Annotated in this window: 58 protein-coding genes (2 of these 58 running past the window's edge); 31 read left to right on the forward strand and 27 right to left on the reverse strand. The window is 64.9% G+C overall.

Annotation, left to right across the window (positions count from 1 at the left end; all coding sequences use genetic code 11):
* Positions 1–1,626, reverse strand: partial view of an AAA family ATPase gene (locus ACIBJI_RS00280; RefSeq protein WP_397082560.1) — the 5' portion only. The gene continues 633 nt to the left of window position 1, outside the view; the window shows 1,626 of its 2,259 coding nt (coding positions 1–1,626); it begins with the start codon at positions 1,624–1,626; its stop codon lies off the left edge, out of view.
* A 752-nt stretch (positions 1,627–2,378) separates the two neighbouring features.
* Here ACIBJI_RS00280 and ACIBJI_RS00285 point away from each other — a divergent pair.
* Positions 2,379–2,870, forward strand: a complete 492-nt coding sequence (locus ACIBJI_RS00285) for a hypothetical protein (protein ID WP_364353677.1) — start codon at positions 2,379–2,381, stop codon at positions 2,868–2,870.
* 161 nt (positions 2,871–3,031) lie between these two features.
* Here the strand turns inward: ACIBJI_RS00285 and ACIBJI_RS00290 are convergent, their stop codons facing one another.
* From ACIBJI_RS00290 to ACIBJI_RS00310, 5 genes are all read right to left on the reverse strand, one after another.
* A complete protein-coding gene (locus tag ACIBJI_RS00290; RefSeq protein WP_364353674.1) occupies positions 3,032–3,472 on the reverse strand; it encodes a hypothetical protein in 441 nt (146 codons plus the stop codon).
* A 138-nt stretch (positions 3,473–3,610) separates the two neighbouring features.
* Complete coding sequence (locus ACIBJI_RS00295) at positions 3,611–3,964, reverse strand: UBP-type zinc finger domain-containing protein (protein WP_397082562.1); 354 nt, start codon at positions 3,962–3,964, stop codon at positions 3,611–3,613.
* Entirely contained in the window at positions 3,961–5,466 is a 1,506-nt protein-coding gene (locus ACIBJI_RS00300) for an ATP-binding protein (RefSeq protein ID WP_397082564.1), read from the reverse strand. Before ACIBJI_RS00300 ends, ACIBJI_RS00295 begins: the two co-directional genes overlap by 4 nt.
* Before the next feature lie 14 nt (positions 5,467–5,480).
* Positions 5,481–7,148, reverse strand: a complete 1,668-nt coding sequence (locus ACIBJI_RS00305) for an FAD-dependent oxidoreductase (protein ID WP_364353665.1) — start codon at positions 7,146–7,148, stop codon at positions 5,481–5,483.
* A 21-nt stretch (positions 7,149–7,169) separates the two neighbouring features.
* Positions 7,170–7,355, reverse strand: coding sequence for a hypothetical protein (locus tag ACIBJI_RS00310; protein WP_364353662.1), 186 nt, complete (start codon positions 7,353–7,355; stop codon positions 7,170–7,172).
* 208 nt (positions 7,356–7,563) lie between these two features.
* On the opposite strand from ACIBJI_RS00310, the gene ACIBJI_RS00315 reads away from it, so the two are divergent.
* A complete protein-coding gene (locus ACIBJI_RS00315; protein ID WP_364353659.1) occupies positions 7,564–8,019 on the forward strand; it encodes an SRPBCC family protein in 456 nt (151 codons plus the stop codon).
* A 222-nt stretch (positions 8,020–8,241) separates the two neighbouring features.
* On the opposite strand, the gene ACIBJI_RS00320 is transcribed toward ACIBJI_RS00315, so the two are convergent.
* Complete coding sequence (locus ACIBJI_RS00320; RefSeq protein ID WP_364353656.1) at positions 8,242–9,270, reverse strand: beta-ketoacyl-ACP synthase III; 1,029 nt, start codon at positions 9,268–9,270, stop codon at positions 8,242–8,244.
* A 223-nt stretch (positions 9,271–9,493) separates the two neighbouring features.
* Between ACIBJI_RS00320 and ACIBJI_RS00325 the strand changes: the two genes are divergently transcribed.
* The 5 genes from ACIBJI_RS00325 to ACIBJI_RS00345 all read left to right on the forward strand — a co-directional run bounded on the left by ACIBJI_RS00325 (position 9,494) and on the right by ACIBJI_RS00345 (position 13,522).
* Positions 9,494–9,766 (forward strand): GlsB/YeaQ/YmgE family stress response membrane protein, encoded by a 273-nt coding sequence (locus tag ACIBJI_RS00325; RefSeq protein WP_364353653.1) that lies wholly within the window; start codon positions 9,494–9,496, stop codon positions 9,764–9,766.
* Positions 9,767–9,943: 177 nt separating this feature from the next.
* A complete protein-coding gene (locus ACIBJI_RS00330; RefSeq protein WP_396958232.1) occupies positions 9,944–10,666 on the forward strand; it encodes a phosphatidylserine decarboxylase in 723 nt (240 codons plus the stop codon).
* Entirely contained in the window at positions 10,663–11,565 is a 903-nt protein-coding gene (locus ACIBJI_RS00335; RefSeq protein WP_397082566.1) for a CDP-alcohol phosphatidyltransferase family protein, read from the forward strand. The genes ACIBJI_RS00330 and ACIBJI_RS00335 overlap by 4 nt, the downstream gene beginning before the upstream one ends.
* Positions 11,566–11,793: 228 nt before the next feature.
* The gene (locus tag ACIBJI_RS00340; RefSeq protein WP_396958334.1) at positions 11,794–12,669 is read left to right on the forward strand and encodes an RNA polymerase sigma-70 factor; all 876 of its coding nucleotides are present in this window, start codon (positions 11,794–11,796) and stop codon (positions 12,667–12,669) included.
* Between the two features lie 115 nt (positions 12,670–12,784).
* Positions 12,785–13,522 carry a Clp protease N-terminal domain-containing protein gene (locus tag ACIBJI_RS00345; protein ID WP_397082568.1) on the forward strand — a complete coding sequence of 246 codons (738 nt, stop codon included), beginning with the start codon at positions 12,785–12,787 and terminating at the stop codon, positions 13,520–13,522.
* A 180-nt stretch (positions 13,523–13,702) separates the two neighbouring features.
* Here ACIBJI_RS00345 and ACIBJI_RS00350 read toward each other — a convergent pair whose 3' ends face one another.
* The gene (locus tag ACIBJI_RS00350; RefSeq protein WP_364353638.1) at positions 13,703–15,760 is read right to left on the reverse strand and encodes an NAD(+) synthase; all 2,058 of its coding nucleotides are present in this window, start codon (positions 15,758–15,760) and stop codon (positions 13,703–13,705) included.
* Between the two features lie 44 nt (positions 15,761–15,804).
* Positions 15,805–16,479: a suppressor of fused domain protein gene (locus tag ACIBJI_RS00355; protein WP_364353635.1), complete on the reverse strand. Its 675-nt coding sequence runs from the start codon at positions 16,477–16,479 to the stop codon at positions 15,805–15,807.
* Positions 16,480–16,639: 160 nt separating this feature from the next.
* Here ACIBJI_RS00355 and ACIBJI_RS00360 point away from each other — a divergent pair, with 160 nt between their 5' ends.
* Together ACIBJI_RS00360 and groL are read left to right on the forward strand one after the other, a co-directional pair.
* The gene (locus ACIBJI_RS00360) at positions 16,640–16,939 is read left to right on the forward strand and encodes a hypothetical protein (RefSeq protein WP_364353632.1); all 300 of its coding nucleotides are present in this window, start codon (positions 16,640–16,642) and stop codon (positions 16,937–16,939) included.
* A 224-nt stretch (positions 16,940–17,163) separates the two neighbouring features.
* Positions 17,164–18,789, forward strand: a complete 1,626-nt coding sequence (gene groL / locus ACIBJI_RS00365) for a chaperonin GroEL (RefSeq protein ID WP_364353629.1) — start codon at positions 17,164–17,166, stop codon at positions 18,787–18,789.
* A 261-nt stretch (positions 18,790–19,050) separates the two neighbouring features.
* Here the strand turns inward: groL and ACIBJI_RS00370 are convergent, their stop codons facing one another.
* Positions 19,051–20,073 carry a DUF6585 family protein gene (locus ACIBJI_RS00370; RefSeq protein WP_364353626.1) on the reverse strand — a complete coding sequence of 341 codons (1,023 nt, stop codon included), beginning with the start codon at positions 20,071–20,073 and terminating at the stop codon, positions 19,051–19,053.
* A gap of 218 nt (positions 20,074–20,291) precedes the next feature.
* Complete coding sequence (locus ACIBJI_RS00375) at positions 20,292–21,284, reverse strand: superoxide dismutase (protein WP_364353623.1); 993 nt, start codon at positions 21,282–21,284, stop codon at positions 20,292–20,294.
* 123 nt (positions 21,285–21,407) lie between these two features.
* On the opposite strand from ACIBJI_RS00375, the gene ACIBJI_RS00380 reads away from it, so the two are divergent.
* Positions 21,408–21,866 carry a MarR family transcriptional regulator gene (locus tag ACIBJI_RS00380; RefSeq protein ID WP_364353620.1) on the forward strand — a complete coding sequence of 153 codons (459 nt, stop codon included), beginning with the start codon at positions 21,408–21,410 and terminating at the stop codon, positions 21,864–21,866.
* Between the two features lie 40 nt (positions 21,867–21,906).
* On the opposite strand, the gene ACIBJI_RS00385 is transcribed toward ACIBJI_RS00380, so the two are convergent.
* A complete protein-coding gene (locus ACIBJI_RS00385; protein ID WP_397082571.1) occupies positions 21,907–23,088 on the reverse strand; it encodes an MFS transporter in 1,182 nt (393 codons plus the stop codon).
* A gap of 28 nt (positions 23,089–23,116) precedes the next feature.
* Between ACIBJI_RS00385 and ACIBJI_RS00390 the strand changes: the two genes are divergently transcribed.
* A complete protein-coding gene (locus ACIBJI_RS00390) occupies positions 23,117–23,455 on the forward strand; it encodes an ArsR/SmtB family transcription factor (protein ID WP_397082573.1) in 339 nt (112 codons plus the stop codon).
* 233 nt (positions 23,456–23,688) lie between these two features.
* Positions 23,689–23,895, forward strand: coding sequence for a hypothetical protein (locus tag ACIBJI_RS00395; protein WP_397082575.1), 207 nt, complete (start codon positions 23,689–23,691; stop codon positions 23,893–23,895).
* Here the strand turns inward: ACIBJI_RS00395 and ACIBJI_RS00400 are convergent.
* The gene (locus ACIBJI_RS00400; protein ID WP_397082577.1) at positions 23,878–24,459 is read right to left on the reverse strand and encodes a TetR/AcrR family transcriptional regulator; all 582 of its coding nucleotides are present in this window, start codon (positions 24,457–24,459) and stop codon (positions 23,878–23,880) included. The two genes, ACIBJI_RS00395 and ACIBJI_RS00400, sit on opposite strands and share 18 nt — an antisense overlap.
* A 144-nt stretch (positions 24,460–24,603) precedes the next feature.
* Here ACIBJI_RS00400 and ACIBJI_RS00405 point away from each other — a divergent pair, with 144 nt between their 5' ends.
* The 5 genes from ACIBJI_RS00405 (at position 24,604) to ACIBJI_RS00425 (ending at position 27,989) form a co-directional block, all read left to right on the forward strand.
* On the forward strand, positions 24,604–24,894 hold the full coding sequence (locus tag ACIBJI_RS00405) for a DUF2867 domain-containing protein (protein ID WP_364353610.1): 291 nt from the start codon (positions 24,604–24,606) through the stop codon (positions 24,892–24,894).
* Between the two features lie 58 nt (positions 24,895–24,952).
* Entirely contained in the window at positions 24,953–25,741 is a 789-nt protein-coding gene (locus ACIBJI_RS00410; RefSeq protein WP_396958238.1) for an HAD-IIA family hydrolase, read from the forward strand.
* Between the two features lie 233 nt (positions 25,742–25,974).
* On the forward strand, positions 25,975–26,607 hold the full coding sequence (locus ACIBJI_RS00415; protein ID WP_364353604.1) for a TetR/AcrR family transcriptional regulator: 633 nt from the start codon (positions 25,975–25,977) through the stop codon (positions 26,605–26,607).
* A gap of 30 nt (positions 26,608–26,637) precedes the next feature.
* Positions 26,638–27,498, forward strand: coding sequence for an alpha/beta fold hydrolase (locus ACIBJI_RS00420; protein ID WP_364353601.1), 861 nt, complete (start codon positions 26,638–26,640; stop codon positions 27,496–27,498).
* A gap of 59 nt (positions 27,499–27,557) precedes the next feature.
* Complete coding sequence (locus tag ACIBJI_RS00425) at positions 27,558–27,989, forward strand: nitroreductase family deazaflavin-dependent oxidoreductase (protein ID WP_397082579.1); 432 nt, start codon at positions 27,558–27,560, stop codon at positions 27,987–27,989.
* A gap of 23 nt (positions 27,990–28,012) precedes the next feature.
* On the opposite strand, the gene ACIBJI_RS00430 is transcribed toward ACIBJI_RS00425, so the two are convergent.
* From ACIBJI_RS00430 to ACIBJI_RS00450, 5 genes are all read right to left on the reverse strand, one after another.
* Positions 28,013–28,525, reverse strand: coding sequence for a DUF6879 family protein (locus ACIBJI_RS00430; RefSeq protein ID WP_397082581.1), 513 nt, complete (start codon positions 28,523–28,525; stop codon positions 28,013–28,015).
* A gap of 123 nt (positions 28,526–28,648) precedes the next feature.
* Complete coding sequence (locus ACIBJI_RS00435) at positions 28,649–28,963, reverse strand: putative quinol monooxygenase (RefSeq protein ID WP_397082583.1); 315 nt, start codon at positions 28,961–28,963, stop codon at positions 28,649–28,651.
* Between the two features lie 104 nt (positions 28,964–29,067).
* The gene (locus tag ACIBJI_RS00440) at positions 29,068–29,712 is read right to left on the reverse strand and encodes a TetR/AcrR family transcriptional regulator C-terminal domain-containing protein (RefSeq protein WP_397082585.1); all 645 of its coding nucleotides are present in this window, start codon (positions 29,710–29,712) and stop codon (positions 29,068–29,070) included.
* Positions 29,709–30,611: an alpha/beta hydrolase gene (locus ACIBJI_RS00445; protein ID WP_364353586.1), complete on the reverse strand. Its 903-nt coding sequence runs from the start codon at positions 30,609–30,611 to the stop codon at positions 29,709–29,711. The genes ACIBJI_RS00440 and ACIBJI_RS00445 overlap by 4 nt, the downstream gene beginning before the upstream one ends.
* A gap of 100 nt (positions 30,612–30,711) precedes the next feature.
* Positions 30,712–32,763 carry a prolyl oligopeptidase family protein gene (locus tag ACIBJI_RS00450; protein WP_397082588.1) on the reverse strand — a complete coding sequence of 684 codons (2,052 nt, stop codon included), beginning with the start codon at positions 32,761–32,763 and terminating at the stop codon, positions 30,712–30,714.
* Positions 32,764–32,932: 169 nt separating this feature from the next.
* Between ACIBJI_RS00450 and ACIBJI_RS00455 the strand changes: the two genes are divergently transcribed.
* Complete coding sequence (locus ACIBJI_RS00455; protein ID WP_364353580.1) at positions 32,933–33,907, forward strand: membrane dipeptidase; 975 nt, start codon at positions 32,933–32,935, stop codon at positions 33,905–33,907.
* Between the two features lie 9 nt (positions 33,908–33,916).
* Here ACIBJI_RS00455 and ACIBJI_RS00460 read toward each other — a convergent pair whose 3' ends face one another.
* The gene (locus ACIBJI_RS00460; RefSeq protein WP_397083027.1) at positions 33,917–34,315 is read right to left on the reverse strand and encodes an MmcQ/YjbR family DNA-binding protein; all 399 of its coding nucleotides are present in this window, start codon (positions 34,313–34,315) and stop codon (positions 33,917–33,919) included.
* 246 nt (positions 34,316–34,561) lie between these two features.
* On the opposite strand from ACIBJI_RS00460, the gene lpdA reads away from it, so the two are divergent.
* On the forward strand, positions 34,562–35,962 hold the full coding sequence (lpdA, locus tag ACIBJI_RS00465) for a dihydrolipoyl dehydrogenase (protein ID WP_364353577.1): 1,401 nt from the start codon (positions 34,562–34,564) through the stop codon (positions 35,960–35,962).
* Positions 35,963–36,030: 68 nt separating this feature from the next.
* On the forward strand, positions 36,031–36,732 hold the full coding sequence (locus ACIBJI_RS00470) for a polysaccharide deacetylase family protein (protein WP_364353574.1): 702 nt from the start codon (positions 36,031–36,033) through the stop codon (positions 36,730–36,732).
* Positions 36,733–36,738: 6 nt separating this feature from the next.
* Here ACIBJI_RS00470 and ACIBJI_RS00475 read toward each other — a convergent pair whose 3' ends face one another.
* Complete coding sequence (locus ACIBJI_RS00475; RefSeq protein WP_364353571.1) at positions 36,739–37,155, reverse strand: PPOX class F420-dependent oxidoreductase; 417 nt, start codon at positions 37,153–37,155, stop codon at positions 36,739–36,741.
* Positions 37,156–37,275: 120 nt separating this feature from the next.
* A complete protein-coding gene (locus tag ACIBJI_RS00480) occupies positions 37,276–37,674 on the reverse strand; it encodes a winged helix-turn-helix transcriptional regulator (RefSeq protein WP_396958251.1) in 399 nt (132 codons plus the stop codon).
* Positions 37,675–37,772: 98 nt separating this feature from the next.
* On the opposite strand from ACIBJI_RS00480, the gene ACIBJI_RS00485 reads away from it, so the two are divergent.
* Complete coding sequence (locus ACIBJI_RS00485; protein WP_364353565.1) at positions 37,773–38,624, forward strand: SDR family oxidoreductase; 852 nt, start codon at positions 37,773–37,775, stop codon at positions 38,622–38,624.
* Between the two features lie 529 nt (positions 38,625–39,153).
* Here ACIBJI_RS00485 and ACIBJI_RS00490 read toward each other — a convergent pair.
* Positions 39,154–39,531 carry a VOC family protein gene (locus tag ACIBJI_RS00490; protein WP_364353562.1) on the reverse strand — a complete coding sequence of 126 codons (378 nt, stop codon included), beginning with the start codon at positions 39,529–39,531 and terminating at the stop codon, positions 39,154–39,156.
* 144 nt (positions 39,532–39,675) lie between these two features.
* Between ACIBJI_RS00490 and ACIBJI_RS00495 the strand changes: the two genes are divergently transcribed.
* Entirely contained in the window at positions 39,676–40,443 is a 768-nt protein-coding gene (locus ACIBJI_RS00495; RefSeq protein WP_396958253.1) for a TetR/AcrR family transcriptional regulator C-terminal domain-containing protein, read from the forward strand.
* A gap of 9 nt (positions 40,444–40,452) precedes the next feature.
* On the opposite strand, the gene ACIBJI_RS00500 is transcribed toward ACIBJI_RS00495, so the two are convergent.
* Together ACIBJI_RS00500 and ACIBJI_RS00505 are read right to left on the reverse strand one after the other, a co-directional pair.
* On the reverse strand, positions 40,453–40,584 hold the full coding sequence (locus ACIBJI_RS00500; protein WP_364353556.1) for a hypothetical protein: 132 nt from the start codon (positions 40,582–40,584) through the stop codon (positions 40,453–40,455).
* Between the two features lie 272 nt (positions 40,585–40,856).
* Positions 40,857–41,390 (reverse strand): carboxymuconolactone decarboxylase family protein, encoded by a 534-nt coding sequence (locus tag ACIBJI_RS00505; protein WP_364353846.1) that lies wholly within the window; start codon positions 41,388–41,390, stop codon positions 40,857–40,859.
* 219 nt (positions 41,391–41,609) lie between these two features.
* Here ACIBJI_RS00505 and ACIBJI_RS00510 point away from each other — a divergent pair, with 219 nt between their 5' ends.
* Positions 41,610–42,494: a nuclease-related domain-containing protein gene (locus ACIBJI_RS00510; RefSeq protein ID WP_364353553.1), complete on the forward strand. Its 885-nt coding sequence runs from the start codon at positions 41,610–41,612 to the stop codon at positions 42,492–42,494.
* A gap of 1 nt (position 42,495) precedes the next feature.
* On the opposite strand, the gene ACIBJI_RS00515 is transcribed toward ACIBJI_RS00510, so the two are convergent.
* Positions 42,496–44,325, reverse strand: coding sequence for an acyl-CoA dehydrogenase (locus ACIBJI_RS00515; RefSeq protein WP_397082591.1), 1,830 nt, complete (start codon positions 44,323–44,325; stop codon positions 42,496–42,498).
* Positions 44,326–44,679: 354 nt separating this feature from the next.
* Here ACIBJI_RS00515 and urtA point away from each other — a divergent pair, with 354 nt between their 5' ends.
* The 6 genes from urtA (at position 44,680) to ACIBJI_RS00545 (ending at position 50,297) form a co-directional block, all read left to right on the forward strand.
* Positions 44,680–45,960, forward strand: a complete 1,281-nt coding sequence (urtA, locus tag ACIBJI_RS00520) for an urea ABC transporter substrate-binding protein (RefSeq protein ID WP_397082593.1) — start codon at positions 44,680–44,682, stop codon at positions 45,958–45,960.
* A gap of 68 nt (positions 45,961–46,028) precedes the next feature.
* A complete protein-coding gene (urtB, locus tag ACIBJI_RS00525; RefSeq protein WP_396958255.1) occupies positions 46,029–46,913 on the forward strand; it encodes an urea ABC transporter permease subunit UrtB in 885 nt (294 codons plus the stop codon).
* Positions 46,910–48,058, forward strand: coding sequence for an urea ABC transporter permease subunit UrtC (gene urtC / locus ACIBJI_RS00530; protein ID WP_364353541.1), 1,149 nt, complete (start codon positions 46,910–46,912; stop codon positions 48,056–48,058). Before urtB ends, urtC begins: the two co-directional genes overlap by 4 nt.
* Positions 48,055–48,906, forward strand: coding sequence for an urea ABC transporter ATP-binding protein UrtD (gene urtD / locus ACIBJI_RS00535; RefSeq protein WP_397082596.1), 852 nt, complete (start codon positions 48,055–48,057; stop codon positions 48,904–48,906). Before urtC ends, urtD begins: the two co-directional genes overlap by 4 nt.
* Positions 48,890–49,582, forward strand: coding sequence for an urea ABC transporter ATP-binding subunit UrtE (gene urtE / locus ACIBJI_RS00540; protein WP_364353535.1), 693 nt, complete (start codon positions 48,890–48,892; stop codon positions 49,580–49,582). Before urtD ends, urtE begins: the two co-directional genes overlap by 17 nt.
* Before the next feature lie 10 nt (positions 49,583–49,592).
* A complete protein-coding gene (locus tag ACIBJI_RS00545; RefSeq protein WP_397082598.1) occupies positions 49,593–50,297 on the forward strand; it encodes a GntR family transcriptional regulator in 705 nt (234 codons plus the stop codon).
* Positions 50,298–50,527: 230 nt separating this feature from the next.
* Here the strand turns inward: ACIBJI_RS00545 and ACIBJI_RS00550 are convergent, their stop codons facing one another.
* A complete protein-coding gene (locus tag ACIBJI_RS00550; RefSeq protein WP_397082600.1) occupies positions 50,528–51,367 on the reverse strand; it encodes a TetR/AcrR family transcriptional regulator in 840 nt (279 codons plus the stop codon).
* 75 nt (positions 51,368–51,442) lie between these two features.
* On the opposite strand from ACIBJI_RS00550, the gene ACIBJI_RS00555 reads away from it, so the two are divergent.
* On the forward strand, positions 51,443–52,675 hold the full coding sequence (locus ACIBJI_RS00555; RefSeq protein WP_364353527.1) for an MFS transporter: 1,233 nt from the start codon (positions 51,443–51,445) through the stop codon (positions 52,673–52,675).
* A gap of 107 nt (positions 52,676–52,782) precedes the next feature.
* Here ACIBJI_RS00555 and ramB read toward each other — a convergent pair whose 3' ends face one another.
* Positions 52,783–54,189 (reverse strand): acetate metabolism transcriptional regulator RamB, encoded by a 1,407-nt coding sequence (gene ramB / locus ACIBJI_RS00560; protein WP_364353524.1) that lies wholly within the window; start codon positions 54,187–54,189, stop codon positions 52,783–52,785.
* A 93-nt stretch (positions 54,190–54,282) separates the two neighbouring features.
* Here ramB and ACIBJI_RS00565 point away from each other — a divergent pair, with 93 nt between their 5' ends.
* A protein-coding gene (locus ACIBJI_RS00565; protein WP_364353521.1) for an ATP-dependent DNA ligase crosses the window boundary here: on the forward strand, positions 54,283–55,719 show its 5' portion. 75 nt of this gene lie beyond the right edge of the window; 1,437 of the gene's 1,512 nt are visible here — the first part of the coding sequence; the start codon lies at positions 54,283–54,285; the stop codon falls past the right edge of the window.

Below are 55,719 nucleotides of genomic sequence, written 5' to 3' on the forward strand. Positions count from 1 at the left end.
GATCAGGAAGGTCTTACCGCAGCCCGGCGGGCCGTAGAGCAGTACACCGCGCGGTGGATGAATGCCGAGGCGGGCGAACGAATCCGGATGGCGCAGCGGCCAGAGCACGGTTTCGGTGAGTGCCTCTTTGGTTTCGACCATGTCCCCGACGTCATCGAGGCTGAGGCTGCCGATCGCGAGTTCCTCGGTCCCGGAACGCGATAGCGGCCGGATCACCTCGGTAGCACCGAGCAGGTCGGGTTGGGTCAGCTCCGGTTCCGACTGTTGTTTACTGGCCCGCGAAGCCGCGCGCAGTGCCGCCTCGCGGCACAGCGCGGCCAGATCCGACACCACGAATCCGGGTGTGCGCGAAGCGATTTCATCTATCTTCAGATCCTTGGTCGGTACCTTGCGCAACAGCTGCTCGAGCAGAGCCTTGCGTACGGCGGCGGTCGGCAGCGCGAGTGCGAGTTCACGATCGCAGAGATCGGGCGCGCGCAGCCGTGGATCGATACCGGCCGGATGTGCCGTGGTCGCCAGGAGTGCCACGCAGGGTTCGGCGATCGCGGCGCGCAACTGGTCCAGGATCAGCGTGGCGACCGGTTCAGCCGGTGCAGGCAGCAGGGCATCGATATCGGTGATGAGCAGGATTCCGCCTCGCCCGCAACCGATTTCGGATACTGCGGCCGCGACCTCGCGCAACCGCGCACCGCTTTCGGCCGCGCCGACCGTCGGGCCATCCAGTTCGACAATGCGCCGTGGCGCGGCCACCGCACGCGCCAGCGTGGCTTTGCCGACTCCGGCCGGGCCGGTGATCAACACGCCGAGGTGTGGTGTGGCGCCGAGGGCCTTCAGCAATTCCGGTTCGTCGAGTGCCAGGCTGAGCCACTCCTGGAGTTTCGTGGCCTGCCCGTGCGCACCCGCCAGATCCTCGACCGGAATGGCCGACTCGCCGACGGTCGCGGTCCAGCCCGCGCCCGTCCCATTGGTCGCGGCCAGCGCCGCGGCCTCGGTGGCCCCACGCGCGGCCTCACCCGCCGGGACCGGCAACCCGGCCGCCGCCCGATCGGCGGAAACCCGGGCCGCCACCGCACTCGCGCCCCACACCACCGCGGTATTCGGCTGCACGCTCACCGGAGCGCGACCGGGATCGGTCGCGGTGACGGTCAGTAACTCGGTGGTCCACGCGATGCCGAAGGTGCGCGAAAGGGCTTGGGTGGCAGCCGAAGAGCTGATATCCGGGCCGAGGTCGCGGGGCAGCAGCGATACCGCGTCACCGACCGTGACCACCTTGCCCAGCAGCGCCTGCCGCAGCGTCGCCGCCGGAATGGTCCTGGTGGCATGCACCGAACCGCTCACCGAGATCTGCTTGGCGCCGTACACGGTCGCGGGGGAGACCACGACATTCGCGTCCTCACGCAGCCCCGCGTTGGACAATGTCACGTCATCGAGTAGTGCCACACCGGCCGGTGTGCCAGCTGGAGCCTTCCCGACCACCGCGGCGGTGCGTCGTGCCCCGACCAGTGCGATTCCGTCCCATTCCCGCAGGCCGAGCGCGGTCAGTGCCTCCGGATGTAACCGGACCACTCCGCGCCTGGCATCTGCGGCGGAGGGATTCAGTCGTGCGGTGAGCGCGAGTTCTGCCACTGTGTCATTCTGCCCGCGTCCGGCCCTCGTTGGTCGGCGGACCGTCGGATAGTTCGCAGATAAGCGGAAAATCCTCGATGGCGAGTGCCCCGATCCGCTATTTCCGGCCGGCATCCGAAATTGTGAATGTAATCACGGAACCGAAAACGGCCTTGGATCGTCGTCGATATCGCCGATCGGACGTGCAATCGCGGCAGTGCGCTCTGACCAGTAATTTAGCGCCGGAGATTGGTACGCGTGTCCGAGTCGATCTCACCGGCCTCGGCCAATGACACCGCCACCGCGGATCGACCGGGGCCTACCGCTCACTTGCGATATAACGGGCGACTGTTGCGGAGTTCGAAGCTCGGCTCGAGCAAATGCAGGGCATCCATCATGCGGCCCGACCGCATCAGAAATCGATATCGACCGCATCGAGAGTGAGTGCGGTGATGATGCCCGCGCACCCGCCCGCGCCGAGGATCCGGTGGTAGCGCTCGATCCGCGGAACTGTGCATAGCTAAACTTCGGCAATTGTCACGATTTCATGATTGACGAACCCCAATGTGCGACAACGAATTCCGCACGCTAACGTTCGGGTCCTGCCCCTTGTCGGGCGGGACAACAAAGTGGAGGGAATTCAAGAAATGAAGTTCGGAAAGATCACTACTGCTGTCTTTATGGCTGTCACCGCGGTGGGGATTACCGCGGCTACCGCCAATGGGCAGCCCGCCGTGGCGACTGACCAGCCGGCGGCAGTGACCCAGGGGGGCGTGACTTCTGGTGTTGCACACGGAATCAACTACCACACAACGGTTTCCCCAACTGATAAGTCCATCACCTGGGCAGTTGACAGCGGCCGGTTCGAGCTCGCCTCGGACGGTGCCGCAGTGCTGCTGAAGTCCAACGACGGCGCGACGGTGGACCAGGTGCCGCTGCACTCCGAGGTCGCGGGACTTCCGATCGCGGTGAGCCAGCAGATCAGCGCGGACGGCCACACCCTCGCGCTGACTTCGACGATGACCCCGACGGACACCGCGAAGTTGAAGGACATTGCCGGGCTGAAGGACATCAGCTCCTACGACCGGCTCATGGAGCAGGTCAACAAGAACCTGCCGGGCATCGTTATCGGTGCCGTTATCGGGGCTTTCATCCCCTTCCTGTGGATCATCAGCATCCCGGCCGGTGCGCTGATCGGCGGATATGTCATGGGCGGCCAGGAGTTCCTCGACGCCGTGATCGCGTTCGCCACCGGTCAGCCCTGATCCGACGGAGCGACTCCGTGAGGGTGCGTAGGTGATTCCCGCCTGCGCACCCGCGCGGCCGTGAACCTCTTGAATAGAACGCGCGTACGCAGCGCCTGCCCGCTGCGTACGCGCGTTCTGTGTGCATGCGGCGGCTGGTGCTGCGACCGAGCAGCGCGAGCCTATTTGTCCTTTTCGACGATCCCGGCGGCCACCGCGACCGGAGTATCGACGTAGCTGGGGGCCAGGCAAACGAGTTTGGCGGTGCCGAGGGCGACATTCGGGCTGCCCTCGAACTCGCTGCCCGGATTCTCCGCGAGCACCTTCTCGATCAGCGACTTCTCCTCGGTGCTGTCCAACTTCTTGAATTCACCGCAGGTGGTGCTCGAGGCCGGGCCCAGCGAGGGGTAGTTCGCCGTGGTCTTGGTGGTGGTCGGTGCGTCGGCGGCCGTGGTCGGTGCGGCGCTGGTCGCGGACGTGGTGCTCGCAGGCGTACTGGTGCCTGTCGCGCCCTTGCGCAGACCGTTCGCGTCGGAGCTGGAATCGTCCGAACTGCCACATCCGGCCAGCGCGACGGCCACCGCCCCGGTGGCCAGGACGATGGCGGTAACTCGCTTGATCACGTGCGTTCCCCGGTAACTCGCGGCGCCGGAGTCTCCGGCGCGTCCGGAGCAGGGTACCGGGTGAGATCGTTGGGTTGTCATGGAGCCCACAGTGCGGTGCGGGCCTTACGTTGCGTTCTGCCAAACGATCCCTGATGGTCAGTGGATGCGGCTCTGCCAATCGGCGGGCACTCGACCGCGCGGCCCGGGCACCGGCTGGTCCACCGGATGATGCGTCGGCGGTGCGAGTTCCGGTCCGCCGCTGTACATCTCATCGGAGCGGAAGTCGAAGAACCAATCCTCGCCCGGCTCAAAGCTCTGTATGAACGGATGTCCGGTGTCCTTGGCGTGCTTGGAGGCGTGCTGCTCCGGCGAGGTGTCGCAGCAGCCGATATGCCCGCACTGCGCACAGCGCCGCAGATGCACCCACCAGCCCTGGGCCGCTTCACATTCCAGACAACCCGAACCGCTCGGCGCGACCGCGGGTTCGATACCTTCCAACTCCTGTGTCATGACTGACCTCCTGCATCGGCTTCGGAACGGTCGCCGGACTCCGGCATGTCCTCGGGAGGATGCAGCGGGAGCCAAACCGTGAATCTGGTATTGCCCGGCTCGGAATCGAGCTGGATATCGCCGTGGTGCTTATTCACCACGATCCGGAACGAAATGTCCAGGCCCAGACCGGTTCCCTCGCCCACCGGCTTAGTGGTGAAGAACGGTTCGAAGATGCGGCTGCGCACCTCGGCCGGGATGCCGGGACCGGTGTCGCCGATCTCGATGACGGCGCAATCGTTTTCGTGCCTGGTGCCGATGGTGAGCTTGCCCTGGCCGTTCATCGCGTACACCGCGTTATCGATCAGGTTGGTCCACACCTGATTCAATTCCGCCGCGTAGCAGGGCACTTCGGGCAGTGTCCGGTCGTACTCCTTGACCACCTCGACGCCGTCGCCGAGTTTGCGGCTCAGCATCACCAGCGTGCTGTCGAGCAGTTCGTGGATGTCGACCACCTGGAACGGTGCCCGATCCATCTGCGAATACTGTTTGGCCGCACCGATCAGGGTGGAGATGCGGGTGGTCGAATCGGCGATCTCGTTCATCAGCAGTTCGGTCTCGATGGTGTAGTTCAGCCATCGGATCGCGCCCTGGAACACCTGGTCGGGGCAGCCCTCGAGGGTAGCCGAAACCCGTTCCAGCCAGTCCACATCGAAACCCGCCTGCACGAAATTCGGGGCCAGGTTCCAGCCGTCCGCTATGCCGTGATCCTCCAGCCATTCGCTGAGGATGTCCTCGCGCTCGGAGGCCTCCAGTGTCGTCAGCTCCGGGGCCTTCGCGACCTGGGCTGCGGCCTCCTCCTGCAGACGCACCAGCGCCTCCAGGGACGCGGTGTCGAACTTGCCCTGCGCCATCATGGCCAACTTGTGCCGCATGCCGGCGACCCGATCGCGCAGCCCGGACGTGGCGCGCACGGCGGCGGCGGCCGGGTTGTTCAGCTCATGGGTCAGACCAGCCGACAACGAACCGAGCGCCAGCAGGCGTTCGCGCTGGGCGATCCGCTCGTTGCTCTTGCGGTTGCCGAAGAACGCGCCCTCGAGCAGGTGCACGGCCATCGGGAACCAGTCGTGCATCATGCGCGCGAAACTGCCTGCGTCGAGCACGAAGAACCGCGACCTGCGAGTCACATACATCGAGCCGTTGTAGGTCTGGTCGACCTTGTCGCCGAGGTAGGCGGTCCACGCGCCCGCGTACGCGCCGCGGTAGTCGGTGCGCGTCGTCTCGATCTCCGCGCCGCCGGAGAGCTTGGTGAGCTGCACCTCGCCCTCGATCATCACGTAGAAGCAGGTGGCCGGATCGCCCTCCCGGAAGACCAGTCCCGTTTCGATGATCTCGATGCGGCCATGGGCGCACAGCAGCTCCAGCTGTTCGTCGGTGAGCTTCTCGAACAGAAAGAGGCTGCGCAGCTCCGCCGGATCGCAGACCAGATGACTGCTGCGATCCGCTGTCTCCTTCGAATTCATGGTCCAGCCTCCTATCACGCCAGGTACCGATGCACGAGCATGACCGCCATCGCACCCTCGCCGACCGCCGAGGCGACCCGCTTCGCCGAGTCGGCGTGCACGTCACCCGCGACGAAAACGCCGGGGACGTTGGTCTCCAGGTGATGCGGCGGTCTGGGTAGCTCCCAGCCCGCGGGTCTGGTTCCGTCGACGAGCAGGTCGGGACCGGCGAGCACATAGCCCGCCTCGTCCCGCTTGACCACGCCATCGAGCCAGTCGGTTTGTGGTGCGGCACCGATGAACAGGAACAACCGTTCGGCCTCGGCTTTTTCTTCCGCGCCGGTTCGGTTGTTGCGCAGCACGATCTGCTGCAGGTGATCGTCGCCGTCGGCGGCGATCACTTCGCTATCGGTGTGCACCCGGATATTCGGTATCTGCCCGATCTGCTGGATCAGATAGTGCGACATGGATTTCTCCAGCGAATCCGCGCGGACCACCAGATGCACCGTGCGCGCGTTGCGGGACAGGAATACTGCCGCCTGCCCCGCGGAATTCGCCCCGCCGACAATGTAGACATCGTGGTCGGCGCATTCGGAGGCCTCGGTCATGGCCGAGCCGTAATAGACACCGCGCCCGGTGAAATCGTCCACGCCGGGTGCGGGATGACGCCGGTAGTCCACACCCGTCGCGATGATCACCGTGTGCGCGCAGAGCCGTCCGCCGTCGGCGAACCGCACGGTGCGCGCGGACCCGTTCACCTCGAGCCCGACCACCTCGCGTGTGGTGATCACCTCGGCACCGAATTTCGCGGCCTGCCGCCGCGCCCGATCGGCCAGCTGAGCGCCGGACAGCCCGTCCGGGAAGCCGAGATAGTTCTCGATGCGCGAACTCTGGCCCGCCTGGCCGCCGGTCGCGGTGCGCTCGACCAGCACCGTGCGCAGGCCCTCGGAGGCGCCGTAGACGGCCGCGCCGAGTCCGGCGGGTCCACCGCCGACCACGATCAGGTCGTAGAAGTCACCGGTCGGATTGGTGTTGAGCCCGACGCTTTCGGCCAGTTCGCCGTCGCTCGGTTGCACCAGCGCCTGCCCACCAGGTGTGATCACCACCGGACAGATATTGGGATCGGCACCCGCGGCCTCGAGCAGCCGTGCGCCTTCGGGTTCCTCGGCCAGGTACCAGCGGTAGGGCAGCTGATTGCGGGCCAGGAATTCGCGCACCTCCGACGACCGCGGCGACCAGCGGTTACCGACCACCTTGGTCTCGGTGACGGGTTTGTGGTCGTTGCTGCGCCAGGCTTCGAGCAGTCCGTCGAGGACGGGATACAGCTTCTCCTCCGGCGGATCCCACGGTTTGAGCAGATAGTGGTCCAGGTCGATGACATTGATCGCATCGATCGCGGCGCTGGTATCGGCGTAGGCGGTCAGCAGCACGCGGCGCGCGTACGGGTGCAGATCCATGGCCTGCTCGAGGAATTCGATGCCGTCCATGCCCGGCATCCGATAATCGGCGATCAGTACCGCGACCGGTTGGCCGCGCAGTTTCATCTCACGCAGTGCGTCGAGCGCGTCCGGGCCCGACTCCGCGCGCAGAATCCGGTACTCGGCCCCATAACGGCGGCGCAGGTCGCGGACGACCGCGCGGGAAACTCCCGGATCGTCGTCGACACTGAGGATGGCCGGTTTCGTAGCAGCGGATGCAGTCACCTATCGAGTATGGAACGCTCGTCAAACGCGATGATCGCGCACCAGGTCGAGTTCGGTGGGCGTGAGCAGGCGTTCGAGTTGTTCGTCTATAGGGTGTGCGAAGCGTGGCGTGGAGATGTCTCGAGTTGCGGGTGTCTCGGGTGCGATGGCGGGAAGCAGCGGAACCTGATCCAGGTGGCGTCGATGTAAGAGCGAGCGCAGTTTCACGGCCGATCACCTCACGCTTGACGGAAAAGCTTGTGGCAGTGTCTGATGCTTCGTCTATCCGACATTGTGCGCGCGCCATTACAAAGCCGGGTGAACAAATCGCGAAAAAGTGACACATTTGTCTTCCAACAGCCGCCGACTAGGCTGTTTGCCGAACCGACAAGTCGTGCTAGACGGACATCCCTCACACAGTTCCTCGGAGGCAACGTTGCCGAAAAATATCGAAGCCACGATCGAGATCGCGGCACCGCCGGAACAGGTCTGGGCCGTTGTCGCCGATCTCAAGCGGATGCCGGAGTTCAGCCCGCAGTGCGTACGGATGCTCGCGCTCGGCACCCCGAAGGCGGGCACCTGGACGATCAACCTCAATACCGACGGCAAGAAATACTGGCCGACCACCGCGCGCATCGTGCGCTATGAGCCCAACCAGGCCTTCGCATTTCGGATCAACGAGAACCGCAGCATCTGGAGCTACACGCTGGAGCCGACCGATACCGGCACCCGGCTGATCGAACGCCGCGATGTGCCCAACGGCACCACCTGGTTCTCCCGCAAGTCCATCGATGCCGCGATGGGCGGCGAGGCGCTGTTCGAGGAAGAGCTCGAGCGCGGGATGAAGGTGACGCTCGACAAGATCAAGTCCGCGGTCGAGGCAGCCGCATAGGCCTCCGTTGTATCGCGAGCGTCGGGAACACCCTGTCGTGTTGATCGCAGGGCCCGTCAATCGTTGCCCTCGCACACCTTTCGTGCACCGACTCACCCCACGAAACGCCGCGTCCCAACCACGAAGGTATGCGAGAAGTAACTGCCCGGCAGGTCGACTCTAGGCAGGCGGCAGTTGTTGTTGCGGACCGAGACGGTGAAGGTCACCGGGGGCTGGGCTGGGTTACTGCCAGTTGGGCAGGGTCACGACCTGCGCGGCGTAGGACAGACCGGCACCGAAGGCGATCAGCAGCGCGGTATCGCCCGGCTTCGACTCACCCTTGCGCAGCAGCGCCTCCATGGCCAGCGGAATCGAGGCGGCCGAGGTATTTCCGGTCTCCTCGATGTCGTTGGCGAGTGCGCAGTGCTCGGGCAGCTTGAGCACCCGGGCCATGATCTCGATGATCCGGCCGTTGGCCTGGTGCGGGATCATCGCGTCCAGGTCGTCGGTGGATAGGCCCGCGCGATCGATGGCGTCGCGGCACACCTTCTCCAATGAATGTGCGGCCCAGCGGAATACCGCCGTACCCTCCATGGCGAGGTAGGGCCGCACCGCGTCCAGGCCCTTCTCCTCGATCTCTTCGAAGAATTCGATCCAGTCCTTGTCCTGTCGGATCGCGTGGTGTTGGGTGCCGTCCGACCCCCATACCGTCGGCCCGATGCGCTGCTCCTCGGATGGTCCGACCACCACCGCGCCCGCGCCGTCGGCGAACAGGAAGGCGGTCGCACGGTCCTTCGGATTGATGGTGTTGGTCAGCTTCTCGACGCCGATCACCAGCACATGTCCGGCGGTTCCGGCACGCACCAGATCCGAAGCGAGCGCGAGCGCGTGACAGAAGCCCGCGCATCCGGCCGAAATATCGAACGCCGCGGTGCCGTTCATGCCCAGCTCGGTCGCGATCTGCGGCGCGGCCGCAGGAGTCAGCAACAGGTGGGTGGAGGTGGCGACGATGACGCAGTCGACCTGATCGACTTCGACTCCCGCGGATTCCAGCGCGCCGCGGGAGGCCGCCACGCTCATGCTGTGAATCGTCTCTTCCTTGGAGGCGAAGCGCCGCGTTTTGATTCCGGAACGGGTGCGGATCCACTCGTCACTCGAGTCGATGGGTCCGGCCACCTCGTCGTTGGTGACGATTCGGGCGGGGCGGTAAACGCCGAGCCCGAGGATCGCCGTGTGCTCAGCCCCTGTTGTCTGGGCGATTCGAGCAGCCATGATGCGTCTCCTATGTACCTGCGGCGGCGCCGCCGGGTGCTACCCCGAAAGCAAAGATATGAGTCCCTCATCGGCCGGCCGCCTACGTCACCGTAGACATGAGGCCCCCTCATATTAGCCCGAGTCGCGCGTCTTGGGAGTGCGTATTCTCACATTTGGCGGGTATACCCCTGAAGCGCGCCCTGTGGTGCGGCGCTGACCCAACTAGTGATTCGAGGACACCATGCTCGGACTCGGGATAATCGGGTGGATCATCATCGGCGGTCTCGCCGGCTGGATCGCCAGCAAGATCATGAAGACGGATGCGCAACAGGGCATCCTACTCAACATCGTGGTCGGGGTGGTCGGTGGCCTATTAGGCGGATTCCTGCTCAAGGTGCTCGGCGTGGACGTCGAGGGCGGCGGACTCTGGTTCAGCTTCTTCACCTGCCTCGGTGGCGCGGTGATTCTGCTGTTCCTGGTGCGGTTGTTCACCGGCCGTAAAGCCATGAGCTGACAACTGTGTCGGATTTGTGGCGTTTGCGGGCCATCCGTGGTCACACGGGCTGCCTCCTCCGGGCCCGACGCAAACGCCGCAGTGCCACAGGCTCGGTTCCCGTAAGGTGTGAACGCTTGCGCCGGACCTATCGTTGAGGGGCGCAAACCGTCTGCATCGAGCACGAAAGAGGAGCCTGTGGCACGCCGTCCCACCCCGCCCGGCACGCCCGAAACGACCGGAGTCGGCCATGTCGTCGATCTGGTCCGGGCCGCGATTCCCCCACTGCATCCCGCCGGGCTGCCCTTCGTCGCGGCTCCACTCGCGGTGGCGGTAATCGGGGGTAAGCGCAAGTGGGTGCGCCGCACGGGGCTGTTGGCCGCCGCGGCCTGCGCAACCTTCTTCCGGCATCCGAACCGGGTGCCGCCGAATCGGGCGGGCGTGGTCGTCGCACCGGCCGACGGTGAGATCGCCTTGGTCGATACCGCGACTCCGCCCGCCGAACTGGGCCTCGGCGATGCGCCGCTGCCGCGCGTGAGCATCTTCCTTTCGGTGCTCGACGTGCACGTGCAGCGCACGCCCATCTCCGGCACCGTGCGCACCGTGCTGCACCAATCCGGTCAGTTCCGTTCGGCGGATCTGCCGGAGGCCAGTGCGGTGAACGAGCGCAACAGCATGGTCATCGATACCCCCGGTGGCGCACAGCTCGTGGTCGTGCAGATCGCGGGTCTCTTGGCGCGGCGCATCGTCTGTGACGCGCAGGCCGGCGACAAACTGACCATCGGCGACACCTACGGCCTGATCCGTTTCGGATCCCGGGTCGACACGTACTTCCCGGCGGGTACCGAACTACTCGTCGAACCCGGACAGCGCACGATCGGGGGCGAGACCGTGCTGGCCGTACTTGCCACCGACTCATGATGGAGCAGGCCCTGCCCACACCGCAGCGAAGGCGCCGGTCCATCCGGCTGTTGCCGAGCATCGTGACAATCATGGCGCTGTGCGCCGGATTGTCCGCGGTGAAATTCGCCCTGGACGACAAGCTCGACATCGCTCTGGCGATGGTGGGCGCGGCGGCCGTACTGGACACCCTCGACGGTCGGCTGGCCCGGATGCTCGACGCCACCACCAAGATCGGCGCCGAACTCGATTCGCTCTCCGACGCCATCTCCTTCGGTGTCGCGCCCGGTCTGGTGATCTACATCGCGCTGCTGGACAGCAACAGCGCGGGCTGGATCATCGCGCTGGTTTTCGCGGTGAGCATTGTGCTGCGCCTGGCCAGGTTCAACACCCTGCTCGACGACGACACTCGACCGGAGTGGTCGCGCGAGTACTTCGTCGGCGTGCCCGCTCCCGCGGCGGCGCTGATCGCGCTGGTGCCGATCGGGCTGTACGTGCAGTTCGGTGACGGCTGGTGGGTCGGCTACTACGAGGTCGCGGTCTGGACGATCTTCGCGGCGGCATTGGCGGTCAGCACGATTCCGACGCTGGCCATGAAGTCGGTATCGGTGGCGCCGCAGGCTGCGGCCGGGCTGCTGGTGCTGACCGCGCTCGCGGCCGCGGCGCTGATCACCTATCCGATCGTGCTGCTGCTGGTGCTGGTCGCGCTGTATCTCGGGCATATCCCGTTCGCCTGGCATTCGCAGCGCTGGGTAGCCGCGCGTCCGGAAACCTGGCAGCACAAGCCGTCCGAGCGGCGGGCGCAGCGGCGGGCACAGCGGCGACGGCCGGCGCTGCGGCGTCCGGTGATCCGCGGGGCGAGCCGCCTGCGGCTGCGTAGTCCGGGTAAGGAACATCGATTGGACGACCTGCACCACTGAGCCGTTGCGGGTTGCCAGGTATTCCTTTAGGAATCATCTAGGTCGCACGGGAATGCTGCAGTTATGAGCAGCGTTGCGGCACTTGGTGGTTTGGGATTCTGGGGATTCGATCTGGGTCGGGTTTTCGGTGGTGGCCGGACCATCGGATCGGCCGGCGAACTCTCGAAGGCCGGGAGGATCGCGACCGGTACCGTCATCTTCGGCGGCCGAGCACGGAAGAAGGTGGCGGTGGAACCGGACGGATTGCGCGAATTCCAGGCGCATCGCCCGCGTCTGTTCGCACTCGCCTATCGGATGCTCGGCTCCGCGTCCGAGGCCGAGGAGGCGGTCCAGGAGACCTACCTGCGCTGGGATGGCACCGACCGCAGCACGATTCGTTCGGTCGAGGCATGGCTGACCACCACGGTCGTGAATCTCTGCCGCACCTGGCTGGTTTCGGCGCGGGCGCGCCGCGAGACTTACGTCGGGCCCTGGTTGCCCGAGCCGGTGCCGACCGCGCGCGGTGAGCTCGGGCCGCTGGAGACGGTGGAGGAGCGTGAGCTGGTATCGCTGGCGCTGCTGACGGCATTGGAGCGGTTGAGCCCGATCGAGCGGGCGGTTTTCGTACTGCGCGAGGCGTTCGGATATGCCCACCGGGAGATCGCGGACATGCTCGCGGTGTCGGAGGCCAATTCGCAGCAGATCTTCCGCCGGGCCGGTATCCGGGTGCGCGAGGGGCGGCCGCGTTTCGATGTTCCTGCCGATCAGGCCCGCGAACTGATCGAACGCTCCCTGAAGGCGGCGCGGGTCGGCGATATCGAGGCCTTGGAGCGGCTGCTCGCGGCCGATGTCGTCTCGACCGCGGACGGTGGCGGTCAGGTCACCGCGGCGCGGCGTCCGATTGTCGGAGCTCCCGCGGTCGCGCGGTACGTGGCCGGACTTTTCCGCTGGGAAGTACCGGGGATGGTGATGGCGCTGGAGGAGATCAACGGCGCGCTCGCGGTCGTCGTGCGATTGGCGGGGGAGCCCGCGCTGGTGGTCGGTGTGGACACCCTCGAGGATGTGGTGACCGCGCTGCGCTTGATCGTCAACCCGGAGAAGCTGACCCATATCGGGCGGGAGTGACGCGGGTCATTATCCGAGGCCTGTCAGGGATCGGTCGGCTGTCCTCGGCGGCGTGTCCCTGAATATCGTCAACTATTGGTTGACGAGAACCGGATCGTCAACTTATGGTTGACGCATGACAATCAACGTACGACTCGACGATCTGATCGAGGGCATCAAAAAGGCACGTCCGGACAATGTGCTCGACCAACTCTCTGATGCCGTGGTCACGGCCGGGCATTTCGGCGAAGTGGCCGATCATCTGATCGGTCACTTCGTAGATCAGGCCCGCCGCTCCGGCGCCTCGTGGACCGATATCGGCGCGAGCATGGGTGTCACCAAACAGGCGGCGCAGAAGCGGTTCGTGCCGAAGGGGCCGGGTGATCCGGCGGAGGCCGCGGCCATGGATCCCAATGCGGGTTTCGCGAAGTTCACCCCGCGCGCACGGAAGATGGTGGTGGCCTCCCAGGAAGCGGCACGCACCTCCGGTCATCCGGAGATCGCCGTCGGACATCTGGTGCTGGCCCTGCTGTCACAGCCGGAAGGCCTCGGGGCCCGGGAGATCATCGCCCAAGGAGTAAAACTCGATGCGGTCCGGGACGCGGCAACAGCCGCCATCGCCCAGCGGCCCGCCGACCCTGCGAATTTGCCCGCGCTCATTCCGTTCGGAGCCGAGACCAAGAAGGTGCTGGAACTGACCTTCCGTGAGGCACTTCGGTTGGGACACAACTACATCGGAACCGAACATGTTCTGCTCGCACTGCTCGAACAGGAGAACGGTTCTGGGATCCTTTCCGCTCTCGGCGTCGACAAGGCGAAAGCCGAAGCCGATCTGGCCGAACTGCTGTCGGTGATCGCCGCCGAGAAGTCATGAACGTCTGGGCCGCGTTCGTCGCCGGACGACGTCGAATTGCCTGGATAGTCCTCGGCATTCGATGCGCGCACGCGGCCAGGGCACGGCAGCGGCGGGCCATCCGATCGCGGGGGACATCGGCGCGGCGCGCCTCACGGATACCGCTCGAATACCCTGCGCCCGTTGCGGCGTGACGGCGGTTCAGTGCTCCGGCACGTTGCGGGCGAGTTCGTCCAACCAGGCGGCGGCGGAGGCATCGCTCGGCGCACGCCAGTCGCCGCGGGGTGAAAGTGAGCCGCCCGAACCGACTTTCGGGGCATTGGGCAGGGTGGAGCGTTTGAACTGGCTGGTCTGGATGAAGCGGCGCAGGAATTCGGCGAGCCAGTGTTTGATGGTCGGCAGGTCGTAGGTGTTGCGCTGGTCGGCCGGAATGAGGTCCGGCCAGCTGCCGCGCTCGAGCTCGGACCAAGCGTGTCGGGCCAGGTAGGCGACCCGGCTCGGGCGGTAGCCGAAGCGCAGCAGGTAGTAGAGGTGGAAGTCCTGCAGTTCATAGGGGCCGACGGTGGCCTCGGAGCTCTGGCCCGGGGTAGTGGAATCGTGGCTGGGCACCAGCTCCGGCGAGATCTCGGTTTGCAGAATAGATGACAGCACGCGGCTTGCCTCGGCGCCGAACTGATGGGTATCGACCGCCCAGGCGATCAGATATTTGATCAGTGTTTTGGGGACCGAGGCGTTCACGCTGTAGTGCGCCATATGGTCGCCGACGCCGAAAGTGCACCAGCCCAAGGCGAGTTCACTGAGATCGCCGGTGCCGACCACGAGTGCGTTGTGCTGGTTGGCGAGTCGGAACAGATGCGAGGTGCGCTCGCCCGCCTGCACGTTCTCGTAGGTCACGTCGTACTGCGCGATACCTTCGGCAGCAGGATGATTCAGGTCGCGCAGCATCTGGTTAGCGGATGGGCGGATATCGATCTCCTGCGCGGTCACGCCGAGTGCGTCCATCAGTGCGTGCGCGTCGGTGCGGGTTCGGGTGCTGGTCGCGAAGCCGGGCATGGTGTAGGCCAGTACATTTGTGCGCGGCAGTCCGAGCCGGTCCATGGTTTTGGCCGCGACGATCAGTGCCTGGGTGGAGTCCAGTCCGCCGGAGACGCCGATGACCAACCGCTGACTGCCGGTCGCGCGCAAGCGGGTGCTCAGACCCTCGACCTGGATGTGATGCACCTCGGCGCAGCGTTCGTTGCGGGCGACCGGATCGCTGGGAACGTAAGGGAACCGCTGGATTTCGCGGCGCAAGGCAATGACGCTCGTCGGAATAGGCAACTCCACTTCGATGCGCCGCAGCCGTAGCAGACGGTCGCGGTGATCGTGCACATTGTCGGCGAAACTGGTGGTGCGGATGCGATCGGCGGCCAGCCGCTGCAGATCGAGATCGGCGGTGATCAACTGGGGGTGGTCGGAAAACCGCTCGCCCTCGGCGAGCAGGTCGCCGTTCTCGCATACCAGTGCCTGTCCGTCCCAGGCCATATCGGTAGTCGATTCGCCGTGTCCCGCAGCCGAATATAGATATGCGGCCAGATAACGCGCGGAATGTGAGGTGCACAACGCGCGCCGGTAGTCGGCCTTGCCGATGACGATATTGCTCGCCGACAGATTGACCAGCACCGTCGCACCGGCCAGTGCGGCATACCCACTGGGCGGCAACGGAACCCAGCCGTCTTCGCAGATCTCCAGGTGGAATACGAAGCCGTCGAGATTGGTCGCGGTGAACAACAGGTCGGAACCGAACGGCACTCGCTGACCGGCGATCGTGATGTGATCGTCCAAGGTCTCACGCGCCGCCGCGAATTGGCGCTTCTCGTAGAACTCGCGGTAGTTCGGCAGATAGCTCTTCGGCGCGGCCCCGAGTACCTTGCCGCGGCATACCGCGATCGCGCAGTTGAACAGCCGACCCTGGGTCCGCACCGGCGCACCGACCAACAGCACCGTGTCGATTTCCCTGCTCGCCGCGACTATCTGCTCGATTGCCGTGCCGACCGCATCATCGAGCGCGTCCTGGTGGAACAGATCGTCGGCGGTGTAGCTGGCGAGTCCGAGTTCGGGAAAGACCGTCAGCACCACGCCGTCGGCGGCCGCTTTCCGAGCGAGCTCGAGTGTCTGCTCGACATTGAACGCGGGATCGGCGACCCGGATCCGCGGCACCGCGACCGCCACCCGTGCGAACCCGTGCCGATAGAGCGAGTTGAACGGCAGTGCGGGCACGGGCGTCCCCTTTCGGGATCGTTGATCTTCCTGCACTTCGAAATTTACGCCCGCCCGCGCAGACCCCCGCCCCAGCGCGGCCATTTCGCCTTCGTCTTCGGCTCCTCCATGAGCGGGCCGCGTTCGATATCGGTGACCAACAGCGGCAGCCGCGGCGCGAGTACGTCGAGCACGGCCTGGGTGTGACCGCCCTGCGCGGCCCGGTACTCCGGTATGGTCAGGCCGACGATCTGCAGGAACTGCACCCGCCCGTGCGGTGTGTCGATGGCGCCGAGCTCCGGGTCGACGGCGAAGGCCACGGCCTGGATATCCGAATCCGGATGGTCCGCGGCGATCGGACCGTTCGACTTGATGGTGTGGCCGGGTGCGAACCAATTCCCGGACTGGAACACATACCGGGCCAGATTCTGCAGGAAGTTCGCGGGCCAGACCGGCGGTTTCTCGTCGGCCGGGGTGCGCAGTAGCCGGAAGGTGAATTCGAATCCCCAGCCCGATTCGTCGGGGCTATCCCATTCCTTCTCGTACAGCTCGGTCATGCCGTAGCTGATGTAGTGCCAGTGTGGGACCGGTTCGGTGCGCGGATAAGCGCTGATGCCGTCCAGCGGATCGGGCCCGCCGAGCGACCAGGGGACCCCCGTCCCCCAATGGCTGGGTGCGGTGTCGTGGTACAGCTGTTCCAACGCGGCGTCGATAGCGTTCCAGCCGGGACTTTCACTCACCTGGACACCATAAGGTCGGCGCCGATCATGCGCCGCGCCACATGGATAGTCATTGGCGAGCAGCCATTTGCCGGTCGCGCGATCCGGGGCGGCGCGGCGGATTCCGGACTGGTCGGCCTGTCGGGAAAGGGCTGTTCCGCCGCACCGGTAAGCTATAGCAATGGCGGATGAGATGGATTCCGACCTGGTTGCGGGGGAACGACGCGCTGATCTCGAGCGTGCGCTGACCTATGTCTCCACCGAATCGCAGCCCGATGGCAGCTACATCATCAACGGCGACCTGCCGCCCGATGTCGCGCCACCGTTCATTCGGGCGATCATGCGGGTGGAGGCGGAGTTGCTGCTGAACGACGCCGAACTCGTAACGGTCGATGAGGGTGAACCACGCACGCCCGAGGAGCGCCGGGCCGATGCGTTCGTCGCACTGATACTCCGGGTGGACGACCGCAGCTCGGCCTGAGTCGGGGCTGAGCTGCGCGGCGGACCTTGCACTCGCTACCCCTGAGTGCTAAAAAGGGCTTGGCACTCTCGACGTGTGAGTGCCAGGTCGGGACGGTGAGACCGGGTTCCATCGACACCCTCGGTCGTCCGTCGCGGGCACCGAACCTGGCCAGCGTAAATGGGACGATCCAACCTGCGATCGTCCTGTGTGTCAGCCATATACATGTGGAGGATCTCAACGCAATGGCCAAGACAATTGCGTACGACGAAGAGGCCCGTCGCGGCCTCGAGCGGGGCCTGAACGCCCTCGCCGACGCGGTCAAGGTGACGCTGGGCCCCAAGGGGCGCAACGTTGTCCTGGAGAAGAAGTGGGGCGCCCCCACGATCACCAACGATGGTGTTTCCATCGCCAAGGAGATCGAGCTGGAGGACCCGTACGAGAAGATCGGCGCCGAGCTGGTCAAGGAAGTCGCCAAGAAGACCGACGACGTCGCGGGCGACGGCACCACCACCGCCACCGTGCTCGCCCAGGCGCTCGTACGTGAGGGTCTGCGCAACGTCGCCGCCGGCGCCAACCCGCTGGGCCTGAAGCGCGGCATCGAGAAGGCCGTCGAGGCCGTCACGACTCGCCTGCTCGCCTCGGCCAAGGAGATCGACACCAAGGAGCAGATCGCTGCTACCGCGGGCATCTCGGCCGGCGACTCGTCCATCGGTGAGCTCATCGCCGAGGCCATGGACAAGGTCGGCAAGGAAGGCGTCATCACCGTCGAGGAGAGCAACACCTTCGGGCTCCAGCTGGAGCTCACCGAGGGTATGCGCTTCGACAAGGGCTACATCTCGGGTTACTTCGTGACCGACCCGGAGCGTCAGGAAGCGGTCCTCGAGGATCCGTACATCCTGCTCGTCGGTTCCAAGGTTTCCACCGTCAAGGACCTGCTGCCGCTGCTGGAGAAGGTCATCCAGGCCGGTAAGCCGCTGCTGATCATCGCCGAGGACGTCGAGGGCGAGGCCCTGTCGACCCTGGTCGTGAACAAGATCCGCGGCACCTTCAAGTCCGTTGCCGTCAAGGCGCCGGGCTTCGGTGACCGTCGCAAGGCGCAGCTCGCCGATATCGCCATCCTGACCGGTGGCGAGGTCATCAGCGAAGAGGTCGGCCTGTCCCTGGAGACCGCCGGCATCGAGCTGCTCGGCCAGGCTCGCAAGGTCGTCATCACCAAGGACGAGACCACCATCGTCGAGGGCGCGGGTGACGCGGAGGCCATCAAGGGCCGCGTCGCGCAGATCCGCACCGAGATCGAGAACTCGGACTCGGACTACGACCGGGAGAAGCTGCAGGAGCGTCTGGCCAAGCTGGCCGGCGGTGTCGCGGTGATCAAGGCCGGTGCCGCGACCGAGGTCGAGCTCAAGGAGCGCAAGCACCGCATCGAGGATGCCGTGCGCAACGCCAAGGCCGCCGTCGAGGAGGGCATCGTCGCCGGTGGTGGCGTGGCCCTGCTGCAGTCGGCTCCGGCGCTGGACGACCTGAAGCTGACCGGTGACGAGGCGACCGGTGCGAACATCGTGCGCGTCGCGCTGTCGGCTCCGCTGAAGCAGATCGCCTTCAACGCGGGCCTCGAGCCCGGCGTTGTCGCCGAGAAGGTCTCGAACCTGCCGGCGGGCCACGGCCTGAACGCCGACTCGGGCGAGTACCAGGACCTGTTGGCGGCAGGTGTCGCCGACCCGGTCAAGGTCACCCGTTCGGCCCTGCAGAACGCGGCCTCCATCGCGGCCCTGTTCCTCACCACCGAGGCCGTCGTCGCCGACAAGCCGGAGAAGGCCGCCGCTCCCGCTGGCGACCCGACCGGTGGCATGGGTGGCATGGACTTCTGAGTCCCGCCCCCCAGCACCACTTCTAGACCCGAAGGCCGGTCCACCAATGGTGGACCGGCCTTCGGTCTATCTGAACGGCAGCCTTGGTCTGGCGGAAGTTCTAAGGGCGCTATGGGTTTGCCTGCGGGTTGTGTGTGGGTGGTTATCGGAGGGGGATTTCGATTTCGCCGCTGCTATTCGACAGCGTTGAACGGAATGGCCGATCGCGAGCGGATCAAAGCACTGTAGCTACCGATTCGGTGGAAGGTATTGGGGCGGGGGCTATTTCGATGGGGCCATCGGCTGCTTTGCGGGTGCCGTTGGTCGTTGGGTTGGGGGTTCGATTTGTTGATCGGCGGATGTCTCGGGAGCATTGCCGACCATTGGATCGGAGTCGATTACCGGCGTGGGTGGGTGGGGTTCGACTACCAGCGTGCGTTGATCGGGTTCGACGGCCGGTGTGATGGCGGGCAGTTCGGGATCCGCTGGTTCGATCGCGGCCGATTCTGCTGCGGCGGCCAGGCGTAAACGTTCGGCGAGTTCGTTGAAGATGTAGAAGTTGGGGATCTGGCCGACGGGGGTGAGCGAGACCCAGTTGCCGTCTACCTTCATGCGGACCAAACCGCTTCGGGCGTCGATCAATTGGATCTGTTCCCAGGCGTAGGCCCGGCTGCGGAAATAGAGTGCGGCCAGGTCGAGGGCGATTTCGCCGAAATGGACGGTCGCACCGTCATCGATGGCGGCCACGGCACGGGGGAGTTGGGCCAGGGTGACGGCCGATTGGATGGCCCTGCCCCATTCACGCGCCTCGCCGAACAGGGTGTCGTCGAATGCGGCCTCGGCGCCGTCGGGGCCCGACATCCGCAGTGAGTACTCGGTGTGGGCGGAATTCTGGAAAGGGATGACCTGTTGGCGCACTTCGGCACTGTTCCAGCGGAATCCGGCCACCTGCTCCCCCGAGCGATACACGGTCATGCCGAATTCGAATAGATCCAGCCGAGCCGTGCGGTGCCGACGATTGCGCCGCCCACGGAAGAATGCCAAGGACGCGGGCACCAGGGCGAGCAGACCGATCGCGAGCGCACCGGGATATGCCCCGACCGTCACACAGATAACTCCGACCGCCGCGAACCCGCCCGCGACGATCCCGTAGCCGCGCACGAGGCTGTCGCTCGCCGGCGCCGGTAGAAACGTCTGTCGGTGCGTGCCGAGCTTCTGATATTCGGCCATCAAGTGGATCAGCTGCGACAGTGGAACCTTTTGTAGGCCGCCGGTTCCGACATCGCCATGGCTCGGAGTGGTCAATTGTCCCTCCATGAGGCGGTTTTCCTCCGCGGCGAAGCGTATGACACTCGACCGAAGGTCGCCACCCCAGCCTCGTGCCCGGTCAGTCGGCCGAGCTTACGTCATCGCGACGGCATACCCGCGATGAGTGCGCGCGTTTCGTTGTGATTTAGATCAAGTCGTCATGCCGTGAATAAGCCGATGGCCGGTCCGCTGAACGGACCGGCCGCGCGACGGGATCAGAATCCGTCGACCGTCAGGACGGCGAACGGCATGGTCGGGGTGCCCGGTCCCATCGGCCCGCCCTTATCGAATTGGGAAGAGACCACTAGCGTCCGATCATTGCTGCGCACCAATGTGGTGGGAATTCGCAGGGATTCGTCGGCGATTTTGCGTTCCAGTTCGACGGTCGCGCCATCGTCGGTGATCTTCCAGCGGGTAATGGCGTTGCTGGCATTCTGGGCCGCCCACAGCGTGCTGCCGTGCAATTCCAGTCCGTCACCGTGTTTCAGATCGGCGCCGTGCATGGTCACCCGGCTAATCGGGGCCGGCGAATTCGCCGCGGTCGCAACGCGATACAGCTCACCGGAGTTCATGTCAACGATCAGCAGATAGCGACCGGAATCGTCGGACGCGATGCCGTTCAAGGTAAACGCGTCCGGCGTATGCGGGCTGATGCTGGTGCTCAGGTCGAATTGTGCTGTCAGATCGGCCTTTCCGCCGTGTGCCGCGATGACCTGCTCCGGGGTGACCCGGTAGACGACCGGTCGCAGGCTGTCGGTCAGATATGCGCTGCCGTCCGGTGTGATGGCCAGATCATTGACCAGCCTCGGTCCGGCGCCGGTGACATCGAAGCGGGCGATCAGCGCACGGCTGCCGGTGTCGTACACCGCGACTCCGGCCGTCGAGTCGATAACCCACAGTCGCCCCGCCGCATCGACTTTCAGTCCATTCGCGGTCTTGCGGCCGTCGGCCCCCTCGGGCAAGAAGATTTCGGCCCGTGTGGCACCGGGTGTCGCGCGGTAGACGGCGCCGTTGGCGTATGAGCCGACGTAGGTGTCACCGGTGCGCGGATCGACGGCGATGCCCTCCGGATAGACGCGATCACCGGGCAGTTCGTAGGCGGTGCTGATGTGGATGGCTGGTTGGCTCACGGCCTCCGTCGCCGTACCGCATGCCGCGACTGCGGTGCAGGCAATGGCGATGGCCATGGACGAGATGGTGCGGAACATGCTCGTGGCTCCTGGTAGTCGAACATCCAGATGTGTTCACATCTTGGAACGTGCACGAACATATATTAGAACTCTAATCAACGTCAAGGCTCTAATGAGCAGACGGGCAGTTACCATGCGGATATGACGTCCATGCACTCCTCCGAGCGCCTCGGCTCGTATCTCAAGCGCGCCGAACAGGCCCTCAACTCGGCGAAGAGCGCGGCGCTCAAACCGGCGGGCCTCACCGTTCCCCAGTACGGGGCCCTGCTGTTCCTCATCGAAAACCCGGGTATCAACGCCGCCGCGCTGGCCCGGCTGTGCGGGGTGACCCCGCCGACCATGAATACGATCCTGACCAATCTCCAGGACCGCGGCCTCATCGAGCGCACCCCGCACGCCTGGCACAAGAACGTCCTGGAGACCCGCCTCACCGAAGCGGGCGCGGCGCTCGCGCAAGAGGCGGACGCGAGTGCCGTGCGCGTGGAACGCGCATTGGCCGACGAATTCACCGAGGCTGAACACGCCGCGCTGCGCGAACTGCTCACCCGCTGCGCCGACCTGCTCGACTCCATTCGCCCCGAATCCGCGCCGAAAAAATAGCTCCCGGATCGACCCGGGAGCCATTGGGATACAGGCGATTTCACACCGCGGCGACTACCGCCGTTTCGGTGTGGGCCGGTCGGCGCAAGGTCGCGACGCCGAGTGTGAGGGCGAGGAAGCCGACCGCGGCCGAGGTCCACGGGAGCCAGCTCGCGCCCGACGAATCCAGCACCGTGCCGCCCAGCAGCGAACCGATGCCGCTGCCGAGGTAGATGGCAGAGCCGTTGAGTCCGAGCGCGACGGTCGGCGCGTCGTGCGCAATGGCGAAGAGTCGGAACTGTTGCGGGATGAGGATCGCGGATCCGAAGAGACCGGTCAGGCCGAGTACCGCGAAGACCGCCCAGTTGGCGTGGGTGGCCGGGCCGAGTAGGAGCAGGCCGATGAGGCTGCCGACGAGTCCGATGGTCAGCGTGCGGGCCGGGCCGAAGCGGTCTACAGCTCTGCCGGCCTGTGAGTTGCCGATGACCTGACCGATACCCATGACCAGCAGCAGCCAGGCGAGTTGCCCCTGCGGCACCGATGGTGCGATGACGACCGGCAGGTAGACGATGGTCGTATAGCCCGCGGTCATCTGCAGTGTCGTCACCAGCAGAACCCGCAGTACGGCGGGCCGGGCGAGCACGCCGACGCGATCGCGCAATCCGGTGCTCGGCAAGGTGACCCGCGGCAGCAGCACCACGAGCGCGGCCGCGATGGCGCCGCCCACGGCAATCGCCCAGAGCACGCCGCGCCATCCGATCCAGCGCTCCACGAAGATACCGATCGGCACGCCCGCGACGGCGGACAGCGTGATTCCGGCGGTGACGACCGATAGTGCGCGGCCTCGGTGCGCATCGTCGGCGACCACCCCGGCCACGGCGAAGGCATTGGCCTGGAACGCCGCCGCGCCGATCGCGGCAATGATGCGCGCCCAGGCCATCACCGAAAAGTCCTGCGCCGCAGCCTGTCCGATCATGCCGAGGACGAAGAGAACCGCACCACCGCCCAATACCCAACGCCGGTCCCAGGATCCGGTGGCGGCCGCGATGACCGGTGAGGCGATGGCGTAGGTCCAGGCGAACATGGTGGTGAGCAGGCCCGCGGTGGCCACCGAAACGTCCAAATCGCGGGCGATGAGCGGGAGCATGCCATTGAGCACGAAACCGTCGGTACCCAGCACGAAGGTGCCGACGGCGAGCGGAATCAGGGACCGATACAGATTGTTCGATGATTGTCGAAGCATCTTATGATGCTGAGATATAATTCGATGGTTGTCAAACGATCGGAGGACGAACGTGCGTCAGCTACCGCAGCCGAGCACCGGCGACCTGGACCTGATCCGGGTGCTCAGCGCCATCGCCGATCCGATCCGGCTGGAGCTGATTCGTGCGCTCGCGGGGGTCCGCGAGCCGCTCAGCTGCGCCATCGACAAATTCGATGTCGAAATCACCGCCGCGACCGCATCACATCACTGGAAGGTGCTGCGCGACGCGGGTGTCACGACCACCTACGTTTCCGGCCGCAACCGGCTCGTCGAACTGCGGCGCGACGATCTGGACGAGCGTTTTCCAGGCCTGCTCGATGCGATCATCAACGGCTCGCAATCCTGACCGGGCAATCGTTCACTCAAACCGGGTCTCGGTGAGCCGAGGTGCCCGCTGTCTGCGTCCGTTGAGCGGTTCAAACGCCCCAAAAGTATTGGCTTTACGGGCGGTCCCGTAGCGGGTGCACTTGGGGTGAAGACTCGAACGTCACTCAGGGGTGGGGGCAATGGACGGAATCTTTGTCGTGATCGGTGTCCTGGCGCTGTACGGCACGATCACGATCATCCATTACGCGAACCGTGGCAGTCGGGGGCGCCGCAACCGCCGCAGACGAAATCGATGGGCCGCGGGCAGTGGTGGTGGCGATGGAGGCGGCGGTGGTTGCGGCGGCGGCTCGAGTTGTGGCGGTGGATCCAGCTGCGGCGGCGGCTCGGGCTGCGGGGGCGGCGGCTGTGGTGGCGGCGGTGGTTGCGGCGGCGGCAGCTGATTCAGCGCCGTTTCGGTAGCAGACTCTCGAATGCGCTGTCCACCAACGCTCTTCGCTGTGCTTCGGTGCTCGGGAGGGTGTCGGGGGAGACGCGGGCCAGTTGGTTGAAACCGTGGTAAATGCTCACGGCGACAACTGCTCTGGTCCGCGCCTGCGCGGTGGTCAGTCCGAGTTCACGCAGGAGTTCCGCGACGTATTCGATGCGTCGGTCCGCGACTCGGCGCAATGTCGCGGCGACCGGCGGCTGGTCCGCCGAGGCTAGTAGGGCCAATTCGATGCGTCCGGTGGCCGCGTAATCGATGACCTGGGCGAAGAGTCGATGCAACCGCTCGGCCGGGTCTGTCTCGACGGCGATCTCGGCGATCACATCGTCGGTGCTGCGCTGCTCCCAGCGCGCCAGCGCCGCATCGATGAGGGCCGCGCGGTCCTTGAAATGCCAGTAGAAGCTGCCCTTGGTGGTGCCGAGCCGCTTGGCGATGGGCTCGACGGACACCGCCGCCAGACCGCCCACCGCCAGCGCGTCCAGTGCGGCCTGTGCCCAATCGTCGGCGCTGAGCCGTGCCTTCGCATCCCCTTGTGCCATTCCCATACGCTACCGTATGGTTAATCCATACGGTAGCGTATGGGATATCGGAGGAATGCAATGCCGACTTATGAGATTCCCGAACGAGCCACCCTGGCGCGCTCGCCGGGAATCGATTGGGATTACATTGATTCCCATGTAATAGTGCTGCCGTCCGGCGCTCCTATCGATCCGCGGGAATGGACCCGAAAGATATTCTTCGGCAAGCCTTTTCCCGATCGCGAAAGCGACGAGCATGAGCACGTGACCGCCGATGCGATGACGGTTCTCGACTTTGTCGTCTCTGTTCTCGTCGACGACGGCACGGTCACCATCACGTCTCTGGTCAAGTATCGAAATCGCTGGGGCCGAAGGTATTTCGCCATTGTGCGGCCATTTCACCGTCGGCTCGTGCCATGGATGCTCGCGCGCGCCGCCCGCAGTTTCGCCCGCTGACGCGCCGTATCGAACAGATGCGGCGGACGACTCCCTTCGACAGTCGTAGGCTGAACCCATGTCTGGCGACATACGCGGTGTGCTCTACGACATCGACGGTGTGCTGGTGACCTCATGGCACGAGATCGACGGCGCGGTCGAGGCCGTGCGCCGCGTGCGCGAAAGTGGTTTGCGCCGAAGGTTTCTCACTAACACCACCTCCCGGACCTGCGACGAGATCGCCGAGCGGCTGCGGGAAGCCGGATTCGATGTCGATACCGCGGAGATCGTCACCGCCGCCCGGCTCACCGGCGAATACGTGGGCCGCCGCTACCCGAATGCGGCAGTGTGGGTGCTCAATCATGGCGATATCGAGGCCGACCTCGCCGAGCTGACTCTCGACGACGAAAATCCGGACGTCATCGTAATCGGCGGCGCCGGTGCGGAATTCACGCATGATGCGCTGAGCAGGGTGGCGGAGCTGATGCTGGACGGTATACCGGTCGTCGCGATGCACGGCGGCCTGACTTGGGCTACCGATACCGGGCTCCGCATCGATGCGGGCGCATACCTGCCGGGTCTGGAGGCGGCGGGCAATGCCGAGATCGCGGTGGTCGGCAAGCCCGCGGCGGCCGGATTCCGAACCTGTGCCGACCTCATGGGCCTCGATCCGGTCGAGGTGCTGATGATCGGCGACGATCTGCATTCCGATGTACTCGCTGCCCAACGGGTCGGTATGACCGGAGTTCTGGTGCGCACCGGCAAATTCCGGCCCGCCGTTCTGGCGACGGCTTCGGCCACACCGGATCACGTCATCGATTCCGTCGCGGAACTGCCCGCGTTGATGAAAGGTCTGTCGAAAGAATAATTCTAAAAAAGTCCTTCAAAATACTTTCGGCGTGCCGAACCTCTCGACATCCTCCGATGTGGCAAACAATCAGTGACAACCCTTGTAGGGGTAGTTAGATCGGATAGCAGCCTCCCGTAAGCGCAATAGCAACCGCGCGGCCAACTTTCGGCTAACGCCTGTTTCGCCGAAGGTTGAGACGAACAGCCCGATCCATGACGAGGGGATCGGGCCCTTCGGTATTGTCTGCCCCAATGTCACAGGATGCGAATACGGGACGAATGTATGCCGGGCAACCCGTAGAGGACCGGCAACGTCAGCGGCGTGCGCGTTTTCTGGAATCGGGCCTGACGGTCTTCGCGCGCGATGGCTACGCCAATAGTTCGGTCGGCGCTATCTGTAAGGACGCGGGACTCTCCTCGAGGCAGTTCTATGAGGAGTTCACTGGCCGCGAATCCCTCCTACTCGAGCTCTACGAGCAGATCGATAAGGAATCGCGCGAAGCGGTGACCGCCGCCCTGGAGAAGAAATCCGACGCGACCGCGCTGGAGATCATCGTTGCCGCGGTGCGCGCTTACGTCGAATCCATCGGCTCCGATCCGCGCAAGGCGCGAGTGGCGCTGGTAGAGGTCGTCGGCGCCGGGCCGAAGGTGGAGAAGTTCCGGCTGGAGCTGCGTCGCGTCTGGGGTTCGCTACTAGCCAGCGCCGCGGAGGATGCCGCCTTGCACGGCGAAATCCCAACGGGCGACTACGAGATGCGGGTGCTGGCCATAATCGGCGCGGTCAACTACGTGGTGGATTCGTGGAGCGGCTCGGACCCGCGACCACCACTGGACGACGTGATCCGAGTGCTCAGCCGCGTGATCATGGGTGCGGTCGGCGCGTAGTTCCGCCAGCCGTCGGCTAGCGTGCGCTGTATGGAGACCGTTCCCATCCAGATGCCGGACGGCACCACCGTACCGGTGCGGCTGTTCGCGGCGACCGGTGCGCATCGGCATCCAGTGCGCCCGGATGCGCCGCGTCCGGTGGTGGTGATGGTGCCCGGCCTCGGTGTTCCGGCCGGGTACTACGAACCGTTCGCCCAGGCGCTGGCCGCGCGCGGCTTCGATGTCGCGATCGGTGAGCTGCGCGGCGTGGGTGACAGTCGTCCGCGTCCGAGCGCCGCGAGCACGTTCGGCTACCACGAACTGGCCTCGGTCGACTTCCCGGCGATCTTCTCGGTGGTGCGCGACCGATTCCCGGACAGCACCCCGTATCTGCTCGGTCACAGCATGGGCGGCCAACTCGCGGTGCTGTACGCGTCGCGGATCCGCGGCCGCTTGGGCGGGCTGATCCTGATCGCCTCCGGCACCCCGTATCACCGCGGGTTCCGGGGCATTTCGGGTCCGGGCATGCTGGTCGGCACCGCGGCCATGTCGCTGACTGCCAATCTGACCGGCTTCTGGCCCGGCGACCGGATCTCGCTCGGCGGCTTCGGACGCCAGTCGAAGGTGCTGATGTCGGACTGGGCGCGGCTGGCCCGCACCGGCCGCTTCGCGCCGGTCGATGCGGATATCGACTACGAGGAGCGGATCGCCAGACTGAAGCTGCCGGTGCTGTCGATCACCATGACCGGCGACGATCTCGCGCCCAGCAGTTCGGCCGCCCACCTGCTGGCCAAGATGCCCAAGGCCGAGGTGACCACCTGGGTGCAACCGGAACCGTTGGGGCACAACGGTTGGATCCGTCAATACAGCAGCACGGTCGATCAACTGGAGAAGTGGCTGCGGGACCGCTGATCGGACGACCGCGCGCCTTCGACGAAGCGCAATCCCCCAACCCGTCCTAGGCTGTGTTTGTGTCGAATGAGCAACGGCGGCAACTACATCTGGATGTCATCGCGGAATTCCGCGCCAATGCGGGAAAGGTCGGCGGACAGTTCGCGAACATACCGCTGCTCCTGCTTACCACCACCGGTGCCCGCACCGGCGAACCCCGCACCTGGCCGCTGGCATATCAGCGCGACGGTGACCGGGTAGTGGTCTACGCCGCCAACGGTGGGCGGCCGAATCGTCCGGGGTGGTACCACAATCTGACGGCGGATCCCGAAGCCGTCGTCGAGGTCGGAACCGAATCTCGGCCCGTGACCGCATCCTTCGCGGAAGGTGAAGAACGGCAACAACTTTGGGAACGCAAGCTGGTGGACGCGCCGTTCCTCGCCGACTTCCAGGCGAAGGTGTCCTGGCAGATTCCGGTGGTCATCCTGGCTCCCACCAACGGCAATTCATAGGCATTAGCGCTGAATCGAACCCGTCACGTGGTGACATACTCCGCGTACGGCGTCGCCAGGTCCCACAGCCGCGTTTGCACGCGCCGGCAGTACTCCGCGATCCGTGGATCGCTTGTCACCGCTGCGCCAGCCGGTTTGCCGTTGGCGTCGGACAGGTTGAAAGCGACACGTTCGTCATCGAACAACCACCAGTCATCTGGTGGGACCTCTCCGGCGAGATGACGGGGCAGATAACGGATGTTCTCCCCGGACTCGATGTTCCGGCCAGTGATCGACAGTAGCCAACGGTGGTAGTCGCTATGTGGCACGGTGACGATGCGGACCCGACTTACTGATACGCCTCTGTCCGTGGTTTCCCGCATGAGCCCATGCCACGGGACAGGCGGCTCATCTGGTGGTGGCTCCCCGTTGAGGAACGCTCGCAGACGGTTGTTCTCGGCAGGCTCCGCGTACGAGTCCCGGACTTCGAGGTGGAACGCGCTGCGCCGCAACCCACGGAACCATTCCGGCCAAGGGGCACCGTCGACCAATAGCACCGTAAACGTCCTCTTCCTCAATGCGGTTCGGCAACTAGACGAAGCGGCTGCGCGCGCTCTCGCCGTCTAAAATGCGGAGAGGAGCAGGGATTTCACCGCTGTGGCATCACCGATCGCCTGCAATCAGCCCGCAGCGGGGAGACCCTTCGCTACCGCCGGTGCCAGGAACTCGACAAGGAACGACTCGACGTATTCGCCACGCTGGTCCAAGAATCGGCGGGTGTGCGGCTGGCGTTCGTGCTCCTCGAATGCGGCTCGGTCACGGTAGACCTCGTAGAAGATCCGCGAAAGTGGTTCACCGTCAACCGTGTGAGTCGCGTAGACCAGCGTGCCGGGTTCATTCTCGGTGATGCGCCCAACGGTTTCCGCGACCAGTTCATCGAACGCCGCCGCTTTATCGACGTCGAACAGATCGAACTTCACCACGAGCGCGAACATCGGCCAACCGTACAACAGCGGTGCACGACCTTTTCGACCTCGAGGTCAGAGCCGCGGATGGGTTGGCGAAAAGGCGCTGCATCAGCTGCGACCTTCGGAAGGTGCTAAGTGTGATCGGAGATTTCGCCGAGATGGTTGCTGAAGCCGTCGAGCATCGCCGTGAGGCCGATATCGAAGTGGTCGGTGTCGGCGGTGGCGTCGGCGGCTGCGGCGAGGGTGTTGTAGTCGGGGGCGTTCGGGGTAGGTTTGCGGCTGCGCTGGGATGCTACGGCGGCGACGGTGTGGCTCAGGATATGGCCGACTACGTATTCGCGTAGGCATCGGGCGAATTGCAGGGCTGCCGCGGGGGTGAAGCCGACGCCTTGTAGACGTTCGAGCATCCAGTTTCCGGTTTCGATTGCCGCGGCGCTGCGGACCGGTCGCGTTGCGAAGATCGGCACGGCATTCGGGTGTCGGCGCAGTGTGGAACGTAGGCGATGGGCGTAGGCGCTCATCAGCTCCGGCCAATCTTCCTGCCACGGTAGGGTTTCCATCTCGAGTTCGTCGAACATTGCTTCGGCGATGCCGTCGAACAGGTCCTGCTGATCGGCGAAGTGCCGGTAGGCCGCCATCGGGTCCGCCCCGAGTGCCGCACCCAATTTCCGCATGGTGAAGCCGTCTAGCCCCGCCGTATCGATGACGGTCAGCGCCGTCGCGGCGATATAGTCGCGATTCAATGCGATCCGGGTGGTCGGCTTCGGCTTGCTCATGCGCTCATCTCGTCGAACAGCGCCACCAGTCGGGCGACGAACTGCTCCGGCTGCAACTGGTAGGGCACATGTCCGCCAGGGAATTCCACACAGTCCCGGTCGAGTTCGTCGGCCAGCGCATGCGCGGCAACGTAGTACGGCTTGCCGACACTCTCGCGTCCGGTCGTCAGCCGCCACGGCACCTCGACCTTCCGCAGGGCGGCCAGGTCCGGGTGGTAGTCGAAGCAGAAGGCGGGAAGCTCGCGGCGCAGCAGCAGGTCGGCATTGTTCAGTTGGCGGGTCATGGTCGAGGGCTGGGTTCGGGTGATCCGGCGGAGTGCGGCTCCGATCGCGAGCGATACGCGACTTGCACCGGCCAGCAGAGTTTGTCCCGGACTCGACCGGAGGATCCATGGCACATTCGGCATGGTCAGAACGCCGAATGCCGCGAATGCCCGCATCGGACTCTTGGCAACGGCGAGTTCGCCGATGTCGGCGATCTCCTGCCGCGCAGGGCTTTCGACGGGCAGCAGTTGGACCAGCGGCGGTTCGTGCACGATCGCATCGATGAGCCGATCTTCGGATGCGGCAAGCAGTTCGAGCGTGATGATCGCGGCACCGCTGCTGCCGAAGATGTGGGCGCGCTCGATCGCGTAGGCGTCGAGGATCGCGATGACATCCGCGGCCTGCGTCGCGACATTGATTGCGGCGTGTGGCTCGGTGAGCGGGCTGCGCGAATTGCCGCGCCGGTCGAAGGTGATCACGCGGAAGATGTCGGCCAGCAGCGGCACGACAGCTTCGTACATTCCGGCATCACCGCCGCCTCCGGAAATGAGGATCAGGTCCGGCCCGGTTCCGGCTGCTTCGGTATGCAGTCGCGCGCCAGCGGTTTCGACGATTCGTACCACGGGTTCGGCCACTACAGCTCCTTGTCTACAACGTAGACCAAGTCTACGGCGTAGACATACCGCCGCAAGAACTCGGCCCGGTGCAGGATGCACCGGGCCCGGTTGTACGTGATTACCGCTCCATCAAAATCTGCGTGAAGAATTCGTAGATGAGTCCGGCCTGGAATGCCGATTGCTTGTTGTCGGCCGCGCCGCCGTGGCCGCCTTCGATGTTCTCGTGGTACCAGACGGTGTGCCCCTGCTCCTCGAGCAGCGCGGCCATCTTGCGGGCGTGGCCAGGGTGGACTCGGTCGTCGCGGGTGGAGGTGGTCAGCAGGATCGGCGGGTAGGGCGCGTCGGCGCGGACGTTCTGGTAGGGCGAGTACTTGCTGATGTACGCCCACTCTTCCGGCTTATCCGGATCGCCGTATTCGGCCACCCAGGACGCACCCGCCAGCAGCAGGTGATATCGCTGCATATCGAGCAACGGGACTTGGCAGACGATGGCGCCGAACAGTTCCGGATAGCGGGTCAGCATGACGCCCATGAGCAGGCCGCCATTGCTACCGCCGACCGCGCCCAGTTGTTCATGTGTGGTGATGCCGCGGGCCACCAGATCCTTGGCGATCGAGGAGAAGTCCTCATAGACCTTGTGCCGGTTGGCCTTCTGCACCGAGGTGTGCCATTGCGGGCCGTATTCGCCGCCACCGCGGATATTTGTCATCACCCAGGTGCCGCCGCGTTCCAGCCAGCCCATTCCGGAGGCGCCGCTATAGGCCGGGGTTCGGGATACCTCGAAGCCGCCGTAGCCGGACATCACTGTCGGACCGGGGGTGTCCTTGTGGTCGCGGTGGCGGATTACGAAGTAGGGCACCATGGTTCCGTCGTCGGAGCGCGCGAAGAATTGCTCGGTTTCGATGCCCTCGGCGTCGAAGAAGCCGGGTTCCTGTTTGAGTTGTTCGGTACGGCCGCCGACCGCGCTGGCGAGCAGGGTGGCCGGAGTGGTGAATCCGCTTGTGGTCAGCATGAATTCGTCGCCGCCCTCGAGCGGGTCCAGATTCATCACGCTGGTGGTCGCCATCGGCGGGGTATCGGCGAGCGGCTCCTTGTGCCAGCCGTCCGGACCGGGCGTGAGGACATAGAGCTTGGTCTGCACGTCCTCGAGGGTGATCAGCAGCAGATGGTTTTCGGTCCAGCCGTATCCGTGCAGCGAGGTGTGCTCGTCGGGGGTGAAGATCACCTCGAATTCCCGTGCACCGGAAAGGAATTTCTCGAAGTCGAGGGCCAGCAGCGCACCGGCCGGGTAGGTCTTGTCGCCGATCTCCCACGGCGACTTCAATCGCACCAGGAACCAATCCTTGTACCAGGATTCGCTTGCGTCGGTCGGCACATCGAGATGCCGCAGACTGCCGTCGCTTTCGAGCAGGTACACCTCTTCGTTGAAGAAGTCGGTGGCGCGGCCGACGAAATGCCGTTCATAGCCGGGAGTCCGGTCGTACCCGGCCGATACCGCGACATCGCCTGCCTCGCCCTCGAATACCGTTTCGGCCGCGGCGAGCGGGGTGCCGCGCCGCCAGCGCTTGGCGATACGCGGATAGCCGGAATCGGTGAGCGAACCCGGTCCGAAATCGGTGCCGACGTACACCGAGTCGATATCGATCCAGCGGAGCTCGGACTTCGCCTCGGGCAGGAAGTAACCGCCGTCGGCCGGATCGATGAATTCTCTTGTCTCGATATCGAATTCGCGCACGACCTTGGCATCCGCGCCGCCGCGGGACAGGCTGATGAGCGCACGCGACTGCTCCGGCCGCAGCACTGCGGCGCCGCCCCACACCCAGTTCTCGCCCTCCGCGGTGCCGAGCGCGTCCAGGTCGATCAGCACATCCCAGTCCGGCGCTTCCTTGGCATATTCGGCGAAGGTGGTGCGCCGCCACAACCCGCGGGGATGTTCGGCATCGCGCCAGAAGTTGTAGAGCCAGCGGCCGCGCCGACCCGGGTAGGCGATCTTGGTATCGGTATCGAGCATGTCCAGGATGCGGCGCTCGAGCTCGGTGAACCGATCGGAGCTGGCGAAACGCTCGACAACCACCTCGTTGTGCGCGCGGGCGAAGTCGAGGGCCCGCTCATCGGTTACTTCTTCGAGCCACAGGTAGGGATCGGTCACAGTTTGCTCAACGCCCGTCATGTCCACATTGTTGCCGAGAGGCTTCAAAGGTGAGATATCACTCGGTGAATCGGGCAATTCGGGCGCGCTGTTACCGGTTGCTCGACATCGAGTCAAGGTCTGACATACGTGCCGGTCGGCTCAGTAGGATCGCTGCTCCGATATCGAACCGAGGCGGAAGGTGGCCGGTTTGCCACAGTTTCTCTGGGAGCAGCACTGCTGCCTGCCATTACTGCATTCCGCGCGGATCGCGGATCTGGCGCGCTATCCGCTCGGGTCGTATTTATCGGTGAACGTCGGATATTCACGCCAGTCGACCGAGGATTCGCTGGCGCTGCTGCACAAGTTCCGCCGGGATGCGCTGGATAATGGCCGTTTCCGGCTGATCGAGCGGTTCGCCGATATCGGTGCCGCCGATACCATTTCGCTGGCCTTCGACCTGGAGGATTCGGGGCCGCTGGGCGGCGATCCGGATAACCTCGAGATCTTCTACGAACTGGGCGTTCGTTCAATGCTGCCGACCTATAACCACGCCAATGCGGCTGGTTGCGGTTGTCTGGATACCGACGACACCGGACTCACCGCCTACGGCCGAGATCTGGTGCGCAAACAGAACGAGGTCGGCATATTCGTCGACGGTTCGCACTGCTCCCGGCGCACCGGACTCGACTTGGCCGAATGCACCGAAGTTCCGATGATCTACAGCCATTCCAATTTCGCCGCACTGTGGGCGCATCCGCGCAATATCACCGATGAGCAGGCGCTGGCCTGTGCGCGGACCGGCGGAGTTATCGGTATCAATGGCGTGGGCATCTTCCTGGGGCAGAACGCGATCGATGGCCGAGCCGAGCGGGTCGCGGCAATGGCCGCGCATATCGAATACGGTGCGGAACTCGTTGGAATCGAACATCTCGGCATCGGGTCGGACTACTCCTTCGATGCCGAGGATTTCAATGAAATGCTCACCCAGGATCCCGGGGCGTTTTCCGACGCGTATACGAAGTGGGGACCGCTGCAATGGGTGCCGCCGGAGGATCTGCTCGGGCTCAACGAGCTACCCGGACTGGATGCCGAGCTTGCCGGTCGTGGTTTCAGTGCCGGGGACCGGGCGGCGGTATTCGGTGGCAACTTCGCCCGGATCGCACAGCAGGTCTGGCGTAACTAGCGCGGTGCTTCAGTCACCGAGGTGCGCGGCGGCGACGCGCTTGGGGACGACCATGCGCCATGCCTCGATGACCAGTTCCGTCAACTCCGTCTCGTCGATGGCATCGAGCCGCACCCGGACCCAGTTGTATCGCTCGTCGCGCGGCAGCGACATCAGGAACTTGTCGGGCTCACCCGCGACCAGTGCCGCCCGCTCTTGCTTGGGAAAGGCGAAACCCATGCGGGTCTCGTCCGTGGACAGCGCCAGGTACACGATGCGGCCCACCCGGAACTTCGCCCGATCTCGCACCAGCGCCTCGGTCGTTCGCGGCAGGCTCAACGCGATCCGTCGCACGTCATCGGAGGTCACCACCGGACCGATTATCGTCGGCCGAGCCGAATCGGCTACGGCTGCTGTCGTGTAAATAATGTTCACCTGACCGTGGTGCGCACACCGATGGATGCATTTCCATTTCAAGAGCTGATGGCTATCGCTGCTGCTGGCGGCCCGAGGGGGTTTAGTTCACCGCTGCCGTGTGCCGCAGCCGCCAGCCGAGGTATCGCAGCCCCGCGCAGCTGCCCGGTCGCACGAAAGCCGCGGTGCCATGTGGCGCGCGTCTCATAGTTGCCGGGGGAGGGTGGGTGAAGTTCGCCCGACAGAGTTAGGCTCGACGACGTGACTTCCCATTACGACGTTGTCGTTCTCGGTGCCGGTCCTGGCGGTTATGTCGCCGCCATCCGTGCGGCACAACTTGGCCTCCGTACCGCCATCGTCGAGCAGAAGTATTGGGGTGGTGTCTGCCTCAACGTGGGCTGCATCCCTTCCAAAGCGCTGCTGCGCAACGCGGAACTCGCGCATATCTTCACCAAGGAAGCCAAGACCTTCGGCATCTCCGGCGATGTGAGCTTCGACTTCGGCGTCGCGTTCGACCGCAGCCGTAAGGTCGCCGACGGCCGGGTCAAGGGCGTCCACTTCCTGATGAAGAAGAACAAGATCGACGAGTTCGACGGTAAGGGCACCTTCACCGACGCGAACACCCTCTCGGTCGCCCTGTCCAGCGGCGGCACCGAGACGATCACCTTCAGCAATGTCATCATCGCCGCGGGCACCGTCACCAAGCTGCTGCCGGGCACCTCGCTCAGCGCGAATGTGGTGACCTACGAGGAGCAGATCCTCACCCGCGACCTGCCCGGCTCGATCCTGATCGTCGGCGCCGGCGCGATCGGCATGGAGTTCGGCTACGTCCTGAAGAACTACGGCGTCGACGTGCGCATCGTGGAGTTCCTGGACCGTGCGCTGCCGAACGAGGACGCCGACGTCTCCAAGGAGATCACCAAGCAGTACAAGAAGCTCGGCATCACCATCACCACCGGTGCGGCCGTGCAGTCGATCGACGACGACGGCTCCAAGGTCACCGTGTCCATCAAGGACAACAAGACCGGCAACCTGGAGACGGTCACCGTCGACAAGGTGCTGCAGGCCGTCGGCTTCGCGCCGCGAGTCGAGGGCTACGGCCTGGAGAACACCGGTGTCGCGCTCGAACGTGGCGCCATCGTCATCGACGACAACATGCGCACCAATGTGCCGCACATCTACGCGATCGGTGACGTGACCGCGAAGCTGCAGCTCGCCCACGTAGCGGAGGCTCAGGGCGTCGTCGCCGCGGAGACCATCGCCGGAGCGCCGACGGTCCCCCTCGGCGACTACCGGATGATGCCGCGCGCCACCTTCTGCCAGCCGCAGGTCGCCAGCTTCGGCCTCACCGAGCAGCAGGCCCGCGACGAGGGCTACGACGTGAAGGTCGCCACCTTCCCGTTCACCGCCAACGGCAAGGCGCACGGCCTCGGCGATCCGACCGGTTTCGTCAAGCTGGTAGCCGACGCCAAGTACGGCGAACTGCTCGGCGGCCACCTCATCGGTCCGGATGTCTCCGAGCTGCTGCCGGAGCTGACCCTGGCCCAGAAGTGGGACCTGACCGTCAATGAGCTGACCCGCAACGTCCACACCCACCCGACGTTGAGCGAAGCCTTGCAGGAAGCGTTCCACGGCCTCGCGGGCCACATGATCAACTTCTGATCCGTGTCCAAGACGGTGGCGTTCGGACCGAAAGGTCCGGGCGCCACTGTTTTTCATAGGAGCTGATGATGCGACGCAAGTGGTTGATCGGTGGTGCGCTGGTGCTCGTGGTGGTGTTGGCGCTGGCGGTCGGCGGCTATTACCTGATGAACTCGCGCACCTTCCAACTGGCGGGACGGTTGGTGAACCGGGTCGATACGACCGACAGGGTGGTCGCATTGACCCTGGACGACGGCCCGACCGACAAAGCGCCCGAAGTGTTGAAAGTTCTTGCCGAAGCCGGGATTCCAGCTACCTTCTATCTCATGGGCCGGGACTTGGCCGCGCATCCCGAATACGGCAGGGCGATCGCGCAGGCCGGTCACGAAATCGGCAATCACACCTACAACCATCGCCGCATGGTGCTCGTCTCCGGCGATACCGTCCGCGACGAGATCGAACGAACCGAAGCGGAAATCGCGAAAACCGGTTACCAGGGCCCGGTCACCTTCCGCCCGCCCTACGGCAAGAAACTCTGGGCTCTGCCGAAGTACCTGTCCGACCATGACCGCACGACGATCACCTGGGATGTGGAACCCGACTCGGGCCAACAGGCGAGCACCGACGCGATCGTCACCGAAACCGTGGCCAAAGTGCGGCCGGGCTCCATTGTCCTACTGCACGTCATGGGGCAGGGGCACGATTCCCTCGCCGCAATACCGCGCATCGTCAGCGAACTCCGTTCCGCCGGTTACCAATTCGTCACGGTGTCGGAGCTGCTGCGGCACTGAGGATCGTCAGAGCATGCCGTATGCGTGGGTGGGTGTCAGGCGGACGAGGGCGCGGCGGTCGGTGACCATGGCCTTGCGGTATTCGTCCCAGTCGGGGTGCTCGCCTGAGCCCGCTCGGTAGTAGGCGACCAGTTCGTCGACGGTGGAGTCATTGGGGTCGGCGGCAACCGGGGTGAGGTCGACGGTGCCCTCGATGACGGCGTAGGCGAAGAAGTCGTCGCGGGTGATGTGGATCGCGGCCCACGGATCGCGCACCAGGTTGTGGTACTTGGCCCGGTCGGCGGTGATGGAGATGCGAATGATCCCGTCGTCATCGACCACATGCAGCACATTGGACAGCTGTGGGCGACCGTTGCGCCGAATAGTGGTGAGCACGGACCGCTTGGTTGTCCGCGCGAAATCAACAGCTGAGGAAATTTCCATACCCACACCAACCCACCACAACCTCCCGACCTTCCCGCTGGTCGGTTGTGCACTGTGTATTGGTTGCGGCATCGGCCGAGAGACCTACTCCACCAGTACATGATGATCTTCGTCGTCTGGTCAGCCGCGGTGGTAGGTGGCTTGGGCTTCGTGGACTCGGGGCATGTTGGTTTCGATGATTCGGATGAGGTCTTCGAGGCGTTCGGCGACTTGGGCGCCGAGGTCGGTGAGGGTGTACTCGACTCGTGGGGGGATGGTTTCCTGCACTTCGCGGTGCACCATGCCGTCGCGCTCGAGGGCTTGCAGGGTTTGGGAGAGCATGCGCTCGCTGACACCGTCGACGCGGCGGCGCAGGGCACTGAACCGGTACGGCCCTTCGCGCAGCGCGACCAGGGCGAGGGTGCCCCAGCGGCTGACCACGTTCTGGAGCACCGGACGTGACGTGCAGTTTCGGGCGAATACGTCGGATTCCAGCGTCGGATCGTCGGTATCCACCAACGGCGTGCGCTGAGTGGTCATGGAATCGATAGTACCCAACTTGACCAAAGTGGCTACGGAATGCATAGTGCTTACTATTAGTTAGTACTTGATGAACGTATAGACCATGGAGGTAAGTCATGAGCGTCGCCGTAACCGGAGCTGGTGGGCAGCTGGGCCGTCTCGTCATCGAGGCGCTATTGCGCGAGGGGACCACGCCGGTGGTCGCGATCGTGCGTGATCCGCAGAAGGTCGCCGATCTGGCCGAGCGGGGCGTTGAGGTCCGACAGGCTTCCTATGACGACGCGGAAGCGCTCGACCGCGCGCTGGACGGTGTCGACCGGGTGCTGCTGGTCTCCGGTAACGAATTCGGTGCGCGAGTCGCCCAGCACACCAACGTAATCCGGGCTGCCGAGCGCGCGGGTGTGGAACTGCTTGCCTACACCAGCATTCCGCGCGCCACCGAGAATCCGCTCATCCTGGCCCAGGAGCACCGGGGCACCGAGGAGGCGCTCGCGAAATCTACTGTCCCGCACACACTCCTGCGCAACGGCTGGTACTGGGAGAACTACTTCGGTGCGCTCGGGCACGCGGTCGAGTCCGGCGTGCTGCACGGCGCCGGGGGTGCCGGTCGTGTCGCGGGTGCCGCGCGCGCCGACTACGCCGAGGCGGCCGCCAAGGTGCTGACCACCGACGGCCACGCGGGCCGGATCTACGAACTCGGCGGCGATGAGCGCCTCACTTATGCCGAACTCGCCCAGGTGATTTCGCAGGCATCCGGCAAGCCGGTGCGCTATGAGAACCTGTCCGAGCAGGACTACAGCGCGGCGCTCGAGCAGGCCGGTCTGCCCGGCGACTACGCCGCTGTGCTCGCTGATGCGGACGCCGGCGTCGGCGACGGCATCCTCGATGTGGACTCCGGCGACCTCCAGAAACTGCTCGGTCGCCCGTCCACTCCCGCGGTAGAGGTCTTCCGCGCCGCCCTCGCCTGACGCATCCAAGGGTGAGTTCATCGGGCTTGCACGCCGCCGTCGCAATGTAGCGAGACGGCGTGCAAGCCGTTGTCTATCAAATGAACTGGTCAGCTGAGGCGCTGAAACCGTGCGCCGTCCGAGTGCGACGCATCCAAAATGGGTTCACCGGACTTGCGTGCGGCCGCGTGTTACCCGCGCTCGTCGATGTGACATGCAAGCGCGTTGTGCGTCAAAGGAATTGGTAGCTGAGGTGCCGAGGTTATCTGCCGCCCTAGCGTGATGCATGCACACCGGGTTTTCCATGCGGCAGCGTGTTATCCGTGCTCCTCGTTACCGCGTGCAAGCGCGTTGTACGCCAATGGAATTGGCTAGCCGAGGTGTCGGATTCGCCCGCCGTCCCAGCGCGCATTCAGCGGGGTCCACCGGGCTTGCGCACCGCCGCAAGGCATTGGCAGGCGTATCAGCCCGGTGTCCAACGGAATTGGTCAGTTGAGGCTATCGAGGTCGCACGCCTTGCTTGCGGCACGGCATGCGACCTCGATCCGCATCAGACCCACTGCACCAATTGCAGGATGATGCCGTTCGGATCGGCTGTCTGGAAGTACCGCTCGCCCCAGGGCTCGGTTTCGATCGGGGTGACGATCGGTACGCCCTCGCGCTGGAGCCGTTCGTACTCGGCCTCGATATCGTCCACGACGAAGGCGACCAGTAGGCCCTCGCCCGCGCTCCCCGCTTTGTCTATCGGCCTGAAGCTGTCTAGACCGGTGCGCAGATAGCACAGGGTGAAACCGGCATCGGGCCGGGTGACGGACACGAAGCCGTCGGCCGACATCTGCTCGGTGAAGCCGAGGTGGTCGATGGCGAACTTGGCCGAGGCCTGCGGGTCGGCCACATTGAGCGAGATGGCGGAAGCGGTGATGTTCACTAGATCCTCCTCTGAAGCAGGACTCAAATACTATACTAAGTATGCTGTACTTTGTAGAGAAATTTCCGAGCGGCCGAACTGTTGCGTGTGACACGCCGATACGATCGGCTTTCGCACAAGGATCTCGCGAAACGAGGAGGCGGCATGGCCGAGCAATCACGGGACCGCAGCAGCGCGGGCGATCCCGTGCGCACCTTGGAACTGCTCTGGCGCGTGCCCGTCGCATCGGTACGCGGACCGAAACAGCGCAGCAGTGTGGATGCCGTGGTCGCGGCGGCCATCGGAATCGCGGATACGGATGGGATCGGCGCGCTCACCATGCGAGCCGTCGCCACCAAGCTGGGGCTGACCCCCATGGCCACCTACACCTACGTACCGGGCAAGGCGGAACTCGTCGACCTCATGCTCGATGCGGTCTACCAGGAGATGTCGCGTGCCGACCTGGCCGAGCTGCCCTGGCGCGATCGTGTCGCTACGATCGCCGCCGAGAATCGCGCCATGCTGGTCCGCCACCCGTGGGTCGCCTACCTGCCGACCGCGCGGCCGCCGCTCGGCCCCGGCGTCGCCGCCAAATATGAACACGAACTGCGCGCCTTCGACGGCCTCGGCCTCGACGATCTCGAGATGGACGCCGCCGTCACCTACGTCCTCGGCTTCGTCACCTCGGTGGCGCGAATCGCCATCGACACCGAGCGCGCCGCCGCCGATAGCGCCATGTCCGACCGGCAATGGTGGGAGCGCGCCGCACCGCTGCTGGCCCAATTCTTCGATGACGAGCGCTACCCGCTCGCCGCCCGCATCGGCGCGGTCGCGGGGCAGGCGTACGACAGCGCCTACAGCGCCGACCATGCCTATGAATTCGGTCTGGCGCGAGTCCTGGACGGCTTGGCCCAGCTCATCGAAAACTGCTGAGCCGCAGGGTTACTGATCGCCGGGCTCGTTATGCGGTTTCGGATGCCGTGCGGCGTCCGCGCCGCCGGGAAGCATGAAGCTTGTGATCACGATGGATAGAAGGATGAATCCCGCCACGATCAACACGAGGCTGACGGTCATGACGGCCCCTTTCTCCTGTCGAGCCGACAGTTAACTGTCAGCTAGCTTGATGGAGGGGTTTCCGATCCTGGTGCCGTCACACTATGGTGTGCGACACACATCGGTTATTGTCTCGAAAGCTGTGGTGCGGCATGACGACGGTCACGGAAATCGTCATTCTGTGCGTGTCGCGTTTCAGTTTAGGGGCTGTCGGGGGTGATCGCTCTGGAATTGCTAAATCGAGAATGGACGGCGTTGGCGAGAGGCGAACTGCGCACCGACGCCGCGGTAGGTCAGATGCCGTCGCGCTGGATCCGCAGCGCGGTAATGGTCGCGGCCAGTCCTTCGTACTGATTGATGAGCAGCACGATTTCGATCAGGCTGCGCTCGTCGTAGTGCTCGGCAAGGGCGGTCCAGGTGGCGTCGTCGATATCGCGGGTTTCGACCAACTTGTCGACCGCGGTGAGCAGCGCGCGATGCTTGTCCGACCACCCCTCGGCGGCGGGCCCGGTGCGAACTCGGTCCAGGATCTGCGGCGTGATGCCAGCTCGCCTGCCGAGGCGAATGTGATGGTCCATCTCGTAGGCGCAGTCGCGCAGTTGGGCGACGCGCAGGATGACCAGCTCAGATTCATGCCTGGGCAGTCGGCCACCCGGCATCAACCGTCCGGAGAAGTGCAGCCAGCCGCGAAACAGTCCCTTGGTGCGGCCGAGCGTGCTGAACAGATGTGCGTCGTCCGTCCCCGCAGCGCGTGAAAGTACCTGCCAGACAACCCAATTGATCGGGCCCAACTCCCGGAGTCGACCCGGTGAAATGCGTGGTCGCAACGCCGAAACCATGCCTGTGCCTCCTTGCTCGCCGCCGGCGGCGGGATCCGTCCTGCCGGAACGAATCCGAGCGTACTAGCGGGTAGGTCCGCGATCGGCGGGTCGGCGGCACCGAGTTGCGCTTTCCGGTGGTCTTCGCGGCGACGGCGGGTCATCATCAGTACCGGCGCGGTGGATGTGGGGCGCCGGGGTGAACCGGATGAGGGTAGGAAATACGCGATGCTGGTGAAGATCAAGACCGGAGCGAATCTCTCCGGGGCCGAACAGGAGTTCGTGGAATGCCTGCGGTTGTATCCGACGACCGCAGTCGCATTGGTCGGCCTGGAGATCGGCGAGCACGGATCCCGTCGGGTCGACGCGGTCATCCTGACCCCTCGCGGCATTACCGTGACCGATATCAAGGGCTTCCGACGCCGCCAGAGCGGGATTCTGAACATTCCGGGCGACGGCCGATGGATGATCAGCGCCGAGCCTGCCGACCTGGACGAGGAGATCTCCGGCAATCCCATCGATCAGCTGGAACACAGCGTGCACGCGGTGAAAACCCGGCTGGAGCGGGCGCTGATCGATCCGGGCCACATCTGCGGCGCTGTCGTACTCGTGCCGTTCCGCGGGGTCGCGGTGCGACCTGCCCGGACCAACCTGCGTCCCGGCATGGATATCCTCGTCTCGAATGCCCGTGACGCGACCGAACTCCGCATCTACCTCGAGGGTTTCTCCGCCGGACCGCGCAGCTGGACCGCGGATCGGGTCGGCGCCGCCTGCGATGCACTCGGCGCCACCGAAAAGCCTTCGCGCGCCGAGCTGCTCGCCGATGGCTTCGACGAGGTGCAGCCGAAAGCGCCGTCGCCGTCGGCGCGGGAGCTGCGCCGGCACGTCATCCCCGCGCCGCTGCCGCCGAGTAAGCGGCAGACGGCGGCGGGGTGGGCGGTCTTCGCGGTTGCCCTGGTCGGAATGGTTGTGGTCCTCATCGTGATCGCGAGCTCACTCGCCCACGATTCGACCGATCCGGCCCGCGAACCGGATACCTCGACAACGAGCGTGACGCCTTCGCCGCCGCCGCACCATCCGACCGAGTGTTGGCCCCTGCAGACCAACTGCTGATTCAGAACGCGGCTTCGTCCAGCTCCATGATGTCGTTATCGATCGCGGCGATAATGTTCTTCACCGCGGTCAACTCCGGCAGTGCGTTCTTCGCGAAAAAGCTTGCGACGGCGACCTTTCCGGAATAGAACGCCCGATCCTTCGGCGGTGCCTCGGCGGCCAGTGCGGCGGCCGCGATCTCGGCCTGCACCAGCAGTCGCCAGGCGATGAGCAGATCGCCGACCGCGAGCAGGAAGCGCACCGAACCGAGTCCGACCTTGTACAGCTGCTTCGGATCCTGTTGGGACGCCATCAGATAGCCGGTCAGCGTGGCCGCCATCGCCTGCACATCCTCGACCGCGGTGGCCAGCAGCGCCCGCTCGGTCTCGAAGCGACTGGTCTCGGCCTCCAAGAAGGCGGCGATCTGCCCGTTGACGTGCGCGAGCGCCACACCCTTGTCCCGAATGATCTTGCGGAAGAAGAAGTCCTGCGCCTGGATCGCGGTGGTGCCCTCGTAGAGCGAGTCGATCTTCGCATCGCGGATGTACTGCTCGATCGGGTAATCCTGCAGATAGCCCGAACCGCCCAGTGTCTGCAGTGATTCGGTCAGGTACTGGTAGGCCCGCTCGGAACCGACCCCCTTCACGATCGGCAGTAGCAGATCGTCCACTCGGTGCGCCAATTCCGCGTCCGCGCCCGAAACCAGCTGTGCCACATCGGCATTCTGGTGAGCAGCGGTGTAAAGGTATACCGCGCGCAGACCTTCGGCGTAGGCCTTCTGCATTGCCAGCGAACGCCGCACATCCGGGTGGTGGGTGATGGGGACGCGCGGGGCGGCCTTATCGGTCATCTGGGTCAGGTCCGCCCCCTGCACGCGCTGTTTGGCGTAGTCGAGCGCATTGAGGTATCCGGTGGACAGGGTGCCGGCGGACTTGATGCCGACCACCATGCGTGCGTTCTCGATCACCTGGAACATCTGCGCGATGCCGTTGTGCACCTCGCCGACCAGCCAGCCCTTGGCGGGCACATCGGTCGCACCGAAGGTCAGCTCACAGGTGGGCGAGGACTTCAGACCCATCTTGTGCTCGACACCGGTCACGTAGACGCCATTGCGGTCGCCCAACTCCAGCGTGTCGTGATCGAACAGAAATTTCGGCACGTAGAACAGCGACAGGCCCTTGGTGCCCGGACCGGCGCCTTCCGGACGAGCCAGTACCAGGTGGAAGACGTTCTCGGCGGTCTCGCCGACATCACCGCCGGAGATGAAGCGCTTGACGCCCTCGATATGCCAGGAGCCGTCCTCCTGCTTGACGGCCCTGGTGCGTCCCGCGCCGACATCGGAACCGGCATCGGGCTCGGTCAGCACCATGGTGCCCGCCCAGCCGCGGTCGTAACCCTTTGTGGCCCACTGCTTCTGCTGTTCGGTGCCGACATTGAACAGCACCGAGGACATCACCGGGCCCATATTGAAGAAGCTCGCCGCCGGATTGGCGCAGGTGAGCATCTCATTGACCGACCAGATCACCGCCGCGGGCGCCGGCGTGCCGCCCATTCCCTCCGGCATGCCGAGCCGACTCCAATCGGCCTCGTGCACGGCCTGGACGGTCTGGCGTAGCGGTTCGGGCACCGAAACCGAGTAGGTGGCCGGATCGTAGACCACCGGGTCGCGGTCGGCCGCTGCGAAGGATTCCGCCACCGGCCCCTCGGCGAGCCGCTTCACCTCGGCCAGGATCTCGCGCACGGTTTCCGAATCGAGATCGCCATAGGCACCCGTATCAAGGAGTTTGTCCAGTCCTAACACCTCGAACAGGTTGAACTCGATATCCCGAACGTTCGCCTTGTAGTGACCCACCGGTCCTCCTCGGACTCACGCCTCCACGGCCGGGCAGCCGCGGAATCGGCGTTTTGACGTTGTACAAAAAGAGCCTGCCGTACCGCTGTCTTGCTACGCAACCGTAGGCAGGGCGGCCTCCTCACAGCGGTTTGCCGACCGATTTCCGCAAACGTTCACACGGCCGAAACGTGCGCAATGGACTCGTCACCGAGAGATATTCCGGCGCAACAACTTCTGTCTAACGTTCGCACCACGAATACAGCCGCTGTATACAACCCGGTCTACAGCCGTGACCGGGGCAAAGGCGGGCGTATTCGGCGCGGCGCACGCAGCGCCGCCGAATACCTGATGAAGTGAGAAGGGTGGCGCTCCATGCCAGAATCCCGTGATACCCGTCGATCGCGCTCGCGCCGCGTCAGCAAGGCGCTGGTCGCGCCGACGGCCGTCGCACTCGCCGGACTGTTGCTGACCGGCTGCGGCGCCAAGGATGACGCCTCGGCCAGCGGCTCCAACGCCTCGTCCTGCGTCGATACCTCCAAGGACTCGATCAAGATCGGCTCGCTGCACTCGCTGTCGGGCACCATGGCGATTTCCGAAGTCACCGTCGCCAATTCGACCAAGCTGGCCGTCGACCAGATCAATGCCGCGGGCGGTGTACTCGGCAAGAAGCTCGACCTGGTACTCGAGGACGGCGCCTCGGATCCGAAGACCTTCGCGGAGAAGGCCGAGAAGCTGATCAGCTCCGACTGTGTCGCGGCGGTATTCGGCGGCTGGACCTCGTCGAGCCGCAAGGCCATGAAGCCGAAGTTCGAGAGCCTGAACTCGCTGCTCTACTACCCGGTCCAGTACGAGGGCCTGGAGGACAGCAAGAACATCTTCTACACCGGCGCTACCACCAACCAGCAGATCCTGCCCGCGCTGGACTATCTGAAGCAGAAGGGCATCAAGTCCCTGTACCTGGTCGGCTCGGACTACGTCTTCCCGCAGACCGCCAACCGGGAGATCAAGGCCTACGCGGCCGCGAACGGCATTGAGATCAAGGGTGAGGACTACACGCCGCTCGGTTCCACCGACTTCTCCACCATTGTGAACAAGGTCCGTAATGCCAAGGCGGGCGCGGTATTCAACACCCTTAACGGCGACTCGAATGTGGCCTTCTTCCGTGAGTACACCAATGCGGGCCTGAAAGCCGCTGATATGCCGGTGGTTTCGGTATCCATCGCCGAGGAAGAGGTCGCCGGTATCGGCGCGCAGAATATCGCCGGACAGCTGACCGCGTGGAATTACTACCAGACCGTCGACACACCCGTTAACAAGAAGTTCGTCGCGGACTACAAGGCCGCATTCGGTGCCGACAAGCCGACCTCGGACCCGATGGAGGCCGCCTACGCCTCGGTCTTCCTGTGGAAGAACACCGTGGAAAAGGCGAAGTCGTTCAAGGTGGCCGATATTCAGGCCGCAGCCGACGGCGTGACCTTCGATGCCCCGGAGGGCCTGGTCACCGTCGACGGCTCCAACCACCACATCACCAAGACCGCCCGCATCGGCGAAATCCGCCCGGACGGCCTGATCTACACGGTGTGGGACTCGGGCAAGGCCGTGACGCCGGACCCGTACCTGACGTCCTACGAGTGGGCCAAGGGCCTCAAGTAGTCGACTGGCGCCGGGTGCGGGGTCTGTGAGGGGGCCCGCACCCGGCCGACCCCGTTAGGAATCCGAATATGGACGTGTTGATCGGCCAGCTCTTCACCGGGCTGAGTCTGGGATCCATTCTTCTGCTTGCGGCGCTGGGCCTTTCGCTGACCTTCGGTCAGATGGGCGTGATCAACATGGCGCACGGCGAATTCATCATGGCCGGGTGTTACACGACTTATGTTGTGCAGAAGGTCATCTCGTCGGCCGGGGTATCGCTGGTCGTTTCCTTGCTTGTCGGTTTCCTGGTCGGCGGCCTGCTCGGCGCGGCCCTGGAAATGGGTCTGATCCGGTGGATGTACGACCGGCCGCTGGATACCCTGCTCGTCACCTTCGGTGTGGGACTCGTGCTGCAACAGGCCGCGCGTGACATCTTCGGCGCGCCCGCCAAGAACGTACTCGCACCCGATTGGCTCAGCGGCGGTGTCACCATTCTCGGTGCGGTGGTGCCGAAGACCCGCATCTTCATTCTCGTGCTCGCGCTCGTCGCGGTGACCGCGCTGGCCACCGTGCTCAAGACCACCCCGCTGGGTCGGCGCATCCGCGCGGTCGTGCAGAACCGGGGTCTGGCCGAGACCAGCGGCGTCTCCAGCCGCGTCACCGACATCAGCACCTTCTTCATCGGCTCCGGCCTGGCCGGAGTCGCGGGCGTCGCGCTGACCCTCATCGGTTCGACCAGCCCGACCATCGGACAGAGCTATTTGATCGATGCCTTCCTGGTCGTCGTGATCGGCGGGCTCGGGCAGATCAAGGGCACTGTGATCGCGGCCTTCGCGCTCGGCCTGCTGAATTCGTATATCGAATACTCGACTACGGCCTCGATCGCGAAGGTGATCGTCTTCGTCATCATCGTCATTTTCCTGCAGGTTCGTCCGCAGGGGCTATTCACCGTTCGGACGAGGAGCCTGGCATGACCACACTCGGACAACGTTGGCGCGCATATCCTTCCGTGACCGCGTGGGGCGGCTTCATCGTCGCCGCGATTGTGTTGTTCGCGGTCGCGCCCGCAGTTCTCAGCGATTTCCGGCTCAACCTGCTGGCCAAATTCCTGTGCTTCGCGATTGTGGCGGCAGGCATCGGATTGGCTTGGGGCCGTGGTGGAATGCTGACGCTGGGGCAAGGAGTGTTCTTCGGCATCGGCGCATACATCATGGCGATGCATCTACAGATGGCCGATGCGGCCCGGCTGCACAACGAGGTTCCGGAGTTCATGGAGATCGCGGGTATTCGCGAATTACCCTCGTTCTGGCGGCCTTTCGCGTCGGCTCCGGTCGCCCTGATCGGCATTCTGGTGCTGCCGGCGCTGATCGCGGCGGCACTCGGTTACGGCGTATTCAAGCGCCGGGTCAAGGGCACGTATTTCGCGATCCTGAGTCAGGCCTTGGCCGCGGCGCTGGCGATTCTGCTGACCGGACAGCAGAAGATCGGCGGGTTCACCGGACTGTCGGACTTCCGCGCCTTCTTCGGCTTCAAGCTCTCGGATCCGGTCAACCGGCAGATGCTGTTCTTCATCGCGGCCGGCACCTTGCTGCTGGTGGTCGCCGCGGTGCGCCAGCTCATGCACAGCCGCTACGGCGAATTGCTCGTGGCCGTGCGTGATCAGGAGGAACGGGTGCGCTTCCTCGGCTACGATCCGGCCAATATCAAGATCGTGGCGTATGTCGTCGCGGCATTCTTCGCGGGCATCGCGGGTGCGCTGTTCACCCCGATCGTGGGCATCATCTCGCCCGCTGATATCGGTGTCGTTCCGTCCATCGCATTCATTATCGGTGTCGCGATCGGCGGTCGGACCACACTGCTCGGGCCGGTCCTCGGCGCGATCGGCGTCGCCTGGGCGCAGACGGCGCTCTCGGAGGAGTTCCCGTCCAGCTGGACCTATCTGCAAGGCGTGCTGTTCATCGTGGTCGTAGGGTTCATCCCGGCGGGGCTGGCGGGGCTGTGGCCGATGTTGAAGGGGTTGCTGGACAGTAAGTTTCCCAAGACTGCCGCACCTGCTCCGGCGGTGGTCGATGAACCGCTGCCCGAAGTCGTGACCGAGGAGAAGGTGGAATCCCGATGAGCGCACACGACCCGAAGCCGGGCGGCAATGCGGGTATGTCGAGCGAGTACCTCGAAATCCGCGGTCTCTCGGTGAGTTTCGACGGTTTCCACGCCGTCTCAGATGTGGATCTCACTGTGCTGCAGGGTGATCTGCGGTTCTTGATCGGACCCAATGGTGCGGGAAAGACCACGGTCATCGATGCGATCACCGGCCTGGTGCCCGCTACCGGATCGGCACAGAAGTCCGGTGTCGAATTCCTCGGCAAGAAGGTGCACCAGATCGCCCGACTCGGCATCGGCCGAACCTTCCAGACGGCGAGCGTTTTCGAGCAACTCAGTGTGCTGCAGAATCTCGATATCGCGGCGGGTGCGGAGCGTTCGGCGCTGACGCTGTTGCGCCGTCGAAAGTCGGTCTTGCCGAGTATCGAAGAGGCGCTCGAGATCACCGGCCTGGGCGAGCTGCGCGATAAGCCCGCCGGTGTGCTGGCGCACGGGCAGAAGCAGTGGCTGGAAATCGGCATGCTGCTGGTGCAGAACGCCTCGGTGCTGCTGCTCGACGAACCGGTTGCGGGTATGAGCGCCGAAGAGCGCGAGGAGACCGGAAATCTGTTGCGGCGCATCGGCGGTGAACGCATCGTCCTGGTGGTCGAGCACGATATGGATTTCATGCGGTCCTTCGCGACCTCTGTCACCGTGCTGGCCGCGGGCAAGATACTCAGTGAGGGCACCGTCGAACAGGTGCAGGCCGATCCCAAGGTGCAGCAGGTCTACCTCGGCACCGCCGCTGCTATCGGCACTGAACTCGAAGATGCGCGGACCGCGCAGGAACTGACCGCGAAGGAGTCCGCCGATGCTCGAGCTCATTGATATCCATTCGGGTTACGGCCGGACCGAGGTGATCCACGGCGTCTCGATCACCGTCGCCGACGACAGCGTGGTGGCGATCATGGGGCACAACGGCGCGGGCAAGACCACGCTGCTGCGCACGGCCGTCGGTCTGATCGGCACCAGATCCGGACAGATCAACTTCAACGGTGAGGCGATTACCAAGATGTCGCCGTCACGTCGGGTCAAACGCGGTATCGCATATGTGCCGCAGGGACAGCAGAGCTTCCCGCAGCTGACCACCGCCGAGAACCTGCAGGTCGTCGCCGACGGCCGCAAACGCGGTAAGGCCTTGATCGACGAATCGCTCGACCTGTTTCCGGCACTGCGCGAACTGCTGAATCGCAAGGCAGGCCTGCTGTCCGGCGGGCAGCGCCAGCAATTGGCGATCGCCAGGGCGCTGATCACCGAGCCGAAGCTGCTGATTCTCGACGAGCCGACCGAGGGCATCCAACCGTCCGTGGTCGCCGAAATCGAGCGCACGATAATCGATTTGACCGGTCGCGGCGGACTCAGCGTGCTGCTGGTGGAACAGCACATCGGCTTCGCACTGCAAGCGGCGCAACGCTATTACGTCCTGCAGTCCGGCCGCGTGAGCTCCACCGGCGAAGGCGGAGCGGCCGCGGAGGCCTCGGTTCGCTCGGCGATGGCGATCTGAGCTGGCCGCCATGACGCGCAGGGGGCGGGTTCCGCTCAGCGAGCGGGTTTACGAATCGCTGCGGCGGGACCTGGCCACGGGGGCGATCGTGCCCACCGAACGGCTCGGCGAGGAACGCCTGGCCGAGATCTACGGGGTTTCGCGCACCCCCGTGCGGGAAGCGCTCGCCCGGCTGCAGGCCGATGGATTGGTGCAGCGGCATGCCGATGGGCTGTATCCGTATCGACCGCGATTGGAGGAGCTGGGCAATCTCTACGAGCTACGAATTGTGTTGGAGACCAGGGGAATTCAGCGCGTCATCGGTATCGTCGGCGAACCGGCACCGGTGCACGACTCGTCGCTGGTGCGTGCGGAACTCGATATCTGGCGCGGATTTCGCGACTATCCGCCCGCGCCGGGACCGGCGCTGGTCGCCGCGGACGAACAGTTCCACACAAGTCTGCTCGCGGCGGCGGGCAATGCGGCGCTGGCGGACGCACTGACCGGCGTGTACGTCCGGGTTCGCCCGGTACGCACCCTGGACCTGCCGACGCCGGAGCGGATCGCCACCATGACCGCCGAGCACATCGCGATCGCCGAACACCTGCTCGCGGGTGATCCGAGTGCCGCGCTGCGCACCCTCACCGCACACATCGGAAGCTCGCGAACGCACGTACTCGCGCGTGCCCAGCAGGCGATCGAGTTCACGAAACTCTCACGTGCGGTGCGGGATTGACTCTTCGGTCAGCAAGTATTTCACGATCGGCGCGAGCGGAATCGTGTAGTGCGACCGCGACATGAGGCCGCCGATGGTCACAGCGGGGTCGCCGAAGTCGGGGTGAGGTGTTCGCCACGATCGCGATCGAAACCCGCAGCGCGGTCCAGGCGACCATCCCGTACACCAGTGCCAGGAGAGTGGCTTTGCAGCCGAGTTGTCGCAGGTATGGCCAGATCGGCGAAATGCAATCAGTCGGCTAGAAGCTTCAGGACGACAGGGCGGGACAGGGTGCCCGAGACCTGGCGGGCGAGTTGGTTGGCGCTGGTGCCATCGGCGTGGGCGTCGCGCAGGGCGGCGGCGAGTTCGTTGCGGGCCGCATCGGCGGCGGCCTGGGCCGCGCGTAGCCGTTGGGCCGCGCGGTCTACGGGATCGACGCCCGTGGCAGCGCCGTCAACCCCGCTGTTCGATTCGGTGGTCAACTCATTGACCGGCTCGCGGTGCGGGACCGACTTATCCGTTCGCATCGCCGCCCTGGCGAACTCCATCATGAATTCGCGGGTCGCACCCTGATTCTCGGCATCCGCGCCGAGCAGCAGGCGGGTGGTCTGCGGGACCGCGAGGCTCCAGTTGGACAGTCCGCACAGTGCGAGCAGCAGTCGGCCCGCGTGGCTGGCGTCGACATCGAACTGCTCTTTGGCTCGATCGAATTTCCGCAGGTAGTGCTGGGCGCGCCAGCCGTCGATATCGTGCGCGTCGGTGCCGCGGTGCAGCCCCTCCCAGAGCAAAAGCCTTAGCAGTTGCGGATTTGCGCGGTGATAGTCGAACAGCTTGCCCACATACTCACCGGGTTCGGTCTCGGCCAGGGGTTGGACCACATCCAAGAATTCGCGCATGGTGTCGATCAGGATGACGTCGAAAAGTTTGTCCTTGCTGCCGAACAGGCCGTAGATGCGCTCCTTGTTCACCCCGGCCGCCTCGGCGATCCGGTCCACCCGCGCGCCGGCCAGGCCGTATTCGGCGAATTCGTCGCGCGCGGCACGCAGCAGGGCCTGCTTGGTCGCGTCACTGCGTTTCATCGTGACCGTCATGACCGCGACTTTACCATTTCATTAAACCAACTATTTGGTTGACAACTGCCAGGCAATGGGCCTAACTTCGTCCACATGGCAACGCCGACTCTTCAGCTTCCGGCCGGTATCCCGGCTCGGGCACGTACTCGCAGCGCGTCACCACGCGCGCACACCGGGCGTACCCTCCCTGTTTTCGTCCTGTCCGCTCTGCTGGCCACCGGCCAGATGTACATCCCGATCCCCCTGTTTACGGCCATGAAGGCCGACTGGAATGTGGGTGCGGGCGTAATGACCTGGATCATCAGCGCCTTCGCCTTCGGTTATGCGGGTGGCTTCGTGCTGTTCGGCCCGCTGTCGGATCGCTACGGCCACCGCCGGGTACTGGTCACCGGCATGATCACCGCTGCGGTGGTCACACTGTTGACCGGTTTATCGTTCAGTGCGCCGATCGCGGTTGGACTGCGCGTCGCGCAGGGACTTGTTGTCGGTTCGATACCGCCCGCGATCATGGCCTATATCGCCACCCGCATCGCGCCGGCGCATCGTGCGGTGGTCACCATGTCGGTGGCCACCTCTTTCCTGGCCGCGACGGTGCTGGCGCAGATCGCCTCGCAGGCCGTCGTCGCCGCGTTCCCGTGGCGCACCATGTTCATCGGTTCGTCGGTCGTGTTCGTAGCGCTCGCATTCGTGCTGCGTGCGGTCATGCTCGATGACGCTCCCACCGGCCGCGACAAGCCACTCGTGCACAGCTACGCCGCGATTCCGGCGGTGCTGCGCATCAAGGCGCTGCTGCCGATGCTGGCCGCGGGCGCGCTGGCCATGGCGGTAATGGTCGGTGTGTACACCGGCATCGAAATCACTGGATTGGTCAGGAGTTCCGGTGAGCTGCTCGCACTGCGTGCGGGTGCGCTGCCGGTGATGTTCGCACTGCCGCTGTTGGCCATCCCGCTCTCGCGCCTGACCAAGCCGGGCCAGATGGTGCTGGGCGTGTTGGTCGCAGCGACCGCCATGGTGATCGCCACTTTCGAAGGCACCCACCTCGCGGTCCTGACCATCCTGCTCGCCGTGCTGGTCGGCGGGCTCGGCGTCATCGCGCCCGCGGTCTTGCAGACGGCGGGGGAGCTGGGCGGTGAGGCTCGCGCCGCCGCATCCTCGGTCGCCATGTTCAGCTTCTACGTCGGTGCCACCGCCGGACCGCTGGTGGCCGCGGCCGCCGCGCCACACGGCTTTTCGGTGCTGGCGTGGACCCTGGCCATCCTGCTGGTCGCGGCGCTCGGCCTAACTCTGTTCGGGGTACGGATCCAGCGTTCGTCGCTGCCTGCTTAGTCGAATGCGCTCGGCCGACATCGGATTCGCCGATGTCGGCCGAGCGCGTTCGGACGCAACTGAATTTCAGACTGCGAGGGTTCCCATGCCGCGTAGGCGGCACCGTCTCACTTGAGGACGTACGGGGAAACCGAGCTTCGATGCTCGCTGATATCAAGGACTTTGCCCAGCGGGGGAAAGGCGCGCTGCGGGCAGTTGGCGCGTTCGCAGACTCGGCAGCCCGCACCGATCGGCGTGGCCTTCGCCTCGTCGAGATCGATGCCGTCGGCGTAGACGACGCGACCGGCGTGGCGCAGCTCGCAACCCAGACCGATCGCAAAGGTCTTGCTGGCCTGGCCATATCGGGTCGCGCGGCGTTCGACGGTGCGGGCGACCCACAGGTATTTGCGACCGTCGGGCATCTGGGCGATCTGCGTCATGATCTTGCCTGGATAGGCGAAGGTCTCGTAGACATTCCACAGCGGACAGGTGCCACCGCTCGAAGAGAAGTGGAAACCGGTGGCGGATTGGCGTTTCGACATATTGCCCGCGCGGTCCACGCGCACGAAGGAGAACGGTACGCCGCGCAGCTTGGGCCGCTGCAGAGTTGAGAGGCGATGGCAGATCGTCTCATAACTCTGGGTGAAGAAGGCCGACAGCCGCTCGATGTCGTAGCGGAAATCCTCGGCGACCTCGTGAAAGTGCGTGTAGGGCAATACGGTTGCCGCGGCGAAGTAATTCGCCAGGCCGAGCATGGCCAGCTTGCGGGTGTCCTCGGCGGCGAAATTGCCTTCCTCCACCAGTTTTTCGAGCAGATCACCGCATTCGAAGTAGGCGAGCTCGGCGGCGAGTTTGAAGGTGCGCTGTCCGCCGGACAGATGTGGCGCGATCTCGAGCCGCTGGGTCTGCGGGTCGTAACGGTGTAATACGCCCTCGCCGAGATCGATACGCTCGACAATGTTCACATCGTGTGCGCGCAACAGGCGGGCGATCTCGCTGTTCACATCCCCGCCGTGGAAGCGGATACGGGCGGTGAGTTCCTCTGCGGCGGTATCCAATTCGTGGATGTAGTTCTGCCGCTGGTAGAAGAAGTCGCGTACTTCCTCGTGCGGTTTGCTGATGGCCGCGCTGCCGGAGCCGTCGGCGAAGCGGTCCTCGGTGGCGGCGGCCAGCTGCGCGGAGGTATTGCGGTACCGGTTGTGCATATTGACCAGGGCCCGCGCCATGCTCGGATGCGCGGAGACCATATCCGCGATCTCCTGGGTATCGGCCTCGATGCCGAGCTCCTGGTCCATTACGACCTCTTGGAGTTCGGCAATGAGACGGGTGTCGTCCTGGGAAGAGAAAAACGTCGCGTCGACGCCGAACACTTCGCTGATCCGCAGCAGTACCGGTACGGTGAGCGGGCGCACATCGTGTTCGATCTGGTTGAGGTAACTCGCCGAGATCTCCAGCTTCTGGGCGAGTGAGACCTGGCTCAGTCCTCGCTCGGTCCGCAGCTGACGAAGCCGCGCCCCGACGTAAGTCTTGGCCATATGTCCAGTTTATGGGCGAATTCGCAAACCTGCCAATGGGTAATTAGCAGCAGAGCTGAGCGATATGTCACAGGGGCCGGTTACCGTCGAGTGATGCTGTTCTCGGATGTCGTGCAGGCCTCGGAGACCGTCCGGGCGACCCGGTCTCGGAAGACGAAGATCGCGACCCTGGCCGCGCTATTGTCCGCGGCCGCCCCGGATGAGCTGGAGCCGGTGGTCGCGTGGGTTTCCGGCGAACTACGGCAGGGGCGCATCGGCACCGGCTGGCGCACCTTGACCGCACTCGAATGCGAGCCGAGTGAGCTTGCGACGCTGACGGTTTCGTCGGTGGATAACATGCTCAGCGAATTGGCCACCACCTCCGGCCCCGGCTCCACGAACCGGCGCAGGGAATTGCTGCGCGGATTGTGGACCGCCGCGACCGCCGACCAGCAGGCCTTCCTGATGCGCCTGCTCGGCGGCGAGTTGCGTCAGGGTGCGCTCACCGCGATCGTCGCCGAGGCTGTCGCGGTGGCCGCCGCCGTGCCGATCGAGCTGGTCCGGCGGGCGTACATGCTGTCCGGCCAGCTGCCGGTCACGGCTGTCGCCGCGCTGACCGGCGGGGCCGAGGCGCTGAGCGAATTCCGGCTCGAGGTCGGCCGCCCGATCCAGCCCATGCTCGCCTCGCCCGGTGCGACGCTGGACGAGGCAATGACCGAATTCGGCGAAGAGGTAAGTGTCGAACACAAACTGGACGGCGCGCGCATCCAGGTGCACCGCGAGGGGTCGCGGGTGTGGGTATTCACCAGGACGCTGCGCGATATCACCGCCGGTGTGCCGGAACTGGTCGATCTGGTCGCCAAGCTCGACTGCACGAGTGTGGTGCTGGACGGAGAAACGTTGGCGCTCAACGATTCCGGACGGCCGCGTCCGTTCCAGGAGACGATGAGCCGCTTCGCCGAGATCAGCTCGACCAGGGACTTGCTGCTGCACCCGTACTTCTTCGACTGTCTGCATCTCAACGGCGAGGATCTGCTCGACGCCCCACTGCACAAGCGCCGCACGGCGCTGACCAGTGTGGCGGCCGCGCACAGCATCCCGGCCCTTATCCGACCCGACGCCGAGGCGGCCGCGGAGTACTTCGACGGCGCGCTGGCCGCCGGACACGAGGGCGTGATGGTCAAGTCGTTGATCGCACCGTATGCCGCGGGCCGCCGCGGCCGGTCCTGGCAGAAGATCAAGCCGACGCACACCCTCGACCTACTGGTGCTCGGCGCGGAATGGGGTTACGGCCGGCGCACCGGATATCTGTCGAATCTGCACCTCGGCGCGCGCGATCCGGAAACCGGGGATCCGGTAATGGTAGGCAAGACCTTCAAGGGCCTCACCGATGCGCTACTGCAGTGGCAGACCGCGGAATTCCCGCGGCACGAGCGCGCCCGCGACGAGCACACCGTCTACCTCTGGCCGGAACTCGTGGTGGAGATCGCCCTCGACGGTGTCCAGGTGAGTTCGCGCTATCCGGGCGGCGTCGCATTGCGCTTCGCCCGG

Origin of the sequence: Nocardia sp. NPDC050408 (genome assembly GCF_044458905.1) — a bacterium.
Classification (GTDB): Bacteria; Actinomycetota; Actinomycetes; order Mycobacteriales; family Mycobacteriaceae; genus Nocardia.

What these genes read in the sequence shown, in the direction of transcription:
- ACIBJI_RS00295 (WP_397082562.1), bottom strand. Translation starts at nt 3,964, where the DNA reads ATGACACAGGAGTTGGAAGGTATCGAACCCGCGGTCGCGCCGAGCGGT.
- ACIBJI_RS00300 (WP_397082564.1), bottom strand. Translation starts at nt 5,466, where the DNA reads ATGAATTCGAAGGAGACAGCGGATCGCAGCAGTCATCTGGTCTGCGAT.
- ACIBJI_RS00320 (WP_364353656.1), bottom strand. Translation starts at nt 9,270, where the DNA reads ATGGCTGCTCGAATCGCCCAGACAACAGGGGCTGAGCACACGGCGATC.
- ACIBJI_RS00325 (WP_364353653.1), top strand. Translation starts at nt 9,494, where the DNA reads ATGCTCGGACTCGGGATAATCGGGTGGATCATCATCGGCGGTCTCGCC.
- ACIBJI_RS00335 (WP_397082566.1), top strand. Translation starts at nt 10,663, where the DNA reads ATGATGGAGCAGGCCCTGCCCACACCGCAGCGAAGGCGCCGGTCCATC.
- ACIBJI_RS00345 (WP_397082568.1), top strand. Translation starts at nt 12,785, where the DNA reads ATGACAATCAACGTACGACTCGACGATCTGATCGAGGGCATCAAAAAG.
- ACIBJI_RS00360 (WP_364353632.1), top strand. Translation starts at nt 16,640, where the DNA reads ATGGCGGATGAGATGGATTCCGACCTGGTTGCGGGGGAACGACGCGCT.
- groL (WP_364353629.1), top strand. Translation starts at nt 17,164, where the DNA reads ATGGCCAAGACAATTGCGTACGACGAAGAGGCCCGTCGCGGCCTCGAG.
- ACIBJI_RS00375 (WP_364353623.1), bottom strand. Translation starts at nt 21,284, where the DNA reads ATGTTCCGCACCATCTCGTCCATGGCCATCGCCATTGCCTGCACCGCA.
- ACIBJI_RS00380 (WP_364353620.1), top strand. Translation starts at nt 21,408, where the DNA reads ATGACGTCCATGCACTCCTCCGAGCGCCTCGGCTCGTATCTCAAGCGC.
- ACIBJI_RS00385 (WP_397082571.1), bottom strand. Translation starts at nt 23,088, where the DNA reads ATGCTTCGACAATCATCGAACAATCTGTATCGGTCCCTGATTCCGCTC.
- ACIBJI_RS00400 (WP_397082577.1), bottom strand. Translation starts at nt 24,459, where the DNA reads ATGGCACAAGGGGATGCGAAGGCACGGCTCAGCGCCGACGATTGGGCA.
- ACIBJI_RS00410 (WP_396958238.1), top strand. Translation starts at nt 24,953, where the DNA reads ATGTCTGGCGACATACGCGGTGTGCTCTACGACATCGACGGTGTGCTG.
- ACIBJI_RS00415 (WP_364353604.1), top strand. Translation starts at nt 25,975, where the DNA reads ATGTCACAGGATGCGAATACGGGACGAATGTATGCCGGGCAACCCGTA.
- ACIBJI_RS00420 (WP_364353601.1), top strand. Translation starts at nt 26,638, where the DNA reads ATGGAGACCGTTCCCATCCAGATGCCGGACGGCACCACCGTACCGGTG.
- ACIBJI_RS00435 (WP_397082583.1), bottom strand. Translation starts at nt 28,963, where the DNA reads ATGTTCGCGCTCGTGGTGAAGTTCGATCTGTTCGACGTCGATAAAGCG.
- ACIBJI_RS00440 (WP_397082585.1), bottom strand. Translation starts at nt 29,712, where the DNA reads ATGAGCAAGCCGAAGCCGACCACCCGGATCGCATTGAATCGCGACTAT.
- ACIBJI_RS00450 (WP_397082588.1), bottom strand. Translation starts at nt 32,763, where the DNA reads ATGACGGGCGTTGAGCAAACTGTGACCGATCCCTACCTGTGGCTCGAA.
- ACIBJI_RS00470 (WP_364353574.1), top strand. Translation starts at nt 36,031, where the DNA reads ATGCGACGCAAGTGGTTGATCGGTGGTGCGCTGGTGCTCGTGGTGGTG.
- ACIBJI_RS00475 (WP_364353571.1), bottom strand. Translation starts at nt 37,155, where the DNA reads ATGGAAATTTCCTCAGCTGTTGATTTCGCGCGGACAACCAAGCGGTCC.
- ACIBJI_RS00480 (WP_396958251.1), bottom strand. Translation starts at nt 37,674, where the DNA reads ATGACCACTCAGCGCACGCCGTTGGTGGATACCGACGATCCGACGCTG.
- ACIBJI_RS00485 (WP_364353565.1), top strand. Translation starts at nt 37,773, where the DNA reads ATGAGCGTCGCCGTAACCGGAGCTGGTGGGCAGCTGGGCCGTCTCGTC.
- ACIBJI_RS00495 (WP_396958253.1), top strand. Translation starts at nt 39,676, where the DNA reads ATGGCCGAGCAATCACGGGACCGCAGCAGCGCGGGCGATCCCGTGCGC.
- ACIBJI_RS00500 (WP_364353556.1), bottom strand. Translation starts at nt 40,584, where the DNA reads ATGACCGTCAGCCTCGTGTTGATCGTGGCGGGATTCATCCTTCTATCC.
- ACIBJI_RS00510 (WP_364353553.1), top strand. Translation starts at nt 41,610, where the DNA reads ATGCTGGTGAAGATCAAGACCGGAGCGAATCTCTCCGGGGCCGAACAG.
- urtA (WP_397082593.1), top strand. Translation starts at nt 44,680, where the DNA reads ATGCCAGAATCCCGTGATACCCGTCGATCGCGCTCGCGCCGCGTCAGC.
- urtB (WP_396958255.1), top strand. Translation starts at nt 46,029, where the DNA reads ATGGACGTGTTGATCGGCCAGCTCTTCACCGGGCTGAGTCTGGGATCC.
- urtC (WP_364353541.1), top strand. Translation starts at nt 46,910, where the DNA reads ATGACCACACTCGGACAACGTTGGCGCGCATATCCTTCCGTGACCGCG.
- urtD (WP_397082596.1), top strand. Translation starts at nt 48,055, where the DNA reads ATGAGCGCACACGACCCGAAGCCGGGCGGCAATGCGGGTATGTCGAGC.
- urtE (WP_364353535.1), top strand. Translation starts at nt 48,890, where the DNA reads ATGCTCGAGCTCATTGATATCCATTCGGGTTACGGCCGGACCGAGGTG.
- ACIBJI_RS00545 (WP_397082598.1), top strand. Translation starts at nt 49,593, where the DNA reads ATGACGCGCAGGGGGCGGGTTCCGCTCAGCGAGCGGGTTTACGAATCG.
- ACIBJI_RS00550 (WP_397082600.1), bottom strand. Translation starts at nt 51,367, where the DNA reads ATGACGGTCACGATGAAACGCAGTGACGCGACCAAGCAGGCCCTGCTG.
- ACIBJI_RS00555 (WP_364353527.1), top strand. Translation starts at nt 51,443, where the DNA reads ATGGCAACGCCGACTCTTCAGCTTCCGGCCGGTATCCCGGCTCGGGCA.
- ramB (WP_364353524.1), bottom strand. Translation starts at nt 54,189, where the DNA reads ATGGCCAAGACTTACGTCGGGGCGCGGCTTCGTCAGCTGCGGACCGAG.